54 protein-coding genes and 1 pseudogene (1 of these 55 running past the window's edge) are annotated in these 55,151 nt (G+C 72.6%); 26 read left to right on the plus strand and 29 right to left on the minus strand.

The genetic code is table 11. From position 1 onward, the window contains the following. Window positions 1-594, minus strand: a 594-nt coding sequence (locus tag AC27IY_RS12665; protein ID WP_487178079.1) for an MFS transporter, incomplete at its 3' end; no start/stop codon positions are given. Between the two features lie 253 nt (window positions 595-847). Here AC27IY_RS12665 and AC27IY_RS12670 point away from each other — a divergent pair. Beyond that, a complete protein-coding gene (locus AC27IY_RS12670) occupies window positions 848-2,551 on the plus strand; it encodes a SpoIIE family protein phosphatase (RefSeq protein WP_487178080.1) in 1,704 nt (567 codons plus the stop codon). Between the two features lie 8 nt (window positions 2,552-2,559). On the opposite strand, the gene AC27IY_RS12675 is transcribed toward AC27IY_RS12670, so the two are convergent. Next, complete coding sequence (locus tag AC27IY_RS12675; RefSeq protein WP_487178081.1) at window positions 2,560-3,423, minus strand: aldo/keto reductase; 864 nt, start codon at window positions 3,421-3,423, stop codon at window positions 2,560-2,562. Window positions 3,424-3,693: 270 nt separating this feature from the next. Here AC27IY_RS12675 and AC27IY_RS12680 point away from each other — a divergent pair, with 270 nt between their 5' ends. Further along, on the plus strand, window positions 3,694-3,948 hold the full coding sequence (locus AC27IY_RS12680) for a hypothetical protein (RefSeq protein WP_487178082.1): 255 nt from the start codon (window positions 3,694-3,696) through the stop codon (window positions 3,946-3,948). A gap of 9 nt (window positions 3,949-3,957) precedes the next feature. On the opposite strand, the gene AC27IY_RS12685 is transcribed toward AC27IY_RS12680, so the two are convergent. Together AC27IY_RS12685 and AC27IY_RS12690 are read right to left on the minus strand one after the other, a co-directional pair. Then, complete coding sequence (locus AC27IY_RS12685) at window positions 3,958-4,404, minus strand: DUF6789 family protein (RefSeq protein ID WP_487178124.1); 447 nt, start codon at window positions 4,402-4,404, stop codon at window positions 3,958-3,960. A gap of 78 nt (window positions 4,405-4,482) precedes the next feature. Further along, window positions 4,483-4,659, minus strand: a complete 177-nt coding sequence (locus AC27IY_RS12690; protein ID WP_487178083.1) for a hypothetical protein — start codon at window positions 4,657-4,659, stop codon at window positions 4,483-4,485. Window positions 4,660-4,769: 110 nt separating this feature from the next. Here AC27IY_RS12690 and AC27IY_RS12695 point away from each other — a divergent pair, with 110 nt between their 5' ends. The 4 genes from AC27IY_RS12695 to AC27IY_RS12710 all read left to right on the plus strand — a co-directional run bounded on the left by AC27IY_RS12695 (window position 4,770) and on the right by AC27IY_RS12710 (window position 9,472). After that, entirely contained in the window at window positions 4,770-5,354 is a 585-nt protein-coding gene (locus AC27IY_RS12695; protein ID WP_344216387.1) for a hemerythrin domain-containing protein, read from the plus strand. Between the two features lie 107 nt (window positions 5,355-5,461). Continuing rightward, window positions 5,462-6,481, plus strand: a complete 1,020-nt coding sequence (locus AC27IY_RS12700) for a LacI family DNA-binding transcriptional regulator (RefSeq protein WP_344216389.1) — start codon at window positions 5,462-5,464, stop codon at window positions 6,479-6,481. Between the two features lie 98 nt (window positions 6,482-6,579). Continuing rightward, window positions 6,580-8,691, plus strand: a complete 2,112-nt coding sequence (locus tag AC27IY_RS12705) for a PP2C family protein-serine/threonine phosphatase (protein ID WP_487178084.1) — start codon at window positions 6,580-6,582, stop codon at window positions 8,689-8,691. A 40-nt stretch (window positions 8,692-8,731) separates the two neighbouring features. Continuing rightward, window positions 8,732-9,472, plus strand: coding sequence for an MgtC/SapB family protein (locus AC27IY_RS12710; RefSeq protein WP_423470859.1), 741 nt, complete (start codon window positions 8,732-8,734; stop codon window positions 9,470-9,472). Between the two features lie 35 nt (window positions 9,473-9,507). Here the strand turns inward: AC27IY_RS12710 and AC27IY_RS12715 are convergent, their stop codons facing one another. Continuing rightward, window positions 9,508-10,821 carry an FAD-binding oxidoreductase gene (locus AC27IY_RS12715; RefSeq protein WP_487178085.1) on the minus strand — a complete coding sequence of 438 codons (1,314 nt, stop codon included), beginning with the start codon at window positions 10,819-10,821 and terminating at the stop codon, window positions 9,508-9,510. 310 nt (window positions 10,822-11,131) lie between these two features. On the opposite strand from AC27IY_RS12715, the gene AC27IY_RS12720 reads away from it, so the two are divergent. Genes AC27IY_RS12720 through AC27IY_RS12730 form a run of 3 tightly spaced genes read left to right on the plus strand, consistent with a single transcriptional unit; the run spans window position 11,132 to window position 14,009 of the window. After that, window positions 11,132-12,232 carry a hypothetical protein gene (locus AC27IY_RS12720; protein ID WP_487178086.1) on the plus strand — a complete coding sequence of 367 codons (1,101 nt, stop codon included), beginning with the start codon at window positions 11,132-11,134 and terminating at the stop codon, window positions 12,230-12,232. After that, window positions 12,229-13,623: a hypothetical protein gene (locus tag AC27IY_RS12725; RefSeq protein WP_487178087.1), complete on the plus strand. Its 1,395-nt coding sequence runs from the start codon at window positions 12,229-12,231 to the stop codon at window positions 13,621-13,623. Before AC27IY_RS12720 ends, AC27IY_RS12725 begins: the two co-directional genes overlap by 4 nt. Further along, on the plus strand, window positions 13,620-14,009 hold the full coding sequence (locus AC27IY_RS12730; protein ID WP_364462467.1) for a hypothetical protein: 390 nt from the start codon (window positions 13,620-13,622) through the stop codon (window positions 14,007-14,009). The genes AC27IY_RS12725 and AC27IY_RS12730 overlap by 4 nt, the downstream gene beginning before the upstream one ends. Before the next feature lie 10 nt (window positions 14,010-14,019). On the opposite strand, the gene AC27IY_RS12735 is transcribed toward AC27IY_RS12730, so the two are convergent. Further along, the gene (locus tag AC27IY_RS12735) at window positions 14,020-14,973 is read right to left on the minus strand and encodes an NAD(P)-dependent alcohol dehydrogenase (RefSeq protein ID WP_487178125.1); all 954 of its coding nucleotides are present in this window, start codon (window positions 14,971-14,973) and stop codon (window positions 14,020-14,022) included. 77 nt (window positions 14,974-15,050) lie between these two features. Here AC27IY_RS12735 and AC27IY_RS12740 point away from each other — a divergent pair, with 77 nt between their 5' ends. Beyond that, window positions 15,051-15,677 carry a TetR/AcrR family transcriptional regulator gene (locus AC27IY_RS12740; protein WP_423448167.1) on the plus strand — a complete coding sequence of 209 codons (627 nt, stop codon included), beginning with the start codon at window positions 15,051-15,053 and terminating at the stop codon, window positions 15,675-15,677. Here the strand turns inward: AC27IY_RS12740 and AC27IY_RS12745 are convergent. The 3 genes from AC27IY_RS12745 to AC27IY_RS12755 form a co-directional block, all read right to left on the minus strand. Continuing rightward, on the minus strand, window positions 15,674-16,114 hold the full coding sequence (locus tag AC27IY_RS12745; RefSeq protein ID WP_487178088.1) for a MerR family transcriptional regulator: 441 nt from the start codon (window positions 16,112-16,114) through the stop codon (window positions 15,674-15,676). The two genes, AC27IY_RS12740 and AC27IY_RS12745, sit on opposite strands and share 4 nt — an antisense overlap. 61 nt (window positions 16,115-16,175) lie before the next feature. After that, window positions 16,176-17,369 carry an FAD-dependent oxidoreductase gene (locus AC27IY_RS12750; protein WP_487178089.1) on the minus strand — a complete coding sequence of 398 codons (1,194 nt, stop codon included), beginning with the start codon at window positions 17,367-17,369 and terminating at the stop codon, window positions 16,176-16,178. Window position 17,370: 1 nt separating this feature from the next. Continuing rightward, complete coding sequence (locus AC27IY_RS12755; RefSeq protein WP_344216411.1) at window positions 17,371-17,925, minus strand: TetR/AcrR family transcriptional regulator; 555 nt, start codon at window positions 17,923-17,925, stop codon at window positions 17,371-17,373. Between the two features lie 279 nt (window positions 17,926-18,204). Here AC27IY_RS12755 and AC27IY_RS12760 point away from each other — a divergent pair, with 279 nt between their 5' ends. From AC27IY_RS12760 to AC27IY_RS12775, 4 genes are read left to right on the plus strand one after another with little or no spacing between them, the layout of a single operon-like run. Beyond that, entirely contained in the window at window positions 18,205-19,206 is a 1,002-nt protein-coding gene (locus tag AC27IY_RS12760; protein ID WP_487178090.1) for a hypothetical protein, read from the plus strand. Window positions 19,207-19,209: 3 nt separating this feature from the next. Continuing rightward, on the plus strand, window positions 19,210-20,670 hold the full coding sequence (locus AC27IY_RS12765) for a PrsW family intramembrane metalloprotease (protein ID WP_487178091.1): 1,461 nt from the start codon (window positions 19,210-19,212) through the stop codon (window positions 20,668-20,670). After that, entirely contained in the window at window positions 20,667-21,419 is a 753-nt protein-coding gene (locus AC27IY_RS12770) for a hypothetical protein (protein ID WP_423448178.1), read from the plus strand. Before AC27IY_RS12765 ends, AC27IY_RS12770 begins: the two co-directional genes overlap by 4 nt. After that, window positions 21,420-21,653 carry a hypothetical protein gene (locus AC27IY_RS12775; RefSeq protein ID WP_423448180.1) on the plus strand — a complete coding sequence of 78 codons (234 nt, stop codon included), beginning with the start codon at window positions 21,420-21,422 and terminating at the stop codon, window positions 21,651-21,653. 139 nt (window positions 21,654-21,792) lie between these two features. Here AC27IY_RS12775 and AC27IY_RS12780 read toward each other — a convergent pair whose 3' ends face one another. Next, window positions 21,793-22,692, minus strand: coding sequence for a sugar nucleotide-binding protein (locus AC27IY_RS12780; protein ID WP_487178092.1), 900 nt, complete (start codon window positions 22,690-22,692; stop codon window positions 21,793-21,795). A gap of 146 nt (window positions 22,693-22,838) precedes the next feature. Between AC27IY_RS12780 and AC27IY_RS12785 the strand changes: the two genes are divergently transcribed. Continuing rightward, window positions 22,839-24,866, plus strand: a complete 2,028-nt coding sequence (locus AC27IY_RS12785) for an alpha-glucuronidase (protein ID WP_487178093.1) — start codon at window positions 22,839-22,841, stop codon at window positions 24,864-24,866. Between the two features lie 3 nt (window positions 24,867-24,869). Here AC27IY_RS12785 and AC27IY_RS12790 read toward each other — a convergent pair whose 3' ends face one another. Genes AC27IY_RS12790 through AC27IY_RS12805 form a run of 4 tightly spaced genes read right to left on the minus strand, consistent with a single transcriptional unit; the run spans window position 24,870 to window position 29,147 of the window. Further along, entirely contained in the window at window positions 24,870-25,568 is a 699-nt protein-coding gene (locus tag AC27IY_RS12790) for a YesL family protein (RefSeq protein ID WP_344216417.1), read from the minus strand. A 5-nt stretch (window positions 25,569-25,573) separates the two neighbouring features. Continuing rightward, window positions 25,574-27,211 (minus strand): ABC transporter substrate-binding protein, encoded by a 1,638-nt coding sequence (locus tag AC27IY_RS12795; protein WP_449952649.1) that lies wholly within the window; start codon window positions 27,209-27,211, stop codon window positions 25,574-25,576. 38 nt (window positions 27,212-27,249) lie between these two features. Further along, entirely contained in the window at window positions 27,250-28,125 is an 876-nt protein-coding gene (locus tag AC27IY_RS12800; RefSeq protein WP_487178094.1) for a carbohydrate ABC transporter permease, read from the minus strand. Further along, window positions 28,122-29,147 carry an ABC transporter permease gene (locus AC27IY_RS12805; RefSeq protein ID WP_487178095.1) on the minus strand — a complete coding sequence of 342 codons (1,026 nt, stop codon included), beginning with the start codon at window positions 29,145-29,147 and terminating at the stop codon, window positions 28,122-28,124. Before AC27IY_RS12805 ends, AC27IY_RS12800 begins: the two co-directional genes overlap by 4 nt. Window positions 29,148-29,588: 441 nt before the next feature. Between AC27IY_RS12805 and AC27IY_RS12810 the strand changes: the two genes are divergently transcribed. Further along, the gene (locus tag AC27IY_RS12810; RefSeq protein ID WP_487178096.1) at window positions 29,589-30,503 is read left to right on the plus strand and encodes an alpha/beta hydrolase; all 915 of its coding nucleotides are present in this window, start codon (window positions 29,589-29,591) and stop codon (window positions 30,501-30,503) included. 10 nt (window positions 30,504-30,513) lie between these two features. On the opposite strand, the gene AC27IY_RS12815 is transcribed toward AC27IY_RS12810, so the two are convergent. Both AC27IY_RS12815 and AC27IY_RS12820 read right to left on the minus strand, forming a co-directional pair. Further along, on the minus strand, window positions 30,514-31,971 hold the full coding sequence (locus tag AC27IY_RS12815; RefSeq protein WP_487178097.1) for an N-acetylmuramoyl-L-alanine amidase: 1,458 nt from the start codon (window positions 31,969-31,971) through the stop codon (window positions 30,514-30,516). A 105-nt stretch (window positions 31,972-32,076) separates the two neighbouring features. Further along, window positions 32,077-32,892, minus strand: coding sequence for a M23 family metallopeptidase (locus AC27IY_RS12820; RefSeq protein WP_487178098.1), 816 nt, complete (start codon window positions 32,890-32,892; stop codon window positions 32,077-32,079). A gap of 298 nt (window positions 32,893-33,190) precedes the next feature. On the opposite strand from AC27IY_RS12820, the gene AC27IY_RS12825 reads away from it, so the two are divergent. Then, complete coding sequence (locus AC27IY_RS12825; RefSeq protein WP_487178099.1) at window positions 33,191-36,196, plus strand: AfsR/SARP family transcriptional regulator; 3,006 nt, start codon at window positions 33,191-33,193, stop codon at window positions 36,194-36,196. Window positions 36,197-36,233: 37 nt separating this feature from the next. Continuing rightward, window positions 36,234-37,613: an FAD-dependent monooxygenase gene (locus tag AC27IY_RS12830; RefSeq protein WP_487178100.1), complete on the plus strand. Its 1,380-nt coding sequence runs from the start codon at window positions 36,234-36,236 to the stop codon at window positions 37,611-37,613. Here the strand turns inward: AC27IY_RS12830 and AC27IY_RS12835 are convergent. The 7 genes from AC27IY_RS12835 to AC27IY_RS12865 form a co-directional block, all read right to left on the minus strand. Then, entirely contained in the window at window positions 37,610-38,434 is an 825-nt protein-coding gene (locus tag AC27IY_RS12835; RefSeq protein WP_449952625.1) for a class I SAM-dependent methyltransferase, read from the minus strand. The genes AC27IY_RS12830 and AC27IY_RS12835 overlap by 4 nt on opposite strands. Window positions 38,435-38,521: 87 nt before the next feature. After that, window positions 38,522-39,349 (minus strand): phosphoenolpyruvate hydrolase family protein, encoded by an 828-nt coding sequence (locus AC27IY_RS12840; protein ID WP_423470825.1) that lies wholly within the window; start codon window positions 39,347-39,349, stop codon window positions 38,522-38,524. Further along, complete coding sequence (locus AC27IY_RS12845) at window positions 39,346-40,587, minus strand: Tm-1-like ATP-binding domain-containing protein (RefSeq protein ID WP_423448203.1); 1,242 nt, start codon at window positions 40,585-40,587, stop codon at window positions 39,346-39,348. Before AC27IY_RS12845 ends, AC27IY_RS12840 begins: the two co-directional genes overlap by 4 nt. Before the next feature lie 108 nt (window positions 40,588-40,695). Continuing rightward, on the minus strand, window positions 40,696-41,973 hold the full coding sequence (locus tag AC27IY_RS12850; protein WP_364462381.1) for a cytochrome P450: 1,278 nt from the start codon (window positions 41,971-41,973) through the stop codon (window positions 40,696-40,698). 10 nt (window positions 41,974-41,983) lie between these two features. Continuing rightward, window positions 41,984-42,175: a ferredoxin gene (locus AC27IY_RS12855; RefSeq protein ID WP_364462378.1), complete on the minus strand. Its 192-nt coding sequence runs from the start codon at window positions 42,173-42,175 to the stop codon at window positions 41,984-41,986. Next, window positions 42,172-42,795 (minus strand): TetR family transcriptional regulator, encoded by a 624-nt coding sequence (locus tag AC27IY_RS12860; protein ID WP_364462375.1) that lies wholly within the window; start codon window positions 42,793-42,795, stop codon window positions 42,172-42,174. The genes AC27IY_RS12855 and AC27IY_RS12860 overlap by 4 nt, the downstream gene beginning before the upstream one ends. A 264-nt stretch (window positions 42,796-43,059) precedes the next feature. Next, entirely contained in the window at window positions 43,060-44,127 is a 1,068-nt protein-coding gene (locus tag AC27IY_RS12865) for an ArsR/SmtB family transcription factor (RefSeq protein ID WP_487178101.1), read from the minus strand. A gap of 60 nt (window positions 44,128-44,187) precedes the next feature. Here AC27IY_RS12865 and AC27IY_RS12870 point away from each other — a divergent pair, with 60 nt between their 5' ends. Next, window positions 44,188-45,405, plus strand: a complete 1,218-nt coding sequence (locus AC27IY_RS12870) for an MFS transporter (protein ID WP_423448209.1) — start codon at window positions 44,188-44,190, stop codon at window positions 45,403-45,405. Window positions 45,406-45,495: 90 nt separating this feature from the next. Here AC27IY_RS12870 and AC27IY_RS12875 read toward each other — a convergent pair. Beyond that, window positions 45,496-45,972 (minus strand): annotated as a pseudogene (locus tag AC27IY_RS12875) (alpha/beta hydrolase); the annotation flags it as partial. Between AC27IY_RS12875 and AC27IY_RS12880 the strand changes: the two are divergent. Then, the gene (locus AC27IY_RS12880) at window positions 45,883-46,209 is read left to right on the plus strand and encodes a hypothetical protein (RefSeq protein WP_487178102.1); all 327 of its coding nucleotides are present in this window, start codon (window positions 45,883-45,885) and stop codon (window positions 46,207-46,209) included. The pseudogene AC27IY_RS12875 and the gene AC27IY_RS12880 sit on opposite strands and share 90 nt — an antisense overlap. Before the next feature lie 84 nt (window positions 46,210-46,293). On the opposite strand, the gene AC27IY_RS12885 is transcribed toward AC27IY_RS12880, so the two are convergent. Beyond that, the gene (locus AC27IY_RS12885; protein WP_487178103.1) at window positions 46,294-46,560 is read right to left on the minus strand and encodes a hypothetical protein; all 267 of its coding nucleotides are present in this window, start codon (window positions 46,558-46,560) and stop codon (window positions 46,294-46,296) included. Between the two features lie 429 nt (window positions 46,561-46,989). On the opposite strand from AC27IY_RS12885, the gene AC27IY_RS12890 reads away from it, so the two are divergent. From AC27IY_RS12890 to AC27IY_RS12900, 3 genes are read left to right on the plus strand one after another with little or no spacing between them, the layout of a single operon-like run. Continuing rightward, the gene (locus AC27IY_RS12890; protein WP_487178104.1) at window positions 46,990-48,069 is read left to right on the plus strand and encodes a TOMM precursor leader peptide-binding protein; all 1,080 of its coding nucleotides are present in this window, start codon (window positions 46,990-46,992) and stop codon (window positions 48,067-48,069) included. After that, window positions 48,039-49,022, plus strand: a complete 984-nt coding sequence (locus AC27IY_RS12895; protein WP_487178105.1) for a hypothetical protein — start codon at window positions 48,039-48,041, stop codon at window positions 49,020-49,022. Before AC27IY_RS12890 ends, AC27IY_RS12895 begins: the two co-directional genes overlap by 31 nt. Then, window positions 49,019-49,318 (plus strand): hypothetical protein, encoded by a 300-nt coding sequence (locus AC27IY_RS12900; RefSeq protein ID WP_487178106.1) that lies wholly within the window; start codon window positions 49,019-49,021, stop codon window positions 49,316-49,318. The genes AC27IY_RS12895 and AC27IY_RS12900 overlap by 4 nt, the downstream gene beginning before the upstream one ends. Before the next feature lie 77 nt (window positions 49,319-49,395). Here AC27IY_RS12900 and katG read toward each other — a convergent pair whose 3' ends face one another. After that, a complete protein-coding gene (katG, locus tag AC27IY_RS12905; RefSeq protein WP_487178107.1) occupies window positions 49,396-51,672 on the minus strand; it encodes a catalase/peroxidase HPI in 2,277 nt (758 codons plus the stop codon). 23 nt (window positions 51,673-51,695) lie between these two features. Beyond that, complete coding sequence (locus tag AC27IY_RS12910) at window positions 51,696-52,124, minus strand: Fur family transcriptional regulator (protein WP_344216455.1); 429 nt, start codon at window positions 52,122-52,124, stop codon at window positions 51,696-51,698. A 107-nt stretch (window positions 52,125-52,231) separates the two neighbouring features. Here AC27IY_RS12910 and AC27IY_RS12915 point away from each other — a divergent pair, with 107 nt between their 5' ends. Next, window positions 52,232-52,810, plus strand: coding sequence for a mycothiol transferase (locus AC27IY_RS12915; RefSeq protein WP_487178108.1), 579 nt, complete (start codon window positions 52,232-52,234; stop codon window positions 52,808-52,810). Between the two features lie 5 nt (window positions 52,811-52,815). Here AC27IY_RS12915 and AC27IY_RS12920 read toward each other — a convergent pair whose 3' ends face one another. Continuing rightward, window positions 52,816-53,814, minus strand: a complete 999-nt coding sequence (locus tag AC27IY_RS12920) for a hypothetical protein (RefSeq protein WP_449952601.1) — start codon at window positions 53,812-53,814, stop codon at window positions 52,816-52,818. A 91-nt stretch (window positions 53,815-53,905) separates the two neighbouring features. After that, window positions 53,906-54,037, minus strand: a complete 132-nt coding sequence (locus AC27IY_RS12925; protein ID WP_329576677.1) for a hypothetical protein — start codon at window positions 54,035-54,037, stop codon at window positions 53,906-53,908. Between the two features lie 249 nt (window positions 54,038-54,286). Here AC27IY_RS12925 and AC27IY_RS12930 point away from each other — a divergent pair, with 249 nt between their 5' ends. Both AC27IY_RS12930 and AC27IY_RS12935 read left to right on the plus strand, forming a co-directional pair. Continuing rightward, complete coding sequence (locus AC27IY_RS12930; RefSeq protein ID WP_487178109.1) at window positions 54,287-55,126, plus strand: hypothetical protein; 840 nt, start codon at window positions 54,287-54,289, stop codon at window positions 55,124-55,126. Next, window positions 55,123-55,151, plus strand: the 5' portion of a protein-coding gene (locus AC27IY_RS12935) for a GntR family transcriptional regulator (RefSeq protein WP_423448222.1). The gene runs 361 nt beyond the window's last position; only the first 29 of its 390 coding nucleotides appear in the window; it begins with the start codon at window positions 55,123-55,125; its stop codon lies beyond the right edge, outside the window. Before AC27IY_RS12930 ends, AC27IY_RS12935 begins: the two co-directional genes overlap by 4 nt.

Below are 55,151 nucleotides of genomic sequence, written 5' to 3' on the forward strand. Positions count from 1 at the left end.
GAGATGCACCGCCAGCGGCAGGCGGAGCCCGGCGGCGGCCGCGCCCATCAGGCCGCCGAGCACCGCGCCGATGCTCCACACCCCGTGCAGCGAGTTGAGTATGGAACGCTGGTAGAGCCGCTGCACCCGCAGGCCGTGCGCGTTCTGCGCGACGTCCACGACCGCGTCGAGCGCGCCCACGACGAACAGCACGCCGCCGAAGACGATCCAGTTCGGCGCGAACGGGATCGCCAGGATCGCGAGCGTGGTGACGACGGTCCCGAACACCGCCACACGGGCCGAGCCGAACCTGCGCACGAACACCCCGGCGAGCAGCCCGGCCAGCAGCGCGCCGATCGGGAAGCCGGCCACCGCGCCGCCGAAGACCGCGTTGCTCACGCCGAGGTCGGACTTGATCTGCGGGTAGCGCGGGACGACGTTGAAGAACACGGCGCCGTTGGTGAGGAACAGCGCCGCGACGGCGGCACGGGCCTGGCGCGCCTGGCGACTGGGCGCGGAGGGAGGGGCGGCAGCGGGCATCGGCTCTCCGATCACGGTGACGGGGGCGGGCGGGCGGGCGACGGTCCGGCGCGGGAACCAGCACAGATTCAGCACCCGGATTCAGCACCCGGAATCAGCAGGGTGAGCGGCGGGTCCGCTCGGGCTTCTTCAGGGTCGGGGACGCGTCCACGGGTCGTCCGTGGGGGCGTGGGACCGATTTCCCTCAGGCATCATGTGTACGAGCGTACTGATCCGTGCTCGATCGTCCCTTCCGGACCCGGCGATCACTGCGGGAGTGTGCGTCAGACGGCCGGGGGTGATAGGCAAGCCCTCGGACCGGAGGCCGCGAAGGAAAGGGAGTGCTCCCATGGAAGCGCCCGACGGCGACGAGCGGCTGTGCCGGACAGCAGCGGACAGGTGGCCTCACGAGCTGCGTGAGCTTCGCCAGGCCGGCACCTACCTGGTGGACGATCGCGGCCGGATCATCGAGGTCAGCGCCCAGGCGCAGCGCCTGCTCGGGCGTACGGCCGACGAGCTGCTCGGCAGGGACGCCCACGACCTGCTGCATCGCGGCCGGCACGGCGAGAGCCTGCCCCGCAGCCGGTGCACGATGCGGCAGCCCCTTCTCGCCGGGGGCAGCGGCCAGGGGGAGCTGGAGTGGTTCGAGCGCGGGGACGGCACGCTGCTGCCGGTGTCCTGGCTGCTCACGCCGTGCGACGTCGGCGCGGGACGCACCGGCTCGCTGGTCATCTTCTACCGGACCGAGACGGCCGTCCCCGCCCCGCCGGGGCCGGAGGGCGCGCCGGCCTCGATGTCGGAGCTCGACCGGCTGGCCCTGCTCGCGGAGACGACCACGACCCTCACCGCCAGCCTGGAGGTGGAGGAGACGCTGCGCCAGCTCGTCCGGCTCACGGTGCCGCTGCTGGCCGACTGGGCGGTGGTCGACCTGCTCACCGAGGACCACGGCGTGTCGCGTGCCGTGGTGGCGCATCACGAGAACGGCGTCGTGATCCACCGGGAGGACCTCCAGGGGCCGATGCCGCCGGTGCCGGAGGAGTCGCCGATGCCGCTGTCGCGGGCGCTGCGCGGCGTCACCGCGACGCTGGTCGGCCCCGAGACCTACCAAGGGACGCCCGACTCCCGCATCGCGGTGGCGCAGCGCAAGCTGTTCGGTGCCACCGGCATGCACTCGGCGTGCATCGCGCCCATCCGCGGGGTGCGCGAGGTGGTGGGGGCGCTGACCCTCGGGCGGGCCGACCAGCCGGGCGCGTTCACCACGGCCGATCTGCTGCTGGTGGAGGACATCGCCCGCCGCGCCGGGCTGGCCCTGGACAACGCCCGCCTGTACGAGCGGCAGCGCCGGGTGGCCGAGACCATGCAGCGCCACCTGCTGCCGCAGCTGCCGGTCGTGCCGGGCGTGCAGATGACCGCCCGCTACGTGCCCGCGCCCCACGCCTCGCAGGTCGGCGGCGACTGGTACGACGCCTTCCACCTGCCGGGCGGCGGCACCGCGCTGGTGATCGGCGACGTGATCGGCCACGACCTCGACGCGGCCGCCGGCATGGCGCAGATCTGCAACATGCTGCGCGCCTACGCCGGAGCCCAGCGGGAGCTGCCCAGCACGATCCTGGACCGGCTGGACCGGGCGGTGATGCGGATGGCTCAGGTCACGATGGCCACGGTCATCCTCGCCCAGCTGGAGCACACCGACGACGGGCGCTGGCTGGTGCGCTGGGCCAACGCCGGCCATCCCCCGCCGCTCCTCGTCGAGGGCGACGGGCGGACCCGTCTGCTGGAGGCGGGGCACGGTCCGCTGCTCGGCACCGGGCTGCGGCCCGCGCGCGCCGACGCCGAGATCGAGCTGCCGCCGGGCTCGGCCCTGCTGTTCTACACCGACGGGCTCGTCGAGTCCCGTACGCACAGCCTCGACGAGGGCTTCGGTCGGCTGCGCGGGCGGGCCGCCGACCTGGCCCGCCAGCCGCTGGACGCCCTCTGCGACCTGCTGCTGGAGGGCGTGCGGCCGAAGGACAACGACGACGACGTGGCCATGCTGGCGCTGCGCGTCCCCTGATCGGGGGGCTACGCGACGACCGAGGTCAGCTCGGCGACGTCGTCCTCGCTGAGCTGGAGGCCCGCGGCGGCGACGTTCTGCTCCAGGTGCTCGACGGACGACGTGCCGGGGATGGGCAGCATGACGGGCGAGCGGCGGAGCAGCCATGCGAGCGCGAGCTGCGACGGCGTCGCCGACAGCCGGGCGGCGAGGTCCGCGAGCGGCCCGCCCGCCTTCGCCAGGCTGCCCGTGGCCAGCGGGAACCAGGGGATGAAGGCGATCTGGTGGCGTTCGCAGTGGTCGAGCACGTCCTCGGCGGAGCGGTTGGCCAGGTTGTACAGGTTCTGGACCGAGGCGATCGGGGCGACGCCTTGAGCCTGCTCGATCTGCTGGACGCTGACCTCCGACAGGCCGATGTGCGCGATCTTCCCTTCGTCCTTGAGCGCTTTCAGCTCGCCGACCTGGTCCTCGAGCGGCACGTCGGGGTCGACGCGGTGCAGCTGGAACAGCGCGATCCGCTCGACGCCGAGGACGCGCAGGCTCATCTCGCACTGCTGGCGCAGGTAGGCCGGCCTGCCGACCGGCGTCCACTGGTCCGGGCCCTGCCGGGTGAGCCCGGCCTTGGTGGCGATGACGATGTCCTCGTCGTACGGGGCGAGGGCGCGGCGCAGCAGCGGCTCGGCGACCAGCGGGCCGTAGGAGTCGGCGGTGTCGAAGAGGGTCACGCCGAGCTCCGCCGCCCGGCGCAGGACCCGTACGGCGTTGTCCTCGTCGTCCGGCGGCCCCCACACGCCGCGGCCGGTGAGCTGCATCGTGCCGTAGCCGAGGCGATTGACGCCGAGGACGCCGTCGATCTCGAAGCGCCCGGAGGCGTCGGCCGTCACAGTGGTCATTCGCGGGATCCTCTCCTCCGGAAGGCCGCGCGCCGGGATCACGGACCCCGTCACGCCACGGGCTCCGCTGCCCCGCCCGGCGCCCCGCAAGCGGACTTGAGGTTCTTTTGACCCGATGCCCTGCCCGCTGGAGGGCGGTCGCTCCCCACGTCAGCCTGTGCGAAGGCATCGAGGCACCCGTGACGACCACGACCGCCGCTGAGAGGGTTCGGCCCTCCGCCGCCGGGCAGGTGCGCAGGCGTCGGCGCCGGCACGCGGAAGGGAAGAGCCATGAGCGAGCTCGATCACGGCATCGCCGATCTGAACGGCGACCAGGCGGCCGTCTTCCAGGCCGTCTCCTATCTGGAGAGCGGCCCCACCGGGCCGGGCGACCTGGAGCAGATCGCCCGGCGGGCGGAGCTCGACCGGGAACGCGCCTCGCGCGCCCTGGACGAGCTCATGGGCCCGCTCGGCCTGGTCACCGCCGTCGAGGACCCGAACAGCGCCTCGGGGCACGCGGTCTACCGCGTCCAGTCCCTGGGCTGACGGCGCCGGTCAGGACGGCTCCGCGTCGCCGGCGCGGGCGTTGAGCCGGTTGAGCGCGAGAGCCAGCGTGGTGCCGTACACCAGGTGTCCCGCGATCATGACCGCCCGGCGGCCGGGGCGGTCCCTGCCGGCCGGCGGCAGGATGCCGAGCCGCGGGATCCAGCCCTGGTAGCTGGAGAACCAGATCGCCAGCGCGTAGCCGGCGCCGAGCGGCGCGGGAGTGTGCCGTCCCCGGGTCAGCAGCCCGTACAGGGAGCCGGCGGTGATGCCGAAACCGAAGTGGGCGAGCGCCCCCGCGACCCCCTCCCCCGGCTTGACCCGGTGCCGGTGGCCCGGCAGCATCGCCCGGACGATGCGTTTGGGCGGCTGGTCCGGCATGAGCCCCATGCGGCTCCCGGCGAGCATGACCAGACTCATCGTGGCGGTGGCGGCCGTCCCGCCCAGAGCGCCTTTCATCACGTTGCGCAGCATGCAGAGCGGTTGCCCGCCAGAGCACGCCGGTAACGCCCCCGGCCCGACCTTCTGCCGCCGCGGTCAGTCCGTGCTCTCCCCGCCCTCGGCGTCCTCTTCCTCCTGGGCTTCCTCCATCGCGGCCTGGCCCGCGTGCCGCGGCTCCTCGCCGGGCTCGCGGAGGCTCTTCTCGTCCTCCTGAGCGGCGTCCAGCAGCGGCTCGGTCCCGGTCTTGGCCTGGTTCTCTTCAGGAGTGCTCATGCGCTGCGGGCTACCCCGGGGACAGGTCCCCATTCACCGCGAGTTGGTAATGCCCCGCGTGGCGGCCGGGTGCAGGGGTAGGCACGCAGCGTGACCGAGAGAGGACGATCATGACAGCACAGCAGACCGCGCCGGAGAAGATGGCCGAGGCGGACGTCATCGAGTTGCTGCAGGCGCAGCACGGCATGATCAGGAACCTGTTCGACGAGGTCGAGCAGGCGTCCGCGGACCGGCGGGCGGAGGCGTTCACCCGTCTCGTGCGGCTGCTGGCCGTGCACGAGACGGCCGAGGAGGAGATCGTCCACCCGCGCGCGCGGCACGCGTTCGAGGGCGGCGACGGCATCGTGGACGACCGCCTGGCCGAGGAGCACGAGGCCAAGGAGCTGCTGCAGCGCATGGACCGGGCAGGGGCGGACGCGCCCGATTTCATGAAGAACCTGCTCATGCTGCGCGCCGCCGTCGAGGCGCACGCGCGCGCCGAGGAGCGCTACGAGTTCACCAAGCTGTACGCCCACACCACCAAGGCCGAGCGGCGCGTCATGGCCGCCGGCGTGAAGGCGGCCGAGGCCATGGCCCCCACGCACCCGCACCCCGGCGTGGAGTCGGCGAAGAAGAACATCCTCATGGGCACTCCGGCCGCCATGATGGACCGGGTCCGCGACGTCATCCGCCAGGCGATGGGGAAGAACCCCTGATCCGGCGGTGACCGCCGGGCGGCGCGGTTCCGCCGCGCCGCGCACTACCCGGCGAACCGGACACCGACCACGGCCGCCCGCCGCGCCCTCGTGGCTAAACTGCGGTCATGACCGCAGAGTCGACCCCCCTCACCCTCGCGCAGCTCGCCGAGCTGGCGGGGGTCTCGACCGCCACGGTCTCCAAGGTCGTCAACGGCCGCGCCGAGGTCTCGCCGGAGACGCGGGCCGCCGTCGAGGCCCTGATCAGGCGGCACGGCTACCGCAGGCAGCGCCGGCGGCCCGCGCCGGCGGCCGTGGTCGAGGTGGTCTTCCACGCGCTGGAGGGCGACTACCCGGTCGAGATCATCAAGGGCGTCGAGGAGGTGGCGCGCGAGCACCAGCTCACGGTGTCGGTGTCGCAGCTGCACCGCTCCGACCCCGCGGAGCAGGACTGGCTGGAGGGCGTGCTACGCCGCCGCACGACCGGGGTCGGCGTGATCGCGGTGTTCTCCAGCCTCGACGAGACGCAGCGGGAGCGGCTCGCCCGGCGCGAGATCCCCCTCGTCCTGCTGGACCCGGCCGACGACCCCGGCAGGGGGATCCCGTCGGTGAGCGCGGGCAACTGGAACGGCGGGCTGGCGGCCACCCGCCACCTGCTGGAGCTGGGGCACCGCAGGATCGGCGTCATCACGGGCCCCGGCTACGCGCTGCCCGGCCGGGCCCGGCTGGACGGCTACCGCACGGCCCTGGACATGGCGGGCGTGCCCGCCGACCCCGACCTCGTCGCCTGCGGCAGCTTCCTCATCGAGGGCGGGCTGGCGGCGGCGCAGCGGCTGCTGCGGCTGCCCGATCCGCCGACGGCCATCTTCGCCACGAACGACGGCCAGGCGATCGGCGTCTACCACGCGGCCCACCGGCTCGGCCTGCGCATCCCCGACGACCTGAGCGTGGTCGGCTTCGACGACCTGCCGTCCGTGCGCTGGACCCTTCCGCCGCTCACCACGATCCGCCAGCCGCTCACGGCCATGGCCGCGGCGGCCACCACCATGCTGCTGGCGCTCGCGCACGGCGAGCCGCTGCCGCAGAGCCGGATCGAGCTCGCCACCGAGCTGGTCGTCCGCGAGAGCACCGCCGCTCCCCGCAGGTGACGCCCGCGGGCGGGCCCTGAGCGGGCCTGGGGCGGTCTTGACGAGCCGGATACCCGGCCGCCCGTAGGCTGGCCCTATGACGTGCAGCCGGACCAGCCATGGTGCGGCCGGGTGACAGCGGTTCGATCCCGGGCGCGGCGATCGCGTCGTCCCGCCTGGACGACCTGCTGATCGAGGCCGTGTTCAGCGTCGGGGCCCACCTGGGCGCCGTCTACGTCCTGGATCCCGGCGACGGGCTGCTGAACATGGAGGCCTCGGTCGGGGTGCCGGTCGCCACGGCCAAGGCGTGGGCGCGGCTGCGGACGAGCGACCCCGCGCCCGTCGCGCTCGCCGTACGCGAGCGGCGGCTGCTCTGGCTCGGCGACCGGGTGGCCCTGGCGCGTGCCTTCCCCGCGGCGGCGCTGGCGCTGCCCTACCACTTCGGCCTCGCCGCCGTCCCGTTGTGCGCCGACGGGGCCGCCTGGGGCGCTCTGGTCCTGGGCTGGCCGACCGGCGGCGAGAGCGAGCTCCCCCGCCGCCTGCGCGACGTGATCGACGACGTCGGCGCGCGGATGGGTCACCTGCTCCAGCAGGCGCACGCGCGCGGCCAGCCGGTCGCCCCGCATCCGCTGCCCCGGGTCCTGAACCCGGTCCGGGCGCACCCACCCGGCCCGTACGCCGGGCTGACCGCGATCAGCTGCCTCAGCAGCCTGCCGGAGGGCTACTGCCATCTGGACGGGCACGGCCAGGTGACGCTCGTGACGGCGGCGGCGGCCGAGCTGCTCGCCTGCCGGCCGTCGGAGATGCTCGGCAGGCGCTTCTGCAAGGCGCTGCCCTGGCTGGACGACCCCGTCCACGAGGACGGCTATCGCTCGGCGATCATCAGCCACCGGCCCACGGCGTTCACCGTTCGCAGGCCCGACGGGCGGCTGCTGTCGTTCCACTGCTATCCCAGCCTGCCCGGCGTCACGCTGCGGATCACGCCCGCCGACGACCACGGGCCCGTCGCCGAGGACGCCGGCGGCCGGACCGGCGTGACCGGTCTGCACGACCTCCTGCAGCTCGCCGCCGCCCTCGCCAGGGCGACCACCGCGCAGGACGTGGTCGCCCTGGTGGCCGACCGGGTCCTGCCGGCCTGCGAGGCGCAGGCGATGGCCATCCTCACCTGGGACAGCGGCCGGATGCGGGTGGTGGCCGCGCGCGGCTACGGCCCGGAGGACCTGGAGTCGTTCAACGGGCGGCCGGTCGGCCTCGTGGCGCAGGGCGACGAGGCGGCCCCGGCGTTCTACGGGAGCGAGGACGAGCTCCGCGCGGCCCATCCCGAGGCGGGGCCCACCGGCGGCATGAACGCCTGGACGATGCTGCCCCTCGTGGCGCTAAGCCGCTCGATCGGCATGTGCCTGCTCGCGTGGGACCGCCCGCACGAGTTCGGCGCGGAGGAGCGGGCCATGCTGAGCGCGATCGGCGGGCTGGTCACCCAGGCGTTCGAGCGGGCCTGGCTGTACGACCACAAGCACCAGCTCGCCCAGTCCCTCCAGTCGAGCCTGCTGCCGAAGGACCTGCCCGAGTTCCCCGGCCTGGAGGTGGCCGCCCGCTACGTCCCGCTGACGCCGGGCATGGACATCGGCGGCGACTTCTACGACCTGATCCGGCTCGACGACTGCCTGGCCGCGGCGGTCATCGGCGACGTCCAGGGCCACGACATGACCGCCGCCGCCCTGATGGGCCAGGCCCGCACCGCCATCCGCGCCCACGCCGCCGCCGGCACGAGCCCGGGAGAGGTGCTCGCGCGCACCAACCGGCTGCTCACCGCGCAGACCCCCGAACGTTTCACGAGCTGCCTTTACGTCGCCTTCGACCTGCGCCGCCGCGTCGCCCTCCTGGCCAGCGCCGGGCACCTGCCGCCGGTGCTCGGCCTGCCCGGCGGCCCCGCCGAGATCATCGACCCCGCCTCCGGCCTGCTGCTCGGCATCGACCCGGACGCCGAGTACGCCACCACGACCGTGAACGTGCCGCCGGGGGCGACCCTCGCCCTCTACACCGACGGCCTGGTGGAGGTGCCCGGCGGCGACCTGAACGACGGCATCGCCGCCCTGGCCGCCCGGTTCGCGCCCGCCCCCGGCCACTCGCTGGGCGACCTGGCGGACGACCTCATCGCGGGGGCCGGCGAGGAGGAGCGGCGTACGGACGACAGCGCCCTGCTGCTCCTGCGCAGCGCCGCGCCCTCCTGACGGGGTGTGAGCGGGGCCGGTCGCGGGGAGACCTGCCCGGATGGGAATGGTCGGCATGGGGGCGGCCGGCGCCGCGCAATGGTTCGCCGGGCAGGGCTGGATCCAGCTGGGTGAGCTGGCCCTGGCCCTGCTGCTGTCCGCGCTGATCGGGCTGGAGCGGGAGTCCCGGCAGAAGAGCGCCGGGCTGCGTACGCACACGCTGGTCGGCTTCGCCTCGGCGCTGATCGTGATCGTGTCCAAGCACGGCTTCTCCGACGTCCTCGACGAGCACGTCACGCTGGACCCCTCGCGGGTGGCCGCCCAGATCGTGTCCGGGATCGGCTTCATCGGCGGCGGCCTGATCTTCGTCCGGCGTGACGCGGTGCGGGGTCTCACCACGGCCGCGGTGGTCTGGCTGACCTGCGCGGTGGGCATGGCCGCCGGCTCCGGCCTGTGGCTGCTGGCCGTCGTGGTGACCGCCGGTCACTTCCTCGTGGCGTTCGGCTTCCCGCCGCTGGAGGCCCGGCTGGCGCGCTCGCGCTACAGCCAGGCGCGGCTGCGCGTGACGTACCTGGACCGCCGGGGGGCGCTGCGGCAGGTGCTGTCCCTGTGCACGGAGCGGGGGTTCGTCATCGCGGAGCTGAGCATGGAACGCCACCGCGAGGGCCATGACCCGCACGTCATCTCGATCTGGCTGGTCGTGCAGGGCTCGGGCGCGATCGGCCCGCTCATCGCGGAGCTGGCGGAGGTCGAGGGCGTCATCGCGGTGTCGAGCGCTGAGATCGAGGGGACGGTCGTCTGACCCCTCCGTCCTGAGAGGTCGAACGACCGGTCCGGCTACCCCAGGACGGGGTAGTTCGCGCGCAGCACGCCGTGCGGGTCGCGGGCGCGCTTGATCTCCCTCAGCCGGTCGAGCGTCGCCGCGGGGAAGGCCTGCTCGGCCCGCTCGCCGCCGCCCAGCATCGTGTACGGCTTGCGCCCGCTGACCACCCCGCCCAGCTCCTCGGCGAGCGCGGCCTGCCGGGCGCCGACGGCCGCCGCCTGCGCGGGCTCGGCCGCCGGCCCGAACATGTAGACCAGGTACGGCTCCGTGACCGGCCCGCTCGGCCCCGCGCCGGGACGTTCCGCGGCCAGCGCGCCGCCGAGGTGCCTCACCTGCAGCCCGAACATCGGCTCGACCGGCTCCTCCGCCAGCACCTTGGCGGTCACCTCGTCCACGGCGGTGAGCAGCTCGGTGCGCCCGCGGCCGGGCGAGGGGTCGGTGGGGTCGCCGGCGATGTCGCCCAGGTCGGCCACCGCGACCTGACCCCGGTTGTCCACGGCCAGGTCGCCGATCCGGCCGAGGCGGGCCAGCAGCGCCCGGCCCTCGGCCTCGTCGCCGAGGAAGGCGACGTCGATCCCGACCATGGGCGGGGCCTGCGGGAGCCGTACCCGGCCGAACCAGGCGGTCAGCTCGTCCGGCGCTTCGGCGGTGAGCTCCAGGAAGGCGTCGAACACCTCGCGGGCGCGGTGGCCCTGCCACATCATGCGGCCGCCGTACAGGGCGGGCGCCGGATACAGGTCGAACTCGACGGCCGTGACCAGCGCGAAGTCGCCGCCGCCGCCGCGCAGCGCCCAGAACAGGTCGGGGTCGGAGTCCGCGGTGACCCTGGCCTGCTCGCCGTCGGCGGTGACCACGTCGAAGGCGCGCACGCTGTCGGCGGCGAAACCGTGCCGGCGGCCGAACCAGCTCAGGCCGCCGCCGAGGGTGTAGCCGGTCACGCTGACCACGGGGCTGCTGCCTGCCAGGCCGGTGAGGCCGTGCGGGCCGGCCGCCGCCAGCACCTTGCCCCATTTCGCGCCCGCGCCGACGCGGGCGGTGCGCGCCTCCGGATCCACGCCGACCTCGTCCAGCGCGCCGGTGCGCAGCAGGATCACGCCGTCGGCGGCGCCGGAGGCGCCGTGGCCGCTCGGCTGGGCGGCCACGGCGATCCCCTCGCGGCGCGCGTACGCGACGGTCGCGGCCACGTCGGCGGCCCCCGCCGCCTCGACCACGGCCGCAACCCGCTGCTCCACCGACAGGTTCCACGGCCGGGACGCCTGCTCGAACCCGTCGTCACCGGGCAGCAGCACCCGGCCCTCGGCGACCGCGCGCAACTCGGTGTGCGTCATTTCCCATCACTCCTTCAGCTCGCCCCCGTGTGGAGGACACCCTTTGGACGATCAGCGACGCGCGGACGTGACCATCGGGAGGGTGACATGCGTCACACCGCATTGCTGGGAACGGTCCGGAAATCGACGTTCCGTCATCCGCCGAAAACACATCGCGTCATTTCCACGCAAAGCAATTCCGGGATGACGCCATGTCACTTACGAAGCGAAATACGGGCGCTCGTCTTTCGGCCGCGTCTGGAAGGATCGAAGGAAGCGAAGGGAGGCTTTTGTGATGGCATTGGCGAATGTCGGCTTACGACGCTTGCTCGTGGACACGGGCGAGCCCCGGGACTGGGTGAGCCCACGGACGGACCTCGTCACGGCGCTGCTGGGCGTGTGGTTCGGCATCGGCCTGATGATCGACGCCTGGGCGCACACCAATCTCGCGGGCGAGCTGGAGACGTTCTTCACCCCCTGGCACGCCGTTTTCTATTCGGGATTCGCGGCGGTGTCCGGCTGGATGGTGTGGCAGGCGTGGCGGAACGTACGCGCGGGCCGGCAGGGCCTCGCCGCCGTGCCGCGCGGATATCTGGCGGGACTCGTGGCGATTCCGGCATTCGCCGCGTTCGGCTTCGCCGACATGATGTGGCACACGCTGCTCGGCATCGAGACGACCGTGGACATCCTGTTCAGCCCGTCGCACCTGGGGCTGATCACGACGATGCTGCTCATCATCACCACGCCGCTCCGTTCCGCCTGGAACGCCCCCGACGTGGGCGCGCGCCCGTCGCTCGGGCGGCTGCTGCCCGCGCTGGTGGGGCTCGCGTTCGCGACCACGCTGGTGTCGCTGTTCCTGTCGTACGGTGACGCCATGCAGTGGCGGCCGGCCCGCATCGTCGAGGCGTTCTCCATCATGGACGACGGCGGCGCCGAACGGCTGGCCACCGCGATGGTCATCAGCAACGTCATCCTGCTGACCCCGGTGCTGCTGCTCCTGCGCCGCTGGGAGCTGCCCTTCGGCGCGATGACCCTCATGTACGCGGTGGCGATCCTGATGTCGGGCGCGCAGACCGAGTTCGGGAACGCGCCGGTCCTGCTGGCCGTGGTGGGCGGGGGCCTGGTGGGCGACCTGCTGATCCGGTGGCTGCGGCCGTCGGCGGCGCGGCGCCGGGAGTACTGGACGTTCGCGGGGCTGTCGGGCTTCGCCACGTGGGCGCTGTACATCGGGGCGGCCTCGGCGGCGGGCGGCGGCATCCCGGCCGTGCCGGAGCTGTGGACCGGCGCGCCGATCGTGGCCGGGCTGATCGGGCTGGTGCTCGGCGTGCTGTTCCTGCCGAACGCGACCGTGCCCGCCCCCGCCGCCGGGGCCGAGGCCGGCACGGGCGGCGGGGGCGCGGTCGGCACGGGCGGCGGCGTCGAGAAGGCATGAGGGTCGCCCGGCTGCTCGCGTTCGCCGCGCTCCTGGCGGCCCTGTTGTCGACGGGAGCGTCCCCGGCCGCGGCGCACAACGTCTCGGCCGGGGCGGACCTGCGCCTCGCGCAGACGATCGCGGGCACGGAGCTCACGGTCGTGGTCAAGGGCACCACGCGGGTGCCCGGCCCGCTGCGGATCGGGATCATCGCCTACCAGCCGGTCACCGGCCTGCCGGTCGCCCTGGAGGTGCGGTCGGCCGAGGACGGGCGGACGGTGACGGGCGAGGCGGTGGCGGCGGCCGACCCGCGTTACGCGGAGCTGCGGGTGGAGCGGACCGGGCCGCACGTGCTCACGTTGCGCGCGGGCGGCGAGAGCGCCGTGGTGCCGTTCCGGGTCCTGGTGGAGCGGGGGTCGGGGGCGGAGCTCCTGATCTACGGCGGGTTCTTCGTGGCCGGGGTGCTGCTGGTGGGCGGGCTGCTCACCGGGGCCCTGGCCCGGCCGGGGCCGGCGATGGCGGTGGCGGCCGGGGCCGCTGCGGGGGTGACGGTGGCGGCGATGGCCATCGTGTTCGAGCCGATGGTGCCGCCGGGGCCGCCCGACGGGGCCGCGCCGCCGGTCACCGCCCTGGCCGGCGGAGGGCGGCCGTACGTGCAGGAACGGGTGGCGACGGAGCCGGCGCGGCCGGTCGCGGGAGAGGAGTTCACGTTGCGGGTGGATCTGGTGGACGGCTCCACCGGGCGGCCCGTGGACGACCTGACCGCCCACCACGAGGCGCTCGCCCATCTGGTCGTCACCAGTGAGGACGGGAGCTACTTCCGCCACGTCCATCCGCTGCGCACCGGTCCCGGGCGGCTGGAGGTCCGGCTGCGCGCCGACCGGCCGGGCCGCTACCTCGCGCATGCCGAGCTGGAACGCGAGGACTCCGGCGGCCAGCTCCTGGCGGCGAGCTTCGACGTGCACCGCTCAGGCAGGCAGTCAGCCGCCGACGACGGCACGGGCAGTGACGCGAACGCCGGCAAGAGCGACAGCACTGGCAGCGACGTGGGCAGCGACGCGGGCGACAGCACTGGCAGCGACGTGAGTGGTGGCGCGGGGACGGGCGGGGCGGTGCCGGTGGTGACGCCCGCTGTTCCGGTCGCCGGGCGGCCGGCGACCATCGAGGTGGACGCGACCGGCCCGGTGCGGCCGTGGCTGGGCATGGCCGGGCACCTGATCGTCCGCGACCGCGACGGCGCCTTCCTCGGTCACGTGCACGAGATGGGCTCGCCGGGCTCCCGGCGGCTGCGCTTCACCTTCAGCTTCCCGGCCGAGGGAAGCTACCTGGCCTGGGTCCAGTACGCGCTGGCCGACCGCATCGTGACCGTGCCGTTCACGGTAGAGGTGAGCGCGCAGGAGAACGCGCGATGAGGCGGCGGGCCCTGATCGCCGCCGCCCTCGTCGCGGCCGCCGTGGTGATCTTCGTCGTGGGCCGGGGCACGGCGGCCGAGCCGCTGCGCGCGTCGGTCGCGGGCGCCCACTACGCCGCCACCGTCGTCATCGCAAGGCCCACGACCGGCCCGATCACCGTCGAGGTCGGGGTGACCTCCGGCGACGCCTACACGGTGGCGGTCTCGGCGGTCATGACCGGCATGGGCCATGCCACGTCGGAGCTGTCCGCCCGCGCGACGGCGCCGGGCCGTTTCGTCGCCGAGGGCGAGCTGTTCCTGATGAGCGGCGCCTGGGAGGTGTCGCTGCGGGTGAACGGCGCGGCGGGCGAGGAGACCCTGGTCGTCAACGCGCTCGTCACCGGCTGAGCCCTCCGGCTCAGTCCAGCCGGACGACGACCTTGCCCCGCACGCCGCCCGCCTCCAGTGCCCGGTGCGCCTCCGCGATGTCCGCCAGCGGGTACACGGTGTCCACGACCGGCCGGATCGCGCCGGACTCGACGTAGCGGGCGAGGTCGGCGAGGAGGCGATGGTCCTGGGTCCCGCTGAAGACGCGCACCCGCCGCCGGCCGTGCACGGCGGAGAGGACGACGTACGCCAGCGACGCGGCGGTCCGGTCGAGGTCGAAGGCGATCGCCACCATCCGGCCGCGCGGCGTCAGGAGGCGGCGGTAGGCGGGGTGCTCGGTGCCCACGGTGTCCAGGACGACGTCGAAGGGCGCCAGGTCGGCCGGGCCGGTGGTGCGGTAGTCGTGGGCCTCGTGCGCGCCGAGCTCGCGTACGAGGTCGAGGTTGCGCGCCCCGGCCAGGGCTGTGACGTGGGCGCCGAGCGCCCGGCCGAGCTGCACCGCGACGACGCCCACGCCGCCGCTGCCGCCGCGTACGAGCAGGCGCTCGCCGGGCTGGAGGCGCGCCTTGTCGCGCAGGGCGGTGATCGCCGTGGTCCCCACGACGAGGGCCGCGGCCTCGGCCGGGTCGAGGCCGGCCGGGGCCGGGGACAGGTGGCGGGGGCGGATGGCGACGTACTCGGCGGCGGTGCCGAACGTCCGTCCCGGCCCGCCCCAGACCAGGTCGCCCACCTGGGGCCCGCGTACGCCGGGGGTGACGGCGACGACCTCCCCGGCGAGGTCGAGGCCGACGCGCTTCGGGAAGCCGCGGCCCATCAGCCCGGTCACCGCCCGCAGCCGGCCCGCCCGCCCGTACAGCTCGCCGCCGTTGACGCTGATGGCGCGCACGCGCACCAGCACCTCGCCCGGGGCCGGGACCGGCCTCGGGAGCTCGCCCACGTAGAGCACGTCCGGGGGCCCGTACCGGTCGAAGAGGGCCGCGCGCATCTCACTCGCTGTGTCCATGAACGGGACGCTAGCCAACTAAGCGGATAGTGCTGTCCATTTACGTTAAGGTGAGAAACATGCCTGGTCATCCCTCTCAGTTGCGAGCGGACGCGCGGGACAACCGGCAGCGCATCCTCGACGCCGCCAGGGAGGCGTTCGCCGCGCGCGGGCTCGGCGTGCCGATGGCGGCCGTCGCGCGGCGGGCCGGGGTCGGCATGGCGACGCTCTACCGGCGCTTCCCCTCGCGGGAGTCGCTGATCACGGAGGTGTTCGCCGACGAGCTGACCGCGTGCGCGTCCTTGGTGGAGGAGGCGCTGGCCGACCCCGACCCCTGGCGCGGGTTCTGCGCGGCGATCGAGAAGGTGTGCGCGATGCAGGTCGCCGACCGGGGCTTCACCGAGGCGTTCCTGACGGCCTTCCCCGAGGCGGTCGACTACGAGCGCGAGCGCACGCGCGTCGAGGAGCACTTCGGCGAGGTCGTACGGCGGGCCAAGGCGGCCGGTCGGCTGCGCGCCGACTTCGCGATGGCCGACCTGATGCTGCTGCTCAAGGCCAACTGCGCGATCGCCACCGGGCCCGAGGAGGAGGCCGCGGCGGCGTCGCGGCGGCTGGTGGCATACCTGCTGCAGTCGTTCCGGGCCGAGCACGCCGTGCCGCTGCCGCCGGCGCCGCCGCTCACCCTCGACAAGCTGATCGCCCGCTAGCCGCGTTCTCGGATCACGCAGCCGTCCTTGCCGAGGGCGAGGGGTCCGGCCGCGCTCTCCGCCATCCGCCGGAAGTCGGGGCACTGGGTGAAGTCGTCGGCGGTGCACCGCATGAGGTGCTCGATCAGCGCCTTCGAGGCCGCTGTCTCCTGGAGGCGGCGTTCCAGGTCGGCGTGGTGCCGCTGGAGGAGCGCCTGGCGCTCGGCCTGACCGGAGACGGTGAGGACGTCCCTGATCTGCTCCAGGCTCATGCCCGCCGCCTTGGCGCGCACGATCGTCAGGACGCGGACGACGTGGTCGCTGGTGTAGCGACGGCGGCCGTTGACCCTGGTGGCGGGGGTCAGCAGGCCCATGGCCTCCCAGTGGCGCAGGACGTGCGGGGCGAGGCCGAACCGCTCGGCGAGCTCCCCGATCTGCATCCACTCGCTTGACTTCATGTTCACATTAACTTGCAGACTTGCCACCACGTCAAGCGATCGCACACCGGCCGCCCGACCGTCATGCGGCGATGTGCTCCGGGCGGACGCCCAGGCCGATGAAGCGGCCCATCAGGTGGCGCAGCGGCGGCAGCGTCCGGAACGCCGTGAAGATCGGAGGCGCGTGCCGGGTGGTGTCGTCGCCCAGGTCCTTGGGATAGAGGTCGCGCAGGATGCCGAGCTGGAAGGCCTGGGTGATCCTCGCGGCGCGCTCTCTGCGTGACTGCACCCGGGCCAGGTCGGCGTCCTGCGGCGTGCCGCCCCGGGCGAGGAGCGGGCCCAGCAGGTTGGCGGCGGCCACGGCGTCCTGGACGGCCAGGTTGATGCCCACGCCGCCGGCGGGCGACATGGCGTGGGCGGCGTCGCCGATGCACAGCAGACCCGGCCGGTGCCAGCGGGGCAGCCGGTCCACCCGTACGCTCAGATGGTGCACCGCCTCCCAGTCGCGGATCTCCTCCACGCGGTCGCGCAGGGCCGGGGCCAGGTGCGCCACCCGGTCACGGAACGCCGGCAGCCCGGCGGTCCTGAGCTCGTCGAAGGCGGCGGCCGGGATCGCGTAGGCCAGCTGCCAGAAGTCGCCGCGGTCGATGGAGATCAGTGCCCCCTTGCCGCCCTGGAAGAAGGGCACCTGGTCCTGCGGGCGGCGGGGCAGGCGGAACCACAGCACGTCCATGGGAGGCGAGGAGGCGACGGGGGTGAGGCCGGCGCGGGCCCGTACGGTGGAGTGGCGGCCGTCGGCGCCGATCACCAGGTCGGCCCGCACCTCGACGGGGCCTTCGGCGGTGTCGGCCAGGACGCCGGTCACCCTCCCCCGGTCGGTGAGCAGTTCCGTGGCCCGGGCGCGGCGCAGGAGGCGGAAGGAGGGGTAGGCCGTGGCCTTGCCGGCCAGGAAGTCCAGCACGTCCCACTGCGGCATGAACGCGATGTAGGGGCAGCGCACGTTCAACCGGCTGAAGTCGGCGAAGGTGACGTCCCGGTCGCCCATGTTGACCGCCACCTGCGACATCTTGGCGTGCGGGAGGTCCAGGAACTCCTCGATCCAGCCCAGCTCGACGATCAGTTGCAGGGTGGAGGGGTGGACGGTGTCGCCGCGGAAGTCGCGCAGGAAGTCCGCGTGTTTCTCCAGGACGACCACCTCGACGCCCTGACGGGCCAGCAGCAGCCCGGCCATCATGCCCGCGGGGCCGCCGCCGACGACACAGCATTGTGCGCGCATCTCATCCTTCTTCCGGGAACAGCAGCCCGACCAGGGCCGCGATGTCGATGGGGGTGCCCAGCCGCCGGTTGACGGCGACGGTGGCGAACAGGGTCCTGGCGGCCGTGACCGTGTCGTGCGGGCGCAGCTCACCGGCGTCGATGCGGGCGAGCAGGAAGTCGCCGATGAGCCGCTGGCCCTCGCCCACCAGGGCCGCGAGCGGCGCGCGGGCCTGGACGGTGCTGAAGAACACCGCCATCAGCTCGGCGTTGTCGGCCAGCAGCCGGTCGAACGCCTCCAGCAGCTCGGTCAGCACCACGACGGCGGGCCGGGTGTCGTGATCTTCCACGCGCAGCTCCCGCAGGCGCGGCAGGAAGCCCCGCTCCGACAGGAGCGTCTCCACCATCGCCTCCTTGCTGTCGAAGTAGCGGTACAGCAGGCCCGGGGTGACGTCGGCGGCCTGAGCCACGTCCTTGACCGTGGCCCCGTCCACGCCCTTCTCCGCGAACACCCGCAAGGCCGCGTCCAGCAGTTGCTCCCGGCGCCATACCGCCTGCTCGCTTCGTGACCTGGCCATGCCTTCACCTTCGCTGAGTAAACGTTTATTCAACATAGCACAGGCAGGCGCCGCCGGCGCATCACGCCGGGCGCTCGCGCACGACGGCATTGATCCACTTCATCGTCAAAGGACGCGCGTGCCTGACACCCGGATTCATGCCAAATACCGGACGCACGTTTCCGGACGAACATCGTCCACCGAAATCCCCGGTGAATTCCTCAAGTGGCCGGGATATCCTCGCGCTGAAAGAGAATCCTGCGGCGCGGGGCTCGCCGGCCACCTCTGGAGAGTACATATATGCGATACACCCTTTTTGGGATCGGCACTCTGGGCATCATCGCCGCCCTCCAGGCGTCCGGCGTCGTCACCGCAGGTCACACCCATGCCGGACCGGCCCCGGTCGTCTGCGCCAGGGGAGGAACAGGGCAACTGACGGTTCAAACTCCCTCGGTCATCCTGGCCGGCGCGCCCAGCACCACACCATTCCAGGTACGACTTGACCTGGAGGGCGTCGGTGCCGCACGACCGGTAATTCCCAGTGGGGATATCCTGGACATTCCCGCCCAGATATCCGGGCGCGTCACATTGTCCTTAAAACCCGGCAAACGGTTCGAGGATTATGACAATCACGCGGCTGCCGCGACAGCCGAATGGGTGGCTCCCCTCCAGGGGACGGCGGTGGGCGGTCGCGCCTTCCTGCACGGTTCCGGCCACCTGGACACCGGCACGTGGAAGGCGGTTCCCGGCGCCTACCGGCTGCACGCGACGAACCTCGCGCTCACCCTTCCCGGCGCGGGACCTTGCCACGTGAGCGACATCGGGCCCCTCGGCGAGTTCTTCGTGCAGCCCCTGGCCACGGCCGGGGACGACGACCCGGCATCGTCGCGCCTGGTGGCGGCGATCCGCAGCATCATGTTCACGCTCGTCGTCGCAGGGGTCGGCGTCTTCCTCTACGCGAACAGGCCCAAGAGGTTCAGACGCGGTCGGAAGCCACGCACGGCCGGGCCCGGCGCTCCGCGACACGAGCGGGCCCGCGCACCGCGCGCGCTGCCAGAGCCCGCCGGTTTCGAGTCCCGGCCGCACCTGCGCCTCTTCCGTACCTTCACCTCGATCGCCGGGGGCTGCCTGCTCACGCTCGGGCTCGTCGTGAGCTGCGCGATCGACCGGCGCATCACTCTGGACGATCTGCCCGGCCTCCCGGGCCGGCCGTCCCCGCCCGTGCCGGATCGCGCCTGGCCGACGGCCATTCCCTCCCAGGCCGGCGCCCGCCCCGCCCCGCCCCCACTGCCCGGCAGGTGACGCATGACCGAGGAAGCGCACACTCGCCTTCTGCCCGTCTGCCCACGGCAGCGCCTGGCGCTGCTCGTCCTGGTCTCGCTGCATGTGGCGGTCGCGCTGACCATGCTGATCAATCAGATCCGTCCGCCGCAGATCGACGTGGCGCAAGCAGGCATCCCGGAGCTGACCAGGATCTCGAACTTCCTCGCCTCGCTCGTCTACTGGCAGTACCTGCCCGGCTGGGCACTGCTGGCGGTGCTGTCGGCCGTCGCCGTGGGACATCTGCGGTACGCCAAGGCCCGCCACGTGCCGCCGCACCGCCGCGAGCGAGTGGCACGGCGATACCGGAGAACCCTCGTGATGACACTGCTGGCGCTGCCGGCCTCGAAGATCCCGTCCCTCCTCGACGTGGCCGTCTGGCCGCGCGCCCACGCGCTGGCCTTTCTCCTGTGCCTGCCGCCGACCCTGTACGCCTTGTGGCTCGTGCACCACATGCAGCGCTTCCGGCGGGTGCCCGTGCGCTTGCTGATGACCGCCCTGGCATGGGGAGCGGTCGTCGCCACCGGATTCGGCCTGACCATGAACGAGTGGTGGAAGTCCTTCTCCACCCTGCACTTCCCGCTCCCGGAGAACCCCCTGGACATGACGCACCTGAAGGACATCGGCCTGCCCATGATCACGGGCGTCTTCGAGGAGCTCGGCAAGGGGGCGGGCGTGGCCATCCTCTTCCTGCTCCACCGGCGGCACTTCGACTCCGTCGTCTCCGGCATCGTCGTCGGCGCCGCGACCGGGCTCGGCTTCAACTTCGCCGAGAGCGTCACGTACATGGCCGCCTTCGACGGGTCGGGCGCCGGCTTCCACTTCTGGGCCCGGCAGGTGGCCGGGCTCATGGCCGCGCACACCGCGTTCACCGCCATCACCGGCGCGGCCTTCGGCATCGCTCGCCAGCTGCACAGCCGCCCCCAGCAGATCACCACGATCGCCCTCGGCTTCTGCACGGCGGCGAGCGCGCACTTCTGCAACAACGCCATGCTGGACTACATCGCCAAGGAATCCCGCACGTGGTTCACCGCCGATGACGCCGTTGACGTCCTGGTGCTGACACCCGCCCAGCTGCTGCTGTTCCAGGGTCCTTTGGTCGTCCTGTACGTGCTCCTCCTGCGCCGCGGGCTGCGCAGTCAGGAGGGCGGCCTGCGCGAAGCGCTGGCGGACCTGCCGCGCTCCGCCCAGGACGTGATCGACGCCTGGGAAGCAGCGGTGCTTCTCTCACCCGCCCGGCGCTTCCGGCTCAAGGTGGACGCCCTGCGCGCCGCGGGAAGCCTGCGCCACGGCGTCACCGCCTACCACCGTCTGTCGCGCCTGCACGCGGCCCAGCTCTCGCTCGCCACCGAGCGCTGGCACCACCTGCGCGGCGAGAGGGACCCGTCCGCTCCTGACGAGGAGACGTTGCACGCCCAGATCCTGCGGCTGAAGGCGGCCATATGACCAGGCCCCCGTGCACGCTGATCGCAGGATGGCTGGCCGCGGCAGCCGCGGGCGTCATGATGTTCCTGCTCCTGGACGCCACGCCCGCTTCGGCCGCCTGTGGCACGATCACCTACGAAGCCGATCCTTCCCATCCCTTCGAACTGCCTGAGCTGGGCTGCGATCCGGCCATCCCCGCGGTCGGCACGGGCATCGCGAGCACGCTCGCCCTCGTCGCGACCACGCTGCACGCCCTCAGGCTGTATCGTGCCGGCGCCGCCGAAGAGTGGCTCACGGGGGCACGACGCCGCCCACGCGACATTCTGGACGACTTGGCCCAGACCAAATGGGCGAAGGAAGCATATGACTCCTTCCTGGCCGACTCCAGAGACATCACGGCGATCAGTGCCAACACGCGGGACGTGCTGCGCATGAACGGCTCGTCCGGATTCACGGAAAAGGAGATCTCGGATGTCAAACGGCATCTGATGGAGACGGCACACCGCATCGAGGACCGCGAGACGGGGGAAATCGTTCTCCGGAGCTTCGACGCCGACCCGGAGATCGCCGACGCCTGGATCCGTCTGCGGTCCGGCAGGCCGCTGCCCGAGGACTTCATCCTCCTTGAGCATGAACTGGCGGAGCTGAACTACCTGCGTGAACATCCCGGCTGCACCTACCAGGAGGCGCACGCGGCAGCCAACGAGACCTACCATTGGGAGAGCCAGGTCCCTCTCAACATCCGCGAAGACATGGAAAGCGACTGGTGAATGGCGGCGATCGTCTACTTCTCGAAGGTGCACGAAGACTCGCTGAGCGTGCGCTACGTCTTCGGAGCCGACTCAGCCGCGATGACCTCGACTCTCGTCGTCGACAAGGGAGAATGCCGGGCCCGGCCGGAAGAAGGCGCGGTCGACTACCACTTCCTCAAGGCTTCCCGGAAGATCATCTCGCTTTTCGACGAGACGAATGAGTGGCCGGCGCGCGGAATGAGCGTCAGTTGACCACCCTGCTCATGCGGCGATGATCTGCAAGCGGGCGTGGCCCAGTGCGCGACGGCTGCGGCGGCAGTTGCTCGATCTCGCGTACCGGCTCCTGGGCTTCCCGGCCGAGGGCGGGGGGTGTCGTAGAGGGCATGGCGAATCAAGCTGGGGGAGCGGCTGGGCCCGGCGGCTGACTGCCGGGAAGGCCTGTCGTGCCGGCAGGCGAAGGACCAGGAGCGCCCGCGCGGAGGAACTCGCGCGCGCCGCGCAGCCTGGTGCGCAGCCGGCGCCGGGTCGCCGTGCAGTCGAGGCGCACGTCGGCGGGGCCGGGCACGCCCGACCCTGCGCGCAGGCCGGCCGGCAGCCGGGCCGGGTCGAGCCCGTCGCGGCGGGCGATCAGGCAGCCGAGTTCGTGGCGGCTCACCGCGTCGGGGCCGGCCACGTGGTGGACGCCGGCTTGCCCGGACGCGGCCAGCTCCAGCAGGGCCGCGGCGAGGTCGCTCACGTGCACGGGGCAGCGTACGTCGTCGGTGAACAGCACGCCGTCCGCCCAGCCGGTGGCCAGCGCGTGCACCCGGGCCTCCTGGGGCGAGCCGCCGTCGCCGATGATGAGGGAGGTGCGGACGACCGCCGCCGCCGGGTCGATGGCGGTTACGGCCACCTCGGCCGCCGCCTTGGCCGCGCCGTACGGGGAGATCGGGTCGGGCTCGGCGTCCTCGGCGTAGGTGACCGCCCTGCCCGAGAAGACGGCGTCGCTCGACACGTGGACCAGGCGGGCCCCCTGCGCGGCGCAGGCGAGCGCCACGTGGGCGGCGCCGGTCGCCGTCGTGGCCCAGTCGTCCTGCCGGTAGGCGGCGTTGACGACGACGTCGGGGCGCAGCGCCGCGAGCACGGCGGCCACGGCGTCCCGGTCGCGGACGTCGAGCGACCGCCACTCGGCCTCCGCCGCCCGCCCGGGACGGCTGAAGCAGGTGGCGGCCACCCGGTGACCGGCCGCCCCGGCCTGCCGCACGAGCTCGCCCCCGAGAAACCCGCCACCGCCGACGATGGTGACCCTCACGCGCGGCCCCCTGGATCAGCCGGTGACCTCGATCCCGGCTCTCCCCCGTCGTCGCCTCGTACGCGCACGTGGGCAGACTACTGCGACGATGATCCCCTTTCGGTAGATTCGGACTGATCAATGTGTTCGTCACCCGGAGGAGTCCCGTGACCGTTCCTCAGCTGACCGACGTGCATCCGGCGTGGCTGCCGCCGGAGGCGTTCCGGGCGATCGGCTCGCGCCAGGTTCTCGTGCTGGGCGAGGGCGCGCTGGTGGAGACGGTCCGCGAGGAGGTCGCGGCGGCCACGGCCCGCCACGGCGGCGGGCAGGCCAGCACGGGTCCGGTCGGCTGCGTGCTCGCCCTGAGCGGCGCGGACGGCCTGCCGGAGCCGGCGCGGGCGGTCGCCGCCGAGGCCGGGCCCACCGGCGCGGAGGGGTACGCCCTGGCCCGCCGCGACGGCGTCACCGTCGTCGTGGCGGACGCCCCCGCCGGGCTGCTGTACGGGCTGTTCCACCTGGTACGCCTGGGCGAGACGGCCTTCGCGCCCGGGGACCGGCCGGTCGAGCGGCACGCGCCCGCCGCGGCCCTGCGCATGCTCGACCACTGGGACAACATCGCCGTGCACCCCGTGATGGGTCAGGTCGAGCGCGGCTACGCGGGCGGCTCGTTGTTCTGGCGCGACGGGGAGCTGCGCGAGGACCTGACGCGGGTGCGCGCCTACGCCCGGCTGCTGGCCGCCGCCGGGATCAACGCCGTCGCGATCAACAACGTGAACGTGCACGCCACCGAGGCCCGCCTGCTGACCGACCGCCTCGGCGAGGTGGCCGCCATCGCCGCCGAGCTGCGCCCGTACGGGATCCGCGCGCACGTGTCGGTCGGCTTCGCCTCCCCCGTCGTCCTCGGCGGCCTGCCCACCGCCGATCCGCTGGACGAGGAGGTGCGCCGGTGGTGGGCGGCCGCCGCCGACCGGGTGTACGCGGCGGTGCCGGACTTCGGCGGGTTCGTGGTCAAGGCCGACTCCGAGGGGCAGCCGGGGCCGTTCGCGTACGGGCGCAGCCACGCCGACGGAGCGGCCGTCCTCGCCGCCGCGCTGGCCCCGCACGGCGGGGTGGTGCACTGGCGGGCGTTCGTCTACAACCACCGCCAGGACTGGCGCGACCGCTCCACCGACCGCGCCCGCGCCGCCTGCGACCACTTCGCCCCGCTCGACGGGCGGTTCGCGGACAACGTGATCCTCCAGGTCAAGCACGGTCCCATGGACTTCCAGCCGCGTGAGCCGGTCTCGCCGGTGATCGCCGCCATGCCGGCCACGAAGCTGGCGGTGGAGCTCCAGGTGACGCAGGAGTACACCGGCCAGCAGCGGCACGTGTGCTACCTGGCGCCGATGTGGAGCGAGCTGCTGGCCTTCCGCCCGTGGGGCGAGGAGGGCCGCACCGTCGCGGACGTGGCCGTTCACGGGGGCGGGCTGGTCGCCGTCTCCAACGCGGGCGACGACCCCTACTGGACCGGCCATCCCCTGGCCCAGGCCAACCTGTACGCCTTCGGCCGGCTCGCCTGGGACCCCCGCCTGGACCCGGCCGCCATCCTCGACGAGTGGGCGGACCTGACCTTCCCGGGGACCGCGGATGAGCTGCGCGGCACGCTGCACGCGATCATGGACGGGTCGTGGCGGACGTACGAGCGCTACACGGCCCCGCTGGGCGTCGGCTTCATGGTCCGCCCCGGCCACCACTACGGCCCGGACGTGGACGGCTACGAGTACACCCCGTGGGGCACCTACCACTTCGCCGACCGCGACGGCGTCGGCGTGGACCGCACCCGGGCCACGGGCACCGGCTTCACCGGCCAGTACCCGCGGCCGTGGGCCGACGTGTACGAGTCCCTGGAGCATTGCCCGGACGAGCTGCTGCTGTTCTTCCACCACGTCCCGTACGGGCACGTGCTGCGAAGCGGCTCGACGGTGATCCAGCACATCTACGACACGCACTTCGCCGGGGTCGAGGAGGTCTCAGCGATGCGGGCACGCTGGGACAAGCTGGACGGCTCGGGGCTGGTGGACCCGGCGTACCACGCCCGCGTCACGGAGCTGCTGGCCGAGCAGCAGCGCTCCGCCGAGGAGTGGCGCGACCAGGTCAACACCTACTTCTTCCGCAAGTCGGGCGTCCCGGACGCGCACGGCCGCCGCATCCACTGAGCTTCAGGCGGTGAAGCGCTCCTCGACCTCGGCGGTCACCGGGCGGCTGTTCCTGAGCAGCGCGGCCGCGAACGCCGAGGCCAGCAGCGCCGTCAGCAGCTCGGTGCCGATCATGGTGACGCCGGCGGCCACGACCAGCAGGGACGTGTTCGCCAGCGCCGCCTTCGGATGGCGCAGCAGGAAGTAGGAGGCCAGGCGGGCCACGTCCACCGCGCGGAAGGCGAACAGCGAGGTGATCACCAGCGCGTTGCCGGCCCAGAGCAGGCCGCCGAGCGCGACGAGGACCAGCAGCCCCGCCCACCAGCCGGGCACCCCGGCCGCGCCGAAGTTGGCCAGGGTGGTGCCGACGACCGCCACGCCGGCCAGCCAGGGCGCCCAGATCTTCAGCGCCCCGGCGGCGTTGGCCCGGTAGCCGCGCCAGAACGCCGCCGCCGGGCGCAGGTCGGCGAGGTCCCGGCTGCGCCGGCGCAGCGCGTACAGGGCGGCCGACAGCGCGGGGCCGAGCGGCAGCGCGCACAGCGCCGCCAGCGGCACGTTGCTCGCGTCGCCGCCGAGCAGGGTCAGGGCGGCCAGGCCCGGCGCGGCGGCGAGCAGGAACATGGCCTCGACGACCATCAGGGTGTAGATGAGCGCGGCGGCGCGGGAGAGCGGCCCCTCTCCGAAGCGCGATCCGGCCGCCGCTCCCCCCGTCCGGGTGTTCATGGCGCTCAGCCGTGCTCCTTCTTGAAACGCTCGTAGGCGGTGTTGACCAGGTTCACGTAGGAGGTCATGTTCTTGCCCTCCAGCTCCTTGACGTAGGCGTCCCACTCGCCGAGGTCGCGCTCGCCGAGGATGAACTTGAGCGTCTGCTGGGTGACGTAGTCCTTCAGCGGGGTCTCCCAGAGCGTCGCCTGCTCGCGCTCCTCCTCGTTGAACGGATGCGGCGGCTCGATCGGCCACGGCTTGCGGGCGTTCATCACCTTCTGGAACTCCAGCTCCTCCGGGGAGAAGGTGGAGTTGAGCAGCGCGGTGGTGCCGCCGTAGGCGAACACGCCGTTGGAGAAGCCGAAGTCCTTCTGCAGGTGCTTGGGCGCGCCGGGGTTGAGCCCGACGAAGTCGACGTCCTTGGCCAGCTGGTACGCCCCGGACCCGTCCTTGGTGTACGTGACGCCCTCGACGCCCCACTTGGCGAACTCCTGGCCCTGGTCGGAATACCAGAGCCAGTCGATGAACTGCATCATGGCGACGAAGTTCTTGTTCTCCAGCGCCTTCTTGGAGATCATGACGCCGTTCTCCAGGCGGGTGCCGATCTTGTACTCGCCGACCGGGCCCATCGGGACCGGGATCTTGGCCATCTTCGCGCCGGGGACGAGCTTGGTCAGCGTCGGCCGGTGGTCGTTGATGATCGTCTGGGCGTTGGCGCTGATGACGAACGACTTGCCGGAGTTGAACTTCTGCTTGGCCTGCTCGTCCTGCTGGGTGAAGCTCTCCGGGTCGAGCAGCTTCTCCTTCACCAGCTTGGCGAGGTACTCGATCATCTGCTTGTACTGCGGCATCGCGCCGGTGTAGACGAACTTCCCGCTCGCGGTGTCGAAGGTCGCGTGCTGGTACTCCCAGCCGCCCTTGGTGCCGTACGCCTGGGCGACGAGTTTGAGCAGGTTGCCGCCCGGCGTCGGCACGCCCCAGCGGTCGGTCATCGGGTAGAGGTCGGGATACTCCGCCTTCATCGCCTTCAGCACCGTGTAGAGGTCGTCCCAGGTCTTGGGGACCTCCAGCTTCAGCTTCTCCAGGATGTCGGTCCTGACGGCCAGCGTGTAGTCGACCCAGACCTCCTCGTGCAGGCCCGGCAGCAGGTAGATGCGGCCGTCGGCCTGGCGCAGGGTGTCCAGGTCGGGGCCCATGTTCCACTTGGCGATCTTGTCCTTGAGGTTGGGCATGAGATCGAAGTAGTCGCTGACCGGCAGGATCGCTCCCGAGGCGACGAACGCCTCCTCCTGCGGGTGGTAGGTCTTCGGGATGACGAGCGGGGCCTGGCCGGAGCCCACGAGCAGGCCGCGCTTCTTCTCGTAGTCGCTGAGCGGCACCTCCACCGGCTTCAGCGTCACGTTCGTGCGCTTGGTGAGCTCCTGCCAGAGCAGCCAGTCGTTCTTGTTCGGATAGAACGAGTGGTTGTTGTAGAGCACGTCGAACGAGATCGGCTCGGTCGCCTTGAACTGCTGGTTGACGCCGTAGTTGGCCATCGCGGCGGCCCGGTTGCCCGACACGTCGGCGGCCTTCTTCGGAGTCTCGTCCTCGCCGCAGCCGGCGAGCACGAGCGTGAACGCGCCCAGTCCGATGATCGCCTGACGCCGTGAGATGTCGCGCATGGGGGGAGCTTCCTTTGGTGAGGGACGGAACGGAGGAATCAGCCCTTGACGGCGCCGAGCATGACGCCGGAGACGAAGTACCTCTGGACGAAGGGGTAGACCGCCAGGATCGGCAGCACGGTGAGCATGATCGTCACGGCCTGGATGTTGGCCGCGGCGGCCGACGCCTCGGCGATCCCCGCGCCCGCGGCCTCCGCGCCGGTCGCGCCGGCGATGAGGTTGCGCAGGTAGATGGTCACCGGGAACAGGTCGCCGTCGTTGAGGTAGAGGAACGCCGTGAACCAGGAGTTCCAGAACGAGACCGCGTAGAACAGCACCATGGTCGCGATGACCGCCTTGGACAGCGGCAGCACGATCCGCCACAGGACGCCGTAGGTGTTGAGCCCGTCGATGGCGGCGGCCTCCTCCAGGTCCCGCGGCAGGCCCTCGAAGAACGTCTTCATGACCAGGAGGTTGAAGACGCTGATGGCGTTCGGCAGGACGACGGACCAGATCGTGTCGGTCAGGCCGAGGCTGTTGACCAGCACGTAGTTCGGGATCAGGCCGCCGGAGAAGATCATGGTGAAGACCGCGATCCAGATGAGGAAGGTGCGGCCCTTCAGGTGCTTCTTCGACAGCACGTACGCGTAGCAGGTCGTGAGGAACATCGCGATCGCGGTCGCCACGACCGTGTAGACCACCGTGTTGCGGTAGTTCGTCCAGAACATCGGGTCCGACACGACCAGCTTGTACGTCTCGATGTTGAACCCGCGCGGGATCAGGTTGACCTGGCCCCCCACGATGTAGCGCTCCTCGCTGAACGAGCGCGCCACGATGTTGACGAACGGGTACAGCGTCACGATCACCACGCCGGTCAGGATGACGGCGTTGATCCCCTGGAAGACGCGGTAGCCGCGGGTGCGGTCCAAGGTCACCACAGGCTCGTCCCTACTGCTCGGCGGGAGATCAGGTTCGCCGACACGATCAGCACCACGCCGACCAGCGCCTCGAACAGGCCGATCGCGGCGGCGTAGCTGAGGTTGCTGGACTCCACGCCCATCCGGTACAGGAACGTGGTGATGACGTCGGCGGTCGGGTACGTCAGCGGGTTGTACAGCAGCAGCACCTTCTCGAAGCCGATGGTCATGAAGGTGCCGATGTTGAGGATCAGCAGCGTGACGGCCGTGGGCCGGATGCCGGGCAGGGTGACGTGCCAGATCTGCCGCCACCGCCCGGCGCCGTCCATGCGCGCGGCCTCGTAGAGCTGCTCGTCGATGGTGGTCAGCGCGGCCAGGTAGAGGATGGTCCCCCAGCCGACCGTCTGCCAGACCTCGGAGGAGACGAAGATCGTACGGAACCACTCCGGCTTCTGGATGAACGCGGTCGGCTCGCCGCCGAGGGCCTTGACGAGCTGGTTCACCGGCCCGTCGATGGCCACGAGCTGCATGACCAGGCCGGCCACGATCACCACCGACAGGAAGTGCGGCAGGTACGACACCGACTGCAGGAACCGCTTGACCTTGGCGTTGCGCACCTCGTTGAGCAGCAGCGCCAGCACGATCGGCAGCGGGAAGCAGAACAGCAGGGTGAGCGCGCCGAGGACGAGGGTGTTGGTGAAGACGTTCCAGAACGAGGGGTCGGCGAGGAACATCTTCACGTAGCGCAGGCCCACCCAGGTCTCGCCGAACAGGCTGCCGCCGGGCTCGTACTTGCGGAAGGCGATGATGTTGCCGAGCATCGGCACGTAGCGGAAGAGCACGAAGAACGCCAGGGGCAGCACCGCCAGCGTGTAGAGCTGCCAGTCGCGGCCGAACGCGCGCCGCCAGGAGCCCGTCCGGGCCCGGGGTTCCCGACGGCTGGGAAGCGTTTTCCCAGTGGGGTCGGAAAAAGCGGTCTCAGCCTTCTGGACCAGCACCGAAGTCGGGCCGGTGTCGTCGAATGGTTCCTGACCCGTCATGCCATCCTTCCGGCCGTCATGTCACCAACCGAAACTTTCGCGAAGATCCGTTAATATTGCGGCAACTTAGGGGCCCGCTTGACGCGTGTCAAGAGGGTGGAAGGCTGCTATGTTGCTGCGCGAGTTGTTGACGTTCACGCGGGTCAACGCGCCAATAGGGATCACCGATGACAGCAATTTGCCGGAAAGTTTCCGGAAACAACGACCGGTGTGCTCCGTGACAAATTGCCGTCGGGGTCAGGCGGCGGCCGGGCGGGCCGGCGGACCGGACGGCGATCGGCCCGCGCCGGAGGACGTCACGGGCGGGCCGGGTGAACGGTTCAGCGGGCCGGGGAAACGGACGGGCATCGTCCGTTGACGTGGCAGGGCCCGGACCTTACGTTGAGGAGGCGTTCACGGGTGTTCCCCCACCGCTCCCGGCTCCCGCAGTGAGGTGCGTGCATGGCCCTTGACGAGGCGACGACCCAGTTCCTGCTGCAGATGGGCGACACCGGGGTCAAGCCGCTGCACGAGATGACGCCGGACGAGGCGCGCATGACGTTCGCCGCGCTCCGCGATCTCTACGGCCCCGGGCCGGAGATGGTGCGCGTCGAGGAGGCGGTCATCGACGGCGAGGACGGCGGCTCGTTCGGCGCGAGGGTCCTGGTCCCGTCGGAGACGCCGCACGGCGTGCTCCTCTACTACCACGGCGGCGGCTGGGTGATCGGCGGCATCGACGAGTTCGACACCCTGGGCCGGCAGCTCGCCGCCCGCACGGGCTGCACGGTGGTGCTGGTGGACTACCGGCTGGCCCCCGAGCACCGATACCCCACCGCCGCCCGCGACGCCTACGCGGCCCTGACCTGGGCCGCGGCCACGTTCCCCGGCCAGCCGATCGTGGTGGCCGGGGACAGCGCGGGCGGCAACCTGGCCGCGGTGACCGCCCGGCGCGCCCGCGACGAGGGCGGGCCGGAGATCCTGCTGCAGGTGCTGGTCTATCCGGTGACGGACTGCGACCTGGACAACGGCTCCTACACCGACCCGGCGAACCAGCTCATGCTGAGCCGCGACTCGATGGTGTGGTTCTGGGACCACTACGCGCCCGACCCCGCCGACCGCGCCGACCCGGACGCCTCGCCGCTGCGCGCCGCCGACCTGTCCGGGCTGCCGCCCGCGGTCGTCCTGACCGCCGAGCACGACGTGCTGCGCGACGAGGGCGAGGCGTACGCCGAGCGGCTGCGGGCCGCCGGAGTGCCGGTGGAGTCCCGGCGCTTCGACGGCCAGATGCACGCCTTCTTCACCCTGGTCAACGTGCTGCCCGGCAGCGCGGCGGCGGTGACCATGGTGAGCGAGGCGGTGAGGAGCCGCCTCGCGTGACGGGTGGTGTTCAGCCGCAGTGCTCGAAGGGGCTGTCGTAGCTGGACGAGCCGGCCTTGCCGCCCCACTTGACGCACTTGTTCTCGGCCGCGGCGCGAACGGGACCGGCGTAGTAGGCGAAGTTGCCGCTGTCGGTCACCCGCGCCTTGCCCTGGACCTCCAGATAGGCGCTGGTCGCGGTCGCGGTGCCCAGCGAGGTCTTCTTCAGCGTGACCACGCAGTTGTAGCCGTTGCCGGAGTTGTACAGCAGGTACGCGGTGCCCGCCGTGCCCAGCGCGGCCGAGTCGATCACCTTGTAGCCGGAGCCGCAGACCTCCTCGGGCGTGTGCGGGTTGGTGGGGGTGGTGCTGCCGGTCACGTACTTCATGTACGTCGACCAGTTCCAGTTCGAGCCGGGGTCGGTGTGGTCGGCGCCGGGGACCTCGTTGTGGCCCACGATGTGGGAGCGGTCCTTGGGGATGCCGTAGCGGTCGGCGATGTTCCTGGTCAGGGCCGCCGAGGCGCGGTACATCGCGTCGGTGAACCAGGAGGCGTCGCTGACGTACCCCTCGTGCTCGATGCCGACCGAGCGGCGGTTGTAGTCGCCGGCGTGGAAGGCGCGGTCCTTCTCGCGCACCATCTGGGTGATGGCGCCGTTGGAGGACTTGACGACGTAGTGGGCCGAGACCTTGGCGCTGGGGTTCTGGAACCAGGAGATGGTGCCGGCGTAGGAGCCCTGCGTGACGTGGATGACGATGCGGTCGATCGCGTCGCTCGACGGGCGGCTGGAGACGGCGTAGTTGGCGCTGTTCGCGGCGGCCCAGGTCGCGCCGGGGTAGTCGACGGCCGCGGCCAGGGTGTTGGGCGCGTCGAGGTCATCGGCCTTGGCGTACGGGCCGCGCTGCGGCTGCACCGCGCGGGCCGGCACGGTGACCGTCTCGCCGGCGGGCGTCGTGGCGCGCACGCCGGCGGCCAGCAGGTCGTAGACGGTGTCGGCGTACAGGCGGGCCACGTCGGCCGAGGCGGCGCCGCCGTACTTGGCGACCGCCTGGTACCACTGGGCCGGGTCCTTGCGGGCGGCGGCGTTCAGCCCGAGGTCGTCGGCGTGCGCGCGGAGCACGGCGGCGCCGCCCGCGATGTTGGCCGCGTCGTCCTTCCTCAGCGTGGCGGCCGGCTTGCCCGTCAGGGTGGCCGCGCGCTCCAGCGAGCGGTTGGCGGGGTTGCTGACCAGGTGCATCACGCCGTAGCCGCCGCTGGCGCTGGGCGCGCCGTCGTGCCCGTCCAGGTGGGTCTCTGCGTAGGCGAGGGCCACCAGCAGGTCGCGGGGCACCTCGTACGTGGCCGCGGCGCCGGCGAACGCCGCGGCCAGCGCGCCCGCCGTGACCGTGCGGGCGGCGGGGGCCGCGTGCGCCGTGACGGGCGGCGCGGCGAGCGGGATCAGCGCGCCGGCCAGCAGCACGGCGGCGCGGCGGCGGAGTCGGGACTGCACGGATTTCTCCTCAACGGGGTTCGGGGGGAAGGAGCGGCCGCCGCGGGTGTGGAGGGGGGCGGCGGCCGCTCCGGCCGGGGACCGGCCACGGGATCGCTCCCGGGGTCAGCCGCAGTGCTCGAAGGGGCTGTCGTAGCTGGACGAGCCGGCCTTGCCGCCCCACTTGACGCACTTGTTCTCGGCCGCGGCGCGAACCGGACCGGCGTAGTAGGCGAAGTTGCCGCTGTCGGTCACCCGCGCCTTGCCCTGGACCTCCAGATAGGCGCTGGTCGCGGTCGCGGTGCCCAGCGAGGTCTTCTTCAGCGTGACCACGCAGTTGTAGCCGTTGCCGGAGTTGTACAGCAGGTAAGCGGTGCCCGCCGTGCCCAGGGCGGCCGAGTCGATCACCTTGTAGCCGGAGCCGCAGACCTCTTCGGGGGTGTGCGGGTTGGTGCTGCCGGAGCAGGAGTTCTTGGAAGTCAGGGTCTGGGTCGGGTAGCCGAAGGTGGTCCCGCCGAAGACGGCCTTGCGGATGTTGCCGGGGTAGCCGTCGCCCTCGCGGACCTCGTAGTGGAGGTGGGGGCTGATGTTGTTGCCCGGCTTGCTGGTGTTGCCCACCGTGCCGATCTTCTGGCCCTGCCTCACCTGGGCGCCGGCGCTGACCGAGCGCACGTTCAGGTGGGCGTAGTACGACGTCCAGCCGCCGCCGTGGTCGATCTTGACCAGGTTGCCGTAGCCGTTGACGGAGCCCTGGTGGGCCGAGATCACGACGGTGCCGGCCGCGGCGGCCACGACGGTGTCGCCGAGGTCGGCGTCCGCGGTGCTGCCGCGGTTGAAGTCGATCTCGTAGGACTGGTGGGCGCTGCTGTTGCTGGAGTTGCCGGTCCACGACTGGCCGCAGGGGAACGGGAGCTGGAAGCTCGGCGCGGCCAGGGTGGACACCTCCGGGACCTTCACCTGGTTCGGCGGGTCGTTCGGGTCCGATGCCGAGGTCGGCGCGGCCGAGGCGGTCTGGCCGCCGATGAGCCCGGCAAGCAGGACAAAGCCCCACCGTAAGTACCCGCGTGGATCTCATACGGATCCTTTCTGGATCAGCTGGTGCTGCGCTTTCTGCTGGCGACCAAGATTGCGGGTACGGCATACAGAGAACCTCCAAAATCGGTATAAAGACCGAACCGGCATGAACGACGACCCGACGTACAGGCGCTCCGGCGCCACCGGAGGAGCAGGTGCGTTCGTAGTGGTTGACCAGCCGAACTTCGGCGTCCTGGGGCCCCTGCTGGTCCGCAGGGCGGGCCAGGCGCTGCGCGTCGCAGGTCGCAAGCCCCGGCTGCTGCTGGCCTCGCTGCTGCTGGAGGCCAACCAGATCGTCTGCTCGGACGCGCTCATCGAGGTGCTGTGGCCGGCGCGGGCGCCGTCGTCGGCGGTGGCGAACCTGCGGACGTACGTCAGCGCCCTGCGCGGCCCCGTCGCCGCCGCCGGCGGCCGGATCGTCACCCACCCCTCCGGGTACGCCGTGGAGCTGGCCGCCGGGCAGCTCGACATGCTGCTGTTCGAGGAGCTCGTGGAGCGGGCGCGGGCCGCCGGGCGCACCGGGGAGGCGGCCCGGCACCTGCGCGACGCGCTGGCGCTGTGGCGCGGCACGCCGCTGTCCGACCTGCCCGCCAGCCCGGTGTGGGACGGGCGGCTGCGTGCCCTGGTGCAGGCCAGGCTGGCCGCCGCCGAGGAGCTGGCGGAGGCGAAACTGGCCCGCGAGGAGTACGCGGCGGCCGTGGACGACCTGCGGGGGCTGATCGGCGAGCACCCGTACCGGGAGGATCTGTGGCAGCGGCTCATCGTGGCGCTGCACCGGGGCGGGCGGCGGGCGGAGGCGCTGCACGCCTACACCGAGATCCGGCGGCAGCTCGTGGACGACCTCGGCATCGAGCCGGGACCGGACCTGCGCGGCGCCCACGCGGCCGTGCTCGCCGACGAGGAGCCGGGCCGGCTCGGCTACCGGCCGCCCGTGCCGCACCAGCTCCCCGCCGACGTACCGGACTTCACCGGCCGCGCCACCGACGTGACCACCCTGACCCGCCTCCTGTCGGAACAGGCCACCGCGCCCTTACCCGCGCCCCCGCCCGTGCCCGCGCCCCCGCCCGCGCGCCCGCTCGTGCCCGCGCCCCCGCCCGCGCGCCCGCTCAGGCCCCCGCACCCGCCCTCGTCCGTGCCCTCTTCCGCGCCCTCTACCGCGCCCTCTACCGGGGCAGCGGGGACGTCCGGGCCGCCGGTGGTCGTCGTGGTGACCGGGCCGCCCGGGATCGGGAAGACGGCGCTGGCCGTCCACTGCGCGCACGCCGTGCGCGACGCCTACCCCGAGGGCCAGCTCCACCTGTCGCTGGGCGGCACGGCCGAGGCCCCGGCCGCCCCCGCCGACCTGCTGGCCGAGGCTCTGCGCTCGCTGGGCGTGGCCGAGAGCGCGCTGCCCGCCTCCGCGCACGAGCGCGCCACGCTCTACCGCTCCCTCCTCGCCGGCCGCCCCGTGCTGGTCCTCCTGGACGACGCCGCCGACGCGGCCCAGGTGCGCCCCCTGTTACCCGGCAGCGGCTGCGCCGTCCTGGTGACCAGCCGCCGCCGCATCACCGAGCTGCCCGGCGCCGTCCTGCTGGAGCTGGACGCGCTCACCCCCGCCGAGGGCGGCGAGCTGCTGGCCAGGATCGCCGGGGCGAGCCGGGTGGCGGCGGAGCCGGAGGCGGCCCGGACCATCGTGGCCGCCTGCGCCGGGCTGCCGCTGGCGCTCCGCGTCGCCGGGGCGCGGCTGGCCGCCCGTCCCGGCTGGTCGCTCCAGGAGCTGCGCCGGCGGCTCGACGACGAGAGCACCCGGCTGGACGAGCTGCGCGCCGGCGACCTGGAGGTACGCGCCTCCGTCGAGCTCAGTTACCACCGCCTGCCCGGCGAGGCCGCCCTGACCCTGCGCGCGCTCGGCCTGCTCGGGCCGGGGACCGTACCCGGCTGGGTGGCCGACGCCGTGCTCGACCGGCACCGCAGCGACGCCGTCGTGGACGCGCTCGTGGACGTCAGCCTGCTCCGCCTGGTCGGCACCGATCCCCTGGGCCAGCCCCGCTACCGGCTGCCCGACCTGGTGCGCTGCACGGCGCGCGAGCGCGCGGACGGCGACGCCGAGCGCCAGGCCCTGGCGCGGGTGCTGGGCGGCTGGACGAGCGCCGCCGAGCACGCCGCGGCCCGCCTGCCGACCACGCTGTTCAGCGTCCCGGCCGGCGCCGCGCCCCGGTGGCGCCCGGCCGACGAGCTGCTGGGCCGCCTCACCGCCGACCCGCTCACCTGGTTCGACGCCGAACGGGAGGCGCTGGTCGAGGCCGTACGGCTGGCCGCGAGCCACGGCCCCGCGCAGGCGGCGTGGGGGCTGGCCGCGACCCTCGTCCCCTACTTCGACCTGCACTGCCGGCTGGAGGAGTGGCGGCTCACCCACCAGGTCGCGCTGGACAGCGCCGCCGCCGCAGGCGACCGGCGCGGCGAGGCCGCCATGCTGCGCGGCCTCGCCCAGGTCAGCATCTACCAGGACCGCTACGCCGAGGCGGCCGGCATGCTGCGCCGCGCCCGGGTGATCTTCCGTGAGCTGGGGGACGCCCGCGGCGAGGCGATCTCGATCTGCGGGCTGGGCGCCGCCGACGAGTTCTCCGGCCGGCACCGGCGGGCGCTCGGCTGGTTCCGGCACGCGCTGGCCATGTTCCTGGCGGAGGGCGACGCGGACGGGGAGGCGTACGCGCGGCAGGCGATCGGCCGCGTCCACCTGTCGCTGCAGGACCTCGGGCAGGCGTCCCGCTGGCTCGGCGAGGCGCTGCGGCTGGCCGGCGAGCTGGGCGACGACCACCGCGAGGGCTGCGTGTCCATGCAGTTCGGCCGTCTGCACACGCTCGCCGCCGAACCCGACGAGGCGATGCGGTTCCAGGGGCGGGCGCTGGACATCTTCGAGACGCTGGGCGACCGGCACTGCGGCGCGTACGCGCTGCGCAGCCTCGGCGGGCTGCACGCGGCGCGCGGCGACCGCTCGCACGGCTCGGCCGAGCTGCAACGCTCGCTGGAGATCTTCCAGCAGCTCGGCGACCGCAGCGGCGAGGCGGACGCCTTCCAGGCGCTCGGCGAGCTGTACCGGGCGGCCGGGCGGCCCATGCTGGCCGCCCACTACCTGCACCGCGCCGTGGACCTGCGCAGCCAGCTCCGCGCGGGCGCCCCGGCAGCGGGCTGACAGAGATCCGGCAGCAACGTTCGACACCGTGGGGCGCATGACGGATGACACGAACGTGCTCATCGCCGGCGCCGGGCCCACGGGGCTCACGCTCGCGGTGGAGCTGGCCAGACGCGGCATCGAGCACCGCCTGGTGGAGCGGGCGCCGGAGCCCTCGGCCGGGTCGAAGGGCAAGGGGCTGCAGCCGCGCACGCTGGAGATCCTCGACGACCTCGGGGTGATCGGGCGGGTGCTGGCGACGGCGGCGCCGTACCCGCCGCTGCGGGTCAGGGTCGGCAGGGCGCCGCTGTACCGGGGCCGCATGCACCGGCGGGCGGCGGCGAGCGAGGCGGTGCCGTACCCGACCGTGCTGATGCACCCGCAGTGGCGCACCGAGGAGGTCCTGCGCGAGCGGCTGGCGGAGCTGGGCGGGAAGGTGGAGCACGGCGCGGAGCTGACCGGCTTCGAGCAGGACGCGGACGGCGTGACCGCCCGGCTGGGCACCGGCGCGACGGTCAGGGCCCGCTACCTCGTGGCGGCCGACGGCGGCCGCAGCCCGGTGCGCAAGGCGCTCGGCATCGGCTTCGCGGGCGAGACGCGGGAGGAGGAGCGCATGATGCTCGGCGACGTACGGGTGGACGGGCTCGACCGGGACCACATCCACGTCTGGCTCCGGCCCGGCCAGGGCATGCTGGCGCTCTACCCGATGGCGGGTACCGGCACGTTCCAGCTCCTCGCGCCGCTCCGGCCGGGCGTGGAGCCCGACCTGACCCTGGCCGGGTTCCAGCGGGTCTTCGCCGAGCGCTCGATGCAGCGCCGGGCGCGGGTCACCGAGCTGTCGTGGTCCTCGCTCTACCGGGTCAACATCCGGCTGGCCGACCGCTACCGCGCCGGGCGGGTGTTCCTCGCCGGGGACGCCGCGCACGTCCACTCCCCCGCCGGCGGGCAGGGGCTCAACACCGGCGTGCAGGACGCGTACAACCTGGGCTGGAAGCTCGCCCGCGCCCTCTCCGGCGCGCCGGCCGCGCTGCTGGACACCTACGAGGAGGAGCGCCGCCCGGTCGCGGCCCGCGTGCTGGGACTCAGCACCGGCCTGCACGACAGGAAGACGTTCCGGCGCGACGAGGAGACCTACCAGCTCCGGCTCGGCTACCGGGGCGGCACGCTGGCCCGCGCCGGCGGCGACCGGGTGCCGGACGGGCCGGTGCGGCTCGCCGACGGCCGCCGGGCGCGGATGTTCGACCTGCTGAGGGGGCCGCACTTCACTCTGCTGTCGCCGGACCCCGCGCCCGCCGTCCCCGGCGGGCCGCAGGTGCGGGCGTACGCGCCCGCCGAGCCGTACGGCGGCAGGCGGCACACCCTCATCAGGCCCGACGGGTACGTCGGGATCGCCACCGACTCCACCGGAGAGCTCGCCGGCTACCTGGCCCTGGTCTAGCGGCGGGTCCCGACGGCCTCCAGGTAGTCGCCGACCGCCAGCAGCGTCCCGTCGCCGGACCGGTTGAAGGCGACCGGCACCCCGGCCAGCTCGGCGGCGAAGCCGCGCCGGGTGTCCTCGTCGAGCGTGCCCGCCATCCGGTGGATCGGCCCGTAGTAGGCGATGAACCACTCGGCGAAGTGCTCGGGCGAGTGGAAGGCGAACTCGAACGTACGGGTGGTGAGCGCGGTCCACTCGACCTCGCCGCCGAACAGCTCGCGCAGCCGCTCCGGCGTCCCCCACAGCATGGGCGAGCGGACCTGCGGCGGGGGCGGGGCGTACTTGCCGATCGTCCGGAACATCTCGCCCACCAGCCCGTCGGGCGTCCAGGAGGCCAGCGCGACCGTGCCGCCGGGCCGGGTGACGCGCAGCAGCTCGGCGGCGGCCCGCTCCTGGTCGGGCGCGAACATCACGCCGACGGTGCTGAGCGAGACGTCGAAGGCGGCGTCGGGGAACGGCAGCGCCTCGGCGTCCCCTTCGGCGAACGCCACCTCCAGGCGCTCGGCCGCGGCCCGCACGCGCCCCTGCTCCAGCAGGGCGGGCACGTAGTCGAGGCCGGTGGCCTCGGCGAAGCGCCTGGCCGCGGCGAGTGCGGCGTTGCCCTGGCCGCAGGCCACGTCGAGCACGCGCTGCCCGGCGCGCACGCCGGCCGCCTCGACGAGGCGTTCGGCCATCGGCTGCAGGGTCACGCCGACGCGGGCGTAGTCGCCGGACTCCCAGGCCAGCCGCTGGCGTTCCTTCACTTCCGCCAGTCCGGCGGTCGGATGCGGTGTCGTCCCCATGAGGTCCCTCCCGGTGTGGTGCGATCGTCCGGGGGGAGGGCGTTCCATCCCGTTCCATGCTAGGCGAGCCGGCCGCGCGGCCCCTCGTCACGCCCCCGGGCGCAGCGACTTGAAGGCGCGGACCTGCTCGGTGATGGCCCGCTCGGTCGGCAGCCGCTCCACCGACGAGGCCCCGAAGAACCCGGCCACCCCCTCGGTACGCGCCAGCACGTGCGCGGCGTCCTCCGGCTCGGCGATGGGCCCGCCGTGACAGAGCACCAGCACGTCGGGCCGGACCGCGACGGCGGCGTCCCGCATGGCCTGCACCCGCTCGGCGGCCTCGTCCAGGCTCAGCGCGGTGCCGGCGCCGATGCTGCCCTTGGTGGTCAGCCCGACGTGCGGCACCAGCACGTCGGCCCCGGCCTCGGTCATGGCCCGCGCCTGCTCCTCGTCGAAGACGTAGGGGGCGGTGACCAGGTCGCGCTCGCGGGCCAGCCGGATCAGCTCGACCTCCAGGTCGAAGCCCATGCCGGTCTCCTCCAGGTTCTGCCGGAAGGTGCCGTCGTACAGGCCGACGGTCGGGAAGTTCTGCACGCCGGCGAAGCCCATGGCCTTGAGCTGGTCGAGGAAGTACGGCATGACACGGAACGGGTCCGTGCCGCACACCCCGGCCAGCACCGGCGTGTCCCGGACGACCGGCAGCACCTCGGCGGCCATCTCCACGACGATCTGGTTCGCGTCGCCGTACGGCAGCAGCCCGGCCAGCGAGCCCCGCCCCGCCATGCGGTAGCGGCCGGAGTTGTAGATGATGATCAGATCCACGCCGCCGGCCTCGGCGCACTTGGCCGACAGGCCGGTGCCGGCGCCCGCGCCGATCACGGGCCGGCCGGCGGCGACCGTCGCGCGCAGCCTGGCAAGGACGTCCTGCCGGTTCAAGAGGCACCTCCGGTGATCAGCTCGTGCAGCCGGTCGGCCATGGCCCGGCCGAAGTCGGGGTCGTTGATGTGCAGGTCCAGGTCCTCGACGGCGACGGCGGAGCCGCGCAGGCCCTCCACCAGGGCCTCGAAACAGGCGGCGTCGGCCTCGGGGCGGGCGAACGCGCCGCCGGGCGCGTCCAGCGCGGAGACTCCCCGCCGGGGCAGGAACAGCGCGGCCGGGCCGCGCGCCCGGCGCAGCTTGGCGGCCACGCGGCGGCCGAGCTCGGCCATCTCCTCCGGGGTGGTGCGCATCAGCGTCACGGTCGGGTTGTGCGCGTACAGCAGACGGCCGGTGAACTCGGAGGGCACGCTGTCCTGCGGCCCGAAGTTCACCATGTCGAGCGCGCCGGGCGCGACGACCTGCGGCACGCCCTGCCGCCCGGCGGCGGTGAGCCGGTCGGGACCCGCCGACAGCACGCCGCCCACCAGGTCGTCGGCCAGCTCGGTGGTGGTCAGGTCGAGCACCCCGGCCAGCATGCCGCTGCCGGCCAGGCCCTCCAGGGCCCGGCCGCCGGAGCCGGTGGCGTGGAAGACCAGCACCTCGTAGCCGAGCTCGGCGAGCCGGTCGCGGGCGGCGACCACGGCCGGGGTGGTGACCCCGAACATCGACGCGCCGATCAGCGGCCGGTCCGGCAGCCCCGCGGTCTGCACGGCCTTGGCGAGCTGGTAGGCCCGCGCCATGCCCGCGGCGGCGGCCGCCGCGTTGCCGAGGATGGCGCGCGAGAGCCGGTTGATCCCGGCGATGTCGACCACGCTGTACATCATCGTGACGTCGCTGGCCCCGACGTAGGGCGAGACGTCCCCGGCCGCCATCGTGGAGACGATGAGCTTGGGCAGCCCGATCGGCAGGTCGCGGACGGCCCGCGCGGCGATCGAGGAGCCGCCGCTGCCGCCCAGCGCCAGCACGGCGTCCACCCGGCCGTCGCCGTGCAGCCCGTCGACGACGACGGCCGCGCCCTCCCCCATCGCGGCGACGGCCGCGCCCCGGTCGCCCGCCTCCCGCAGCGCCCGCAGGTCCGCGCCCGCCGCCTCGGCGACCCGCCCGGCGGGGACGTCGGCGAGCAGGGTGTCCCCGTGCTCGCCCACGCCCACGTCGATCACGACGACGTCGCTGCCCAGCTCGACGAGCCGGTTGCGCAGCCACGCGTACTCCTCGCCCTTGGTGTCGAGCGTGCCGATCAGTACGACGGACGGCATGTTCTGGCCTCACCTCAGCGCTGGTCGATCCCGGGGGAACCGGACGGTCCCGCTGTGATGTGCCCCGTCATCCGCTTTCCACGCCGGCCGGCTCCCGGCCCCGCCTTCCTACGGGCGGCCGAGACGCAGGGGCAGGCTGCGCGGGCCGCGTACCTGGCCGGCCGCCCACGTCACCCCGGCCGGGTCGGCGAGCCCGAACTCCGGCACCCGCTCCAGCCACACCTCCAGCGCCACCCGCAGCTCCATCCTGGCCAGATGGGAGCCCACGCAGCGGTGGATGCCGAGGCCGAAGGCCACGTGCCGGTTGACCTTGCGGTCGATGACGACCTCGTCCGCCTGCTCGAACTGCGCGGGGTCGCGGTTGGCCGCGGGGAACGACAGCAGCACCCAGTCGTCGGCCTTCATGTCCACGCCGTTCCAGTGCATGTCCTCCTTGACCAGCCGGGCCATCGTCACCGGCGCGTACACCCGCAGGAACTCCTCCATCGCGGTCGGCACCAGGCCGGGCTCGGCGACCAGCCGCTCGCGGTCGGCGGGCGTCTTCGCCAGGTGCCACAGGGACGCGCCGATGGCGCTCCAGGTCGTGTCGATGCCCGCGATGAGCAGCAGCGCCATCGTGCCGGCCACGTGGGACGGGTCGAGCTTGCGGCCGTACAGCTCGGCCTCGATGAGGTACGTCGTCAGGTCGTCGCGCGGGTGGTCGAGGTGGTCGCGGATCTGGGCGAGCAGGTAGTCGAACAGCTCGTCCATCCGCTCGATCCGCTCCTCCGGCGGCAGGTTGACGCCTTCGAGCGAGCTCTCGATGAACTCCCGGAACCGGGGCCCGTCCTCCTGCGGGAAGCCGAGCATGTCGGCGATGACGCGGACCGGGATGTGCTGGGCGTAGTCGCGGGCGGCGTCGACGACGTCGCGGCCCTCGAAGGCGTCGATGAGCTGGTGGCAGAAGGCCCGGGTGGGCCCCTCCATCCGGGAGACGGCCGTCTTGGTGAAGGCCGGCAGCAGCAGCTTGCGGGCGTCGTGGTGGAAGGGCGGGTCGGAGGAGATCGGCGGCGTGCCGCCCACCGGGGCCAGCTCCTTGGGCGGGCGGAAGTTGCTCATGATGATCGACCGGGACGAGAAGCGCTCGGTGTCGTAGGCGATGGCCGCGACGTCCTCGTAGCGGGTGGGCAGCCAGCCGCCGCCGAACCGGTCGGTGTGCGCGATGGGGCAGCGCTGACGCAGATCGTCCTGGATGGGGTACGGGTCCGCGGCCCACTCCGGCTCCAGGTGGGAGAAGTCGGTCGCCCAGTCGGAGACGGGGCCGGTGATGACCTCGTTGCGGGTGCCGAGCGGCTCGTCCTCGCGGGTCTCACGGAAGCCTTGGGTGAAGCGGTCGTCAACGGTCATGCCACGCCTCCTAGAGGATCTCGATCGCCCGCTCGGGGCAGTTGGCCACCGCCAGGCGCGCCGTGCGCTCCTCGCCCTCCGGCACGGCGCCGCCGCCGACGACCTGGCCGTAGCCCTCGTCGTCCTCGGCGAACAGCGCGGGAGCCAGGTCGTAGCAGCGGCCGTGCCCCTGGCAGCGTTCCGGGTCGATCTTCACTTTCACTGGGGTGCTCCGCTCTCTGGTGGGGTCCCGCTCTCTGCCGGGGCGAACGCCCGGACGACGCGGGTGAGCAGCGCCGTCCACTCCTCGTCCTCGACGGCGTGCAGGTCGGGGGTGATCAGCGCGCTGCCCATGGCGAGGAGCAGGCAGAAGTGGGCCAGCGCGCCCGCCGGCAGCGCGGGGTCGAGCTCGCCGTCGTCCTGGGCGGCGCGGACCAGCCCGGCGAGCCATTCGGCGCGCTCGCCGACGTAGTCGCGCATCGGGCGGGCCATGTCCTCGTCGCGGCGGGCGGCGGTGAGGGCCTCCACGATGAGGTAACCGGGCGCGTCGCGGCGGCGCGGCAGGTTCCTGCCGAGGACGAGCAGCAGCTCGGTGGCCGTACGGTCGGGGTCGGCGGCGACCAGCCTGGCCAGCGTCTGCCGCCCGTGGGCGCGCAGCGCCGCCACGATCAGCTCGGCCTTGGAGCCGAAGTGGGCGTACATCGCCCCGTTGCTGACGCCCGCGGCGGCGGCGATGTCGGCGACCCGCGTGCCGTCGTAGCCGCGCTCGGCGAACACCTCCGCGGCGGCGAGCAGCAGCCTCTCCCGGGTTTCCGCGGCGCTGACGCCGGCGATGCGACCCATGTGCGAATTAAAAGAGCGTTCATTTGTTGCGTCAAGAGGTAACCACGAGAACGTCGATGACCCGTGACTGATGTCCTTCGCGACCGGAGCGTGAAGAAGATCCGGGCAACGGTGAAGTCCGAGTGTGCGTACCCTTCGCGAAAGGAGTGCCATGGCTGCGCCACCCGACGCCCGTGGCGTGCTGGAAGACCACACCGTGGTCGAACGCTCACGCGACGAGCCCGACCTGTTCGCGCTCCTCTACGACCGCTACTTCGGTGACCTCTACCGCTCCGCGGTCCTGACCAGCGGTCCGACCGACACCCCGCCCGGGAGTTCGGCGGTTCCCGCCCGTCCCTGCTCGTGACCGCTCGGTGCGGGGCCCGCGTCGCCGGCGAGCAGCGTCTCGGCGACGGCCGTACGGGCATAGAGCACGTATCTCCCCGTGCGGTGCGCGCTGGCCAGCCCGGCCCTGCGGAGAGCGGTGAGGTGCTGGCTCGCGCCCGGTTCCGACAGGTCGAGGCGGGCGGCCAGCTCCTTGGTCGAGGCGGGCTGGTCGAGTTCGGCCAGCAGCCGGGTGCGGGTCCGGCCGAGCACGGCGGCCAGCGCCTGTGGCGGGTCGCTCTCGCGGCGCTCCCAGAGCGTCGCGACGCCGCGCGGGGGGTAGCGGATCGTGGGCTGCCAGGGCGGGGACGTGATGGAGAAGACACGCGGCCAGGTGAACACCGATGGCACGAGCAACAGTCCCAGGCCGCCCAGCGGGCGCACACCTTCACAGACGGTCTTGGGCAGGCGCAGTGTCTCCCCCTCCCACGTCACGGCGGGGTCGAGGTCGCTGAGCATGCGCCGCAGGCCGCCCTCGGCCAGCAATCTGGCGCGGTAGAGCACGTCGCCTTCGAGCAAGGCCCGTACGCGCGGCCAGTAGGGCGCGATGGCCGCTTCCCAGTAGCCGCGGATCTCCTCGGCCAGCCGTTCGAGGCCGCCCACGGGGTCGGCGTAGAGCTCTTGGAGTGCTCGGGTGCGCGGACCGTCCCAGGCGTCGAAACCCTCCTGGACCAGGGGTGCCATCGCCGCCATTCCGGCCAGCTCGACCTCCAGGTCGGGCACGGAGGTCGCGGGCGGCGGACAGACGAAGCCGACGATCGAGATCGTCGGCACCGGCACCAGGTCGGACAGCAACCGCCAGTCGACATCGGCGAGCCGCCGCCGCACCTGTTCGGCCCAGGGCTTGAGCACGGCATGCGCGGCCGGATTCTTCACCACCCGCACGCTGGCGACGACCTCCCACAGAGGAGAAACCGCGAAACGGACATTGGCCGCATCCCGTGCGGTGAACGTCAGCTCAAGGCCCATCCGATTCGTCCTCTGCTTAATCAATAGCGCCCGGACCGACGATTCCAGCATCTAGACGGCATGACAACCGCTGCCGAGCCTCCGCTCCTGCACGACCCCTCCTTCAGAAACCTCTACCTGGCGTCGGCGGTCAGCCAGTTCGGCACCCAGGTCGGCTACGTGGCGATGCCCCTGCTCGCGGTGATCGCCCTCGACGCCGGGCCCGGCGAAGTGGGACTGCTCAGCGCCCTCACCACCATCACCGTGCTCGTGCTCGGCCTGCCCGCCGGAGCATGGGTGGACCGGGTCAGGCGCCGCCCGGTGATGATCGCGACGGACCTGGTCCGCGCCGCGCTTCTGCTGTCGGTGACGGTCACGTGGTGGCTGGACGCCCTCACGATGACCCAGCTGTACGGCGTCGCCGTCGCGACGGGAGTCGGCACGCTCTTCTTCGACGTCGCCTCGCAGAGCACGGTCCCGCACCTGGTCGGCCGGGACCGGCTCACCGCCGCGAACTCGGTGCTCGTCGGCACGAACGCGGCGATGGACGTGGGCGGCAGAAGCTCCGCCGGGGTGCTGGTGGCTCTCGCGGGCGCGCCGGTGGCGATCCTGCTCGACGCGCTCACCTACCTGTGGTCGGCCGTGTGGCTGTGCCGGATCAGCAAGCCCGAGCCCGCGCCCGCCCCCGTGCCCGGCGAGCGACTCGGACGGCAGATCGGCGAAGGGGTGCGATTCCTCTTCGGCCACCGGGTCCTCACCGCCATCGCGGCCCAAGGCGGCATGACGAACCTCGCCTTCCCGCTCTGCTCGACGCTGCTGCCCGTGCTGCTCGTCGACGAGCTCGGGCATCCCGCCTGGGTGCTCGGGGCCTACCTTGCCGCCGGCGGGCTCGGTGTGCTGGCCGGCTCCTCGACGGCTCACCTGATCGGGCGACGGTTCGGCCACGGGCGGGCCGTGTGGATCGTCGGCCTGACCACCGCGCCGTTCGCGCTGCTGGTGCCGTTCGTCGGCTGGAGCGTCTGGATCTCGGCGGCCGCGTGGAGCATCTTGTCCTTCCGGACAGGAGTGAACAACGTGCTGCTCGTCAGCTTCAGGCAGAAGGTCACCCCCGACCCGATGCTCGGCCGGATGAACGCCACCATGCGCCTGATCCTCATGGGTGCGGTCGGCGTCGGCGGCCTGCTGGCGGGCCTTCTCGGCGAGGTCTGGGGCATCGGGACGGCGATGTGGGCAGGCGCGGCGCTCATGGCGCTCAGCTGGATACCGATCTGGCTCAGCCCGCTCCGCCACGAGGTCTGACGCAGGCCGGCGTTCCAGGCTCCGGTCCGGTGCTCGGACGCCGGGGCGCGGCCGGCTCCCGCCGTCGTCCGCCGGCCCGCACTCCACGTCAGCGGCGGGGAGCCGTCCCTCCAGCAGGTACGCGTCCACCGCCTCGTTGACGCAGCGCGCACCGCTCCTGTACGCGGTGTGCCCGTGACCATGCAGCGTGACCAGCACCGAGCCGGTCAGCGTGGCCCTGAGCTCCTGTACCCCTTCATAGGGCACGACGGGGTCGCCGTCCACGCCGACCACCATGACGGGCGGCACTCGCGTGGGGCCCTGGTGCAGGCGGCTCGGCAGAGCCGTTCCCGGGACCGGGTCCCAGCCCTGGCAGTACAGCGCGCTCCACACGGTCAGGGCGCCGGTGACGGGGGCCGTGCGGCGCGCGATCCCGGCCTGCCGCGCGACGTCCTCGGGATCGGGCCGGGTCGGGTCGTCGGCGCAGGAGATCGCGGCGTGGGCGTCACGGGAGAAGAACGCGTCCCCGTCATAGGTCCTGGCCGCGGCGTGCAGCGGCGCGCCGTCGCCTTCGAGTCCCTTGGCCAGCGCCCTGCGGAGCTCGGGCCAGTCGTCGCGCAGCAAGTGCTCGATGCCCTCGACGGCCGTGGCGTCGTCGAGCCTGCCGCCGGAGACGTCGAGGGGGCGGGAGTCGAGCCTCGCCAGGAATTTCCTGAGCTGTTCGAGCCCGGCATCCGCCTGGGTCCCAGCGGGCAGTCCGGCCGTCCGGCGCAGTCCGCGACGAAGGCTCTGATCGGCTCGTCGGAAACGGCGGTGCCGTCGTAGAGGGGCGGGTTCCTGGCCTGGACCAGGGCGTCGATCTCTTGCGGTGTCTCCGGTGTCCGGTCCACCCGCAGGTAAGGGAGGGGCTCACCGGCGGGGCGGCAGTTCCGGATGGCGGGCGGGCAGCCGTGCGAGCGCCAGGTCGATCGTGCGCTCCTCGGGCGCGCCGTGGTCGAGCGGGACCTTGATGCGGGCGCACTGCACGTCGAGGCTGCCGGGGCAGCGTTCCCAGACGGGACGCTGGGCGCGCAGGGCCGCGTCCGACTGGGCGGTGAGCGCGCCGTAGCCCCACCAGGCCGGCACGCCGATGAGGATCGCGGCCACGGGGAGGGCACGGAGGAGACGACGGATCAAGGGTGGCTCCCGAGGGCCGCGACAGCTGTGACGAATTATCGGGAAATAAAAGCACAGGCGTGGCTCCCTGCTGATCAGCTTGCCCGGCCACCTGAGGTGGTGGTGGTCCGGGAGGGGCGGCATTGACACGCGGACTTAACGGATGTGAGGATCTTGGACGGCAGAAGGCGAACGGGATTCGTGTTCATTCGCGGCCTTTCGCCAATTTTCGGGGAGTCTCCTCCCCGGCCCGAGGCGGAAGCGAGGAGATGTCGATGAAGAAGAAGATCGCCGTCAAGATCAGGAAGCTCGAGAAGATCGAGACCACCATCAACCGCGGCGGACAGAGCGGCTGATCTCACCCACAGACCAAGAACCGGTCGGCCGTCGGCCGGCCGGTTCTGCTTTTCCCGCGTGAAGGAGAGGGTTCCCGAGTTGCGTCTGCCCAGGGTGAAACGTGTTCACCAGCCGTTCGTGCTGCCCGGGAATCGCATCGTCATCGGACTGTCCCAGTTCGGGGTGGCCTCCGAGATAGCCGACGACGAGGACGGCAGCGTCGCCGCGATCCTCGCCCTGATAGACGGCACCCGGACCGTCGAGGAGATCTGCGCCGACTTCGCGAAGACGCACCCCGGCGTGGACGACGACAGCGTGCGCGAGGTGATCGGCGACCTGGTCGGGAGCGGCTTCGCCGAGGACGCCGGAGCGCCCGTGCCGGCGAACCTCACCGAGCACGACCTCGCCCGGCACGAGTCGGCCCGGCACTTCTTCAGCTGGATCGACACGGAGCCGCGTACGTCGCCGCACGAGATCCAGTCCAAGATCAAGCAAGCCAGGGTGAGCCTGCTCGGCGTGGGCGGCACCGGGTCGGCCGTAGCGGCGGGGCTGGTGGCGAGCGGCATCGGGGCGCTGCGCGTCGCCGACTTCGACACCGTCGAGGAGTCGAACCTGACCCGCCAGCTCCTGTACGCCGAGACGGACGTGGGCAAGCCCAAGGTGGACCAGGCGGTCGCCCGGCTGCGGGCGATGAACGGCGCGGTCGCCGTGACCGGGAGCGACGTCAAGGCGACCGGCCCCGAGGACATCGTGGAGCTGATGGCCGGCTGCGACCTGTTCGTCCTGTGCGCGGACGAACCGCATCCGGAGATCGTCGAGTGGACCAACGAGGCGGCGCTGCGGACCGGCACCCCGTGGTTCATGAGCCTCTACACCGGGCCGATGGTCGTCGTGGGCTCGTTCGTGCCGGGCGAGACCGGCTGCTGGGCCTGCCTGAACCGGCAGGAGGAGGCCCGCAAGGAGAAGGAGCTCGGGCGGCTGCTGGCCGAGTCGCGGCCGAACGCGGTGGTCGCGGCCAGCGCGAACATCAGCGGGCACCTGTGCGCGCTGGAGATCCTGTACCAGCTGGGCGGCCTGCCGGCGCAGACCCGCGGCAGGGTCTTCCACTGGAACCTGGCCGTCTGGGACCACCAGTACTTCATCGACGTCCCGCACGACGGCGCGTGCCCGGCCTGCGGGCCTGGAGCACGGTGAGCGCCCAGGCGGCCGAGGTCGGCGCGGGCAGCGTCGTACGCTTCCATCACCTCGTCGTCCGCCCGGACGACGACGACCCCGACGCGATCATCGTCGGCCGCCCGGACCTCGGCGAGTTCGTCGAGCTGCCCGCCGTGTGCGGGGAGGTGATCCGGCTGCTCGGCGAGGGACGGCCGGTCGCGGAGGTCGAGGCCGCCGTCGCCGCCGAGCACGACGTCGAGCTGGACGTGGCCGACCTCGTGGAGTCCCTGTCCGACCTGGCCTTCGTGGCCGAGGTCGACGGGCTCCCCGTGCCCGGCCCGGCGTCCGAGCCGGTGGCCGGCCACTTCCCCGGCGTCACCGAGCGGCACGTCCGATGGGTCTTCGGCAGGCCGATGAAGCTCTTCTGGCTCGCCGTCGTCGCGGCCGCGGCGCTGACCGTCGTCGCCGAGCCCGGCCTGTTCCCCCGGCACCAGGACTTCTTCTGGAGCGGCTACACCGGGCTCTCCGTCCTGGTCAACACGGCCTTCTTCTCCGTCGTGGCGAGCGTGCACGAGCTGATGCACCTGACGGCGGCGCGTTCGCTCGGCGCGCCGGCCAGGATCGGGTTCGGCACCAGGCTGCACTACCTCGTCGTGCAGACCGACGTCACCGCCATCTGGGGAGTGCCCCGGCGGCGGCGGTACCGGGTGTACCTGGCCGGGATGGCCTCCGACCTCTTCCTCATCGCGACGATGACCCTGGCCGTCGCGTACCTGCCGCTGCCCGGCCCGGTCGAGGCGCTGCTGCGGGCCTTCACGCTGACCACGCTGCTGTGCCTGCCGCTCCAGGCGCAGATCTACATGCGGACCGACCTCTACTTCGTGCTCCGCGACCTGCTGCGGTGGGGGAACTGTTCGGCGACGGCCTGTGCTATGCCCGGTACCTGCTCGCCAGAGCGGCCGCCACGTTCAGGAGGCCGGCCGCGCCGGTGACCGACCCCACCGGCGAGCTCGCCCCGCACGAGCGGCGCGCGGTGCGGATCTACGCCGTCGCCCTCGCGGCCGGCAGCTCGATCACGTTGACGGTCTTCGCCTTCTACGGCGCGCCGATCGTCGTCGGCGGGCTGACCGCCGCGCTCACCGCCCTCTGGGACGGGCTGCACGGCGGCCCCGTGCTCGCCGCGGTCGACGCCGGGCTGCTCATCCTGGTCGAGGGCGGGATCCAGGTGCTGTTCCTGGCGACCTTCGTGCGGACGCACCGGCACTGGTTCCGCCGGTCGAGGCCGTGACCGGGCCGGCTGTCCCGTAGCGAACGCCGAGCCCGGCCGATCGCGGTGATCGGCCGGGCTCGCCGGTGTGGTGCGGATCAGGCCAGGTCGAAGCGGTCGAGCTCCATGACCTTGGTCCAGGCCGCGACGAAGTCCGTGACGAACTTCTCGCGGGCGTCGTCGCTGGCGTAGACCTCGGCGAGGGCGCGCAGCTGCGAGTTGGAGCCGAAGATGAGGTCGACCGCCGTGGCGGTCCACTTCAGCTCGTCCGTGGCCGCGTCGCGGATCTCGTAGACGTTCTCCTCCGACTCCGACGCCTTCCACCGGGTGCCCGGGGAGAGCAGGTTGGCGAAGAAGTCGTTGGTGAGCACGCCGGGCCGGTCGGTGAGGACGCCGTGCTTGGCGCCGCCGTAGTTGGCCCCGAGGGAGCGCAGGCCGCCGACGAGGACGGTCATCTCCGGCGGGGTCAGGTCCAGCATGTACGCCCGGTCGACGAGCAGCACCTCGGGCTGGGTCTTCTCGCCGGCCCGCACGTAGTTGCAGAACCCGTCGGCGCGCGGCTCCATGACGCGGAAGGACTCGACGTCGGTCTGCTCCTGCGAGGCGTCGGTGCGGCCCGGGTGGAACGGCACCGTCACCGGCACGCCGGCCTCCTGGGCCGCCTTCTCGACCGCGGCCGAGCCGCCCAGCACGATCAGGTCGGCCAGCGAGATCTTCGCGCCGCCGCCCTCGTTGAACTTGCGCTGGATGTCCTCGAGGACGGGCAGGACCGCGGCGAGCTGCTCGGGCTGGTTGACCTCCCAGTTGCGCTGCGGCTCAAGGCGGATCCTGGCGCCGTTGGCGCCGCCGCGCTTGTCGGTGGAGCGGAAGCTCGCGGCCGAGGCCCACGCGGTGGTGACGAGCTGCGCGGTGGTGAGACCGGACGCCAGGATCTGCTCCTTGAGCGCGGCCACGTCGGCGTCGCTCACGAGCTCGTGGTCGACGGCCGGCACCGGGTCCTGCCACAGCTGGGGCTCCGGAACCCACGGGCCGAGGTAGCGGCTGACCGGGCCCATGTCGCGGTGCAGCAGTTTGTACCAGGCCTTGGCGAAGGCGAGCTGGAACTCGTCCGGGTTGTTGAGGAAGCGGAGCGAGATCTCGCGGTAGATCGGGTCGACGCGCAGCGACAGGTCGGTCGTCAGCATCGTCGGCTTGTGCTTCTTCGCCGGGTCGAAGGGGTCGGGGATGATCTCCTCGGCGTCCTTGGCGACCCACTGCTTGGCGCCGCCGGGGCTCGTGGTGAGCTCCCACTCGTAGCCGAAGAGGATCTCGAAGAAGCGGTTGCTCCACTGGGTGGGCTTGTCGGTCCACGTCACCTCAAGGCCGCTGGTGATCGTGTCACCGGCCTTGCCGCTGCCGTGCGTGCTCAGCCAGCCGAGGCCCTGCGCCTCCAGCGGCGCGCCCTCCGGCTCCGGGCCCACGTGGTCGTCGGCGACGCCGGCGCCGTGGGTCTTGCCGAAGGTGTGGCCGCCGGCGATGAGGGCGACGGTCTCCTCGTCGTTCATCGCCATCCGGCCGAACGTCTCACGGATGAAGTGCGCGGCCGCGGCCGGGTCGGCGTTGCCGCGCGGGCCCTCCGGGTTGACGTAGATGAGGCCCATCTCGGTGGCGCCGACCTCCGGCACCATCTCGCTCTCGGAGACGTAGCGCTCGTCGCCGAGCCAGGCGTCCTCGGGGCCCCAGAAGATCTCCTCGGGCTCCCAGACGTCCTTACGGCCGAAGCCGAAGCCGAAGGTCTTGAAGCCCATCGACTCCAGGGCGACGTTGCCGGCGAGCACGAGCAGGTCGGCCCACGAGATCTTCTGGCCGTACTTCTTCTTGACCGGCCACAGCAGACGCCGGGCCTTGTCCAGGTTGGCGTTGTCGGGCCAGCTGTTGAGCGGGGCGAAGCGCTGCCCGCCGTCACCGGCGCCGCCGCGGCCGTCGTGGATGCGGTAGGTGCCCGCGGCGTGCCAGCTCATGCGGATCATCAGGCCGCCGTAGTGGCCGAAGTCGGCGGGCCACCAGTCCTGCGAGGTGGTGAGCACCTCGGTGATGTCGCGCTTGAGCGCCTCGACGTCGAGCTTCTCGAACTCCTTGGCGTAGTCGAAGCCCTGCCCGAGCGGGTTGCTCTTGGACGAGTGCGCGCGCAGCATCGAGAGGTCGAGCTGGTTGGGCCACCAGTCGCGGTTCGTGCGCGGACGGCCGTGCCTCTTGGCGCTCGGCGAGTCGATCGCCGGGTTCTCGCTCTCGCTGCCGTGCGAGGTCACCGAGTCGTGCGCGACCGGGCAGCCGGCCGCTTCCTTGCGGTCCACGCCCTGCGCGCTCGATGGCCTGTTGTCCTGCGTGTCGCTCATCTATTTCCTTCCGAACTGCCAAATCACTGGGCACTGCGTTGGTTCGTACAGTCGGGGCAGGTGCCCCAGTAGACGACCTCCGCCTCGTCGATCACGAAGCCATGGTCGTCCGAGGCGGTGAGACAAGGGGCCTCGCCGACGGCGCAGTCGACGTCCGCGATCATGCCGCAGGAGCGGCACACGAGGTGGTGGTGGTTGTCCCCCACCCGCAACTCGTAGCGGGCGGCCGCGCCGGCGGGCTCGATGCGCCGCACCAGGCCGGCCGTGGTGAGCGCGCGCAGCACGTCGTAGACCGCCTGGTGGGAGACCCTGGGGAGCTCGGCCCGTACCAGGGAGATCACCGTGTCGGTGTCGACGTGAGCGTGGTCGCGCAGCGCCCCGAGCACTGCCAGCCGCGGCCGGGTCACGCGCAGCGAGGCCGCTCGGAGCTGTACCTCGAAGTCGGACGCCATGCCCACAACATATCCCCCTAAACTGGAACAGTTCAAGTTACGAGGGGAGCCACAGACCCGACCTTTACCGGAAGCGGAACGTCCGGAACGGCCTCTACGGTGGCCGTATGACTCACGACGACCCCTGGTGGGAGCCGCCGGTCGCGGGCACCGAGGCCGAGCACCTCGTCGGCGCGCTCGACCGGCTGCGTGCCACCTTCCGGTGGAAGGCCGACGACCTCGACGCCGCCGGGCTGCGGGCCCGCGTCGGCGCCTCGTCCCTGACGCTGGGCGGCCTGCTCAAGCACCTCGCGTTCGTCGAGGACCACATGTCCGGTCCCCGGCTGAGCGGCGCGCCGCTGGGCCCGCCGTGGGACGCCGTCGACTGGGCGGCCGACCCCGACTGGGACTTCACCTCGGCCGCCGCCGACCGCCCCGAGGACCTCTACGCGCTCTACGACGCCGCCGTCGAGCGCTCGCGGGTGCGGGTCGGCGAGGCGCTGGCCGCCGGCGGGCCCGGTCGGCTCGTCCACCTCGCCTGGCCGGACGGGCGCCGGCTCAGCCTGCGCCGGCTGCTCTGCGACGTGATCGAGGAGTACGGGCGCCACACCGGCCACGCCGACCTGCTGCGCGAGGCGGTGGACGGGGTGACCGGCGAGGACCCGCCGCCCGGCTGGCGCCCCGTGTCAGGAAGCGCCGTCCGGTAGCCGAGTCAGTAGTCGATGAACGCGTACAGCGCGAGGTGGTCTGACTTGGTGCCGCTGACGGTGTGGTCGACGGCCGACGGCCGCACCGTGCCCTTGACGAACAGGTAGTCGATCTTCCTTGAGCCCATGGTCGGCTTCGCGCCGTACCCGGTCATGCCGAAGCCGGACAGGGCGGTGCGGGCGATGCCTGTGCGGTTGGCGTCCACGCCGAGCACGCGGATCGCGGAGGCGTTCATGAGGCTCGTGGCGTCCGCGCCGACGTGGATGCCGGTGCCGCCGATGCCGGTGGAGCCGGCGCCGCCGCAGGCGTTCGCGCCGTTCTGCTCCGGCAGGTGCAAGGTGGCGGCGAAGACCGCCGTCCCCGTCTCCTTGATCGTGAAGCGGGCCGCGATGGCGCTGGTGCGCTTCCACTTGTGGGTGTAGGCGCTGCCGTCGTCGTTGCTCGGCGGCTTGTAGAGCGTGCAGCCGGCGCCGCCGGCGTACGCGGTGCCCGGCTTGAGCCAGCCCGCGCTCCAGTACTTCGACACGTCGCCGGCGGCGAGGCTCAGCGTGCGGGTGTTGTAGAGGATGCCGTTGGTCTGCTTCTTCTTCAGGTCGCCGAGCGACTGGACGCTGCACTTGTGGCTGCCGCCCCACGGCTCGGGGTCGTCCCAGGCCACGATCGCCTTGTACGTGCCCGCGGGGTAGCCGAACTTGGCGGAGAGCTGGTCGGCGTAGGCGGTGGCCTGGCCGGCGCCGCGCACCTGCTGGACGATCAGCAGGTCGGGCGGCCGGACACCGCTGGTGCCGGTCCTGCCGTCGTCGTCCACCAGCATGGACGTGAGGTGGTCCGGGCCCGAGACGCGGGTGCAGGTGCCGTCGGGGTTGTTGCGCACCAGGTTCTCGATGTTGTCCTGGTAGACCCGCAGGACCCGGTCGGCCGCGGCGAGGGCGGGAGTGGTCGTGGTGAGCGCGAGGCCGGCCGCGAGGATCATCGCGCCGGTCCGCCGGAGGGGTAAGGCCATCCCCGCAATCTAGCGACGATCTTGCCGCGGGTGGGGCGGACATGACGCCGCCCCCGCCGGCACGGGGCGGGGGCGGCGTCGCGGTCGCAGGTCAGCGACCCTTGGACGGGATGCGGCGCGGCGGCGCGATCGGCCGCGCGGGCAGCTTCGGCAGCCGCCGGGGCGCCGGGAGGCCGGGCAGGGTCTTGTCGTTCTTGCTGGTCTTGCCTGAGCGGGCACGCATGAGGAAGCTCCTTCACCGGGATCGGGGACGCGGCTCACGCCGGTCGGGCAACACGCACGGCTGCCGCGTCTGGGATGAACTGAGACGTCGGGTTGGTCGCCGCTGAGCGCGGATCACAGGTAAAGGCGCATGTCCCCGACCCTACGGGAGCGGCCGGAGGCCGGGCAATCGGATTTTTCGCCCGTTGACTTTGTCGCACCTTTTGTCTCACTATATTGAGACAGAGCTTGCGACAAAAGGGAGCGGGTCATGACGGACGAGCGAACAGGCGGGCAAGGGGTGCGCGTACGGCCCGGGGACGTGCGCCAGGCCGGGGACTGGCTGGCCCGGCACGGCCTCGGCGAGGCGCGGCCGACGCCGCTGCTCGCCGCCCGGCTGGCGGCGCGGCGGCGGGCGCGGCTGGCCGACCACCTCATGCTGGCCGTGCTGATCATCGCGGCGGCGCTGGTGCAGGCGGGCCACCTGCTGGCCGCGCCGGCCCCTGGCGGGCCGGAGCCGGAGCCGGGATCGTGGTGGCCGCTGCTGACGCTGGCCGGGCTGGTCGCCGCGCTGCTGGCGACCCGGACCCTGATGGAGTCATGGGTACGCCGGGTCGACCGGCAGGCCGGGGCGGCGCTGGCCCGGCGGGCCGCGCACCCGGTGCAGCCCGGCTGGCGGGCCCTGTTGGGCAGACCGTACGCCGCCTGGGCCGTGGCCACGTACGCCGCGGCGCTGGCGCTGGCAGGAAGCGCGCTCACCCTCGACGGCACCGGCGTCCGCTACGCGGCGCTCGTCCTGCTCGTCGCCCTGGCCGGCGTCGGGGCGGTCGCCCTCCTGCAGGTGCGCGACCTGCTGGCGCGGCCGGTGGTGGCCGAGGACGAGCTGTCGCTGACCGCCGATGTGATCATGAGGATCGAGGACGCCCGCGATTGCACGTCGCCGAGCACGGTGTGGTGCCTGCCGATGGTGCTGCTGTTCGGCCTGGCGCCCGGCTGGTGGAAGGTCGCCTCGCTCAGCCTGGTGCTCCTGGGGCTGGCCGCCCTGGTCGTGATCCAGGCCCGTACGCCGGGCAGCGCGACGACGGCCAGGCAGATCGTGAGCCTGGGATGATCGTCATCGACGCGGCCTCGCCGGT

It is taken from the genome of Nonomuraea sp. B208 (genome assembly GCF_057536035.1).

Bases quoted from the DNA above. Each gene is read 5' to 3' on its own strand.
- AC27IY_RS12670 (WP_487178080.1), top strand. From the start codon at position 848: ATGGAAGCGCCCGACGGCGACGAGCGGCTGTGCCGGACAGCAGCGGAC.
- AC27IY_RS12675 (WP_487178081.1), bottom strand. From the start codon at position 3,423: ATGACCACTGTGACGGCCGACGCCTCCGGGCGCTTCGAGATCGACGGC.
- AC27IY_RS12680 (WP_487178082.1), top strand. From the start codon at position 3,694: ATGAGCGAGCTCGATCACGGCATCGCCGATCTGAACGGCGACCAGGCG.
- AC27IY_RS12685 (WP_487178124.1), bottom strand. From the start codon at position 4,404: ATGAAAGGCGCTCTGGGCGGGACGGCCGCCACCGCCACGATGAGTCTG.
- AC27IY_RS12690 (WP_487178083.1), bottom strand. From the start codon at position 4,659: ATGAGCACTCCTGAAGAGAACCAGGCCAAGACCGGGACCGAGCCGCTG.
- AC27IY_RS12695 (WP_344216387.1), top strand. From the start codon at position 4,770: ATGACAGCACAGCAGACCGCGCCGGAGAAGATGGCCGAGGCGGACGTC.
- AC27IY_RS12700 (WP_344216389.1), top strand. From the start codon at position 5,462: ATGACCGCAGAGTCGACCCCCCTCACCCTCGCGCAGCTCGCCGAGCTG.
- AC27IY_RS12705 (WP_487178084.1), top strand. From the start codon at position 6,580: ATGGTGCGGCCGGGTGACAGCGGTTCGATCCCGGGCGCGGCGATCGCG.
- AC27IY_RS12710 (WP_423470859.1), top strand. From the start codon at position 8,732: ATGGGAATGGTCGGCATGGGGGCGGCCGGCGCCGCGCAATGGTTCGCC.
- AC27IY_RS12715 (WP_487178085.1), bottom strand. From the start codon at position 10,821: ATGACGCACACCGAGTTGCGCGCGGTCGCCGAGGGCCGGGTGCTGCTG.
- AC27IY_RS12725 (WP_487178087.1), top strand. From the start codon at position 12,229: ATGAGGGTCGCCCGGCTGCTCGCGTTCGCCGCGCTCCTGGCGGCCCTG.
- AC27IY_RS12730 (WP_364462467.1), top strand. From the start codon at position 13,620: ATGAGGCGGCGGGCCCTGATCGCCGCCGCCCTCGTCGCGGCCGCCGTG.
- AC27IY_RS12735 (WP_487178125.1), bottom strand. From the start codon at position 14,973: ATGCGCGCGGCCCTCTTCGACCGGTACGGGCCCCCGGACGTGCTCTAC.
- AC27IY_RS12740 (WP_423448167.1), top strand. From the start codon at position 15,051: ATGCCTGGTCATCCCTCTCAGTTGCGAGCGGACGCGCGGGACAACCGG.
- AC27IY_RS12745 (WP_487178088.1), bottom strand. From the start codon at position 16,114: ATGAAGTCAAGCGAGTGGATGCAGATCGGGGAGCTCGCCGAGCGGTTC.
- AC27IY_RS12750 (WP_487178089.1), bottom strand. From the start codon at position 17,369: ATGCGCGCACAATGCTGTGTCGTCGGCGGCGGCCCCGCGGGCATGATG.
- AC27IY_RS12755 (WP_344216411.1), bottom strand. From the start codon at position 17,925: ATGGCCAGGTCACGAAGCGAGCAGGCGGTATGGCGCCGGGAGCAACTG.
- AC27IY_RS12760 (WP_487178090.1), top strand. From the start codon at position 18,205: ATGCGATACACCCTTTTTGGGATCGGCACTCTGGGCATCATCGCCGCC.
- AC27IY_RS12765 (WP_487178091.1), top strand. From the start codon at position 19,210: ATGACCGAGGAAGCGCACACTCGCCTTCTGCCCGTCTGCCCACGGCAG.
- AC27IY_RS12770 (WP_423448178.1), top strand. From the start codon at position 20,667: ATGACCAGGCCCCCGTGCACGCTGATCGCAGGATGGCTGGCCGCGGCA.
- AC27IY_RS12775 (WP_423448180.1), top strand. From the start codon at position 21,420: ATGGCGGCGATCGTCTACTTCTCGAAGGTGCACGAAGACTCGCTGAGC.
- AC27IY_RS12790 (WP_344216417.1), bottom strand. From the start codon at position 25,568: ATGAACACCCGGACGGGGGGAGCGGCGGCCGGATCGCGCTTCGGAGAG.
- AC27IY_RS12795 (WP_449952649.1), bottom strand. From the start codon at position 27,211: ATGCGCGACATCTCACGGCGTCAGGCGATCATCGGACTGGGCGCGTTC.
- AC27IY_RS12805 (WP_487178095.1), bottom strand. From the start codon at position 29,147: ATGACGGGTCAGGAACCATTCGACGACACCGGCCCGACTTCGGTGCTG.
- AC27IY_RS12810 (WP_487178096.1), top strand. From the start codon at position 29,589: ATGGCCCTTGACGAGGCGACGACCCAGTTCCTGCTGCAGATGGGCGAC.
- AC27IY_RS12830 (WP_487178100.1), top strand. From the start codon at position 36,234: ATGACGGATGACACGAACGTGCTCATCGCCGGCGCCGGGCCCACGGGG.
- AC27IY_RS12835 (WP_449952625.1), bottom strand. From the start codon at position 38,434: ATGGGGACGACACCGCATCCGACCGCCGGACTGGCGGAAGTGAAGGAA.
- AC27IY_RS12845 (WP_423448203.1), bottom strand. From the start codon at position 40,587: ATGCCGTCCGTCGTACTGATCGGCACGCTCGACACCAAGGGCGAGGAG.
- AC27IY_RS12850 (WP_364462381.1), bottom strand. From the start codon at position 41,973: ATGACCGTTGACGACCGCTTCACCCAAGGCTTCCGTGAGACCCGCGAG.
- AC27IY_RS12860 (WP_364462375.1), bottom strand. From the start codon at position 42,795: ATGGGTCGCATCGCCGGCGTCAGCGCCGCGGAAACCCGGGAGAGGCTG.
- AC27IY_RS12865 (WP_487178101.1), bottom strand. From the start codon at position 44,127: ATGGGCCTTGAGCTGACGTTCACCGCACGGGATGCGGCCAATGTCCGT.
- AC27IY_RS12870 (WP_423448209.1), top strand. From the start codon at position 44,188: ATGACAACCGCTGCCGAGCCTCCGCTCCTGCACGACCCCTCCTTCAGA.
- katG (WP_487178107.1), bottom strand. From the start codon at position 51,672: ATGAGCGACACGCAGGACAACAGGCCATCGAGCGCGCAGGGCGTGGAC.
- AC27IY_RS12910 (WP_344216455.1), bottom strand. From the start codon at position 52,124: ATGGCGTCCGACTTCGAGGTACAGCTCCGAGCGGCCTCGCTGCGCGTG.
- AC27IY_RS12915 (WP_487178108.1), top strand. From the start codon at position 52,232: ATGACTCACGACGACCCCTGGTGGGAGCCGCCGGTCGCGGGCACCGAG.
- AC27IY_RS12920 (WP_449952601.1), bottom strand. From the start codon at position 53,814: ATGGCCTTACCCCTCCGGCGGACCGGCGCGATGATCCTCGCGGCCGGC.
- AC27IY_RS12925 (WP_329576677.1), bottom strand. From the start codon at position 54,037: ATGCGTGCCCGCTCAGGCAAGACCAGCAAGAACGACAAGACCCTGCCC.
- AC27IY_RS12930 (WP_487178109.1), top strand. From the start codon at position 54,287: ATGACGGACGAGCGAACAGGCGGGCAAGGGGTGCGCGTACGGCCCGGG.